Source organism: Actinosynnema sp. NPDC020468 (assembly GCF_040642015.1).
GTDB lineage: Bacteria > Actinomycetota > Actinomycetes > Mycobacteriales > Pseudonocardiaceae > Actinosynnema.
In genome coordinates this window covers 1-56,237 of the sequence record NZ_JBFAEO010000023.1, presented here as the reverse complement: position 1 = coordinate 56,237, position 56,237 = coordinate 1, and the positions used below count along the sequence as shown (strand labels likewise).

56 protein-coding genes (1 of these 56 running past the window's edge) are annotated in these 56,237 nt (G+C 71.9%); 21 read left to right on the top strand and 35 right to left on the bottom strand.

Annotated elements, in window-relative coordinates; translation table 11 throughout:
- Nucleotides 1-2,999 carry the 5' portion of an ATP-dependent DNA helicase gene (locus tag AB0G50_RS18200; RefSeq protein WP_360109427.1) on the bottom strand. Its footprint begins 169 nt before the window's first position, so only the first 2,999 of its 3,168 coding nucleotides appear in the window; it begins with the start codon at nucleotides 2,997-2,999; its stop codon lies beyond the left edge, outside the window.
- A gap of 79 nt (nucleotides 3,000-3,078) precedes the next feature.
- Between AB0G50_RS18200 and AB0G50_RS18195 the strand changes: the two genes are divergently transcribed.
- Nucleotides 3,079-3,402 carry an MGMT family protein gene (locus tag AB0G50_RS18195; protein ID WP_360109424.1) on the top strand — a complete coding sequence of 108 codons (324 nt, stop codon included), beginning with the start codon at nucleotides 3,079-3,081 and terminating at the stop codon, nucleotides 3,400-3,402.
- On the opposite strand, the gene AB0G50_RS18190 is transcribed toward AB0G50_RS18195, so the two are convergent.
- Both AB0G50_RS18190 and AB0G50_RS18185 read right to left on the bottom strand, forming a co-directional pair.
- Nucleotides 3,368-3,754, bottom strand: a complete 387-nt coding sequence (locus AB0G50_RS18190) for a tetratricopeptide repeat protein (RefSeq protein WP_360109421.1) — start codon at nucleotides 3,752-3,754, stop codon at nucleotides 3,368-3,370. The genes AB0G50_RS18195 and AB0G50_RS18190 overlap by 35 nt on opposite strands.
- Complete coding sequence (locus AB0G50_RS18185; protein WP_360109418.1) at nucleotides 3,751-4,710, bottom strand: pirin family protein; 960 nt, start codon at nucleotides 4,708-4,710, stop codon at nucleotides 3,751-3,753. Before AB0G50_RS18185 ends, AB0G50_RS18190 begins: the two co-directional genes overlap by 4 nt.
- Before the next feature lie 194 nt (nucleotides 4,711-4,904).
- Between AB0G50_RS18185 and AB0G50_RS18180 the strand changes: the two genes are divergently transcribed.
- On the top strand, nucleotides 4,905-6,575 hold the full coding sequence (locus tag AB0G50_RS18180; protein WP_360109415.1) for a hypothetical protein: 1,671 nt from the start codon (nucleotides 4,905-4,907) through the stop codon (nucleotides 6,573-6,575).
- Between the two features lie 7 nt (nucleotides 6,576-6,582).
- Here AB0G50_RS18180 and AB0G50_RS18175 read toward each other — a convergent pair whose 3' ends face one another.
- The 4 genes from AB0G50_RS18175 to AB0G50_RS18160 form a co-directional block, all read right to left on the bottom strand.
- Nucleotides 6,583-7,380 (bottom strand): TIGR02569 family protein, encoded by a 798-nt coding sequence (locus AB0G50_RS18175; RefSeq protein ID WP_360109412.1) that lies wholly within the window; start codon nucleotides 7,378-7,380, stop codon nucleotides 6,583-6,585.
- 171 nt (nucleotides 7,381-7,551) lie between these two features.
- On the bottom strand, nucleotides 7,552-8,724 hold the full coding sequence (gene moeZ / locus AB0G50_RS18170) for an adenylyltransferase/sulfurtransferase MoeZ (protein WP_360109409.1): 1,173 nt from the start codon (nucleotides 8,722-8,724) through the stop codon (nucleotides 7,552-7,554).
- An 85-nt stretch (nucleotides 8,725-8,809) separates the two neighbouring features.
- Nucleotides 8,810-9,838: a DUF3152 domain-containing protein gene (locus AB0G50_RS18165; RefSeq protein WP_360109406.1), complete on the bottom strand. Its 1,029-nt coding sequence runs from the start codon at nucleotides 9,836-9,838 to the stop codon at nucleotides 8,810-8,812.
- A 102-nt stretch (nucleotides 9,839-9,940) separates the two neighbouring features.
- The gene (locus AB0G50_RS18160; protein ID WP_360109403.1) at nucleotides 9,941-10,924 is read right to left on the bottom strand and encodes an alpha/beta hydrolase; all 984 of its coding nucleotides are present in this window, start codon (nucleotides 10,922-10,924) and stop codon (nucleotides 9,941-9,943) included.
- A 138-nt stretch (nucleotides 10,925-11,062) separates the two neighbouring features.
- Between AB0G50_RS18160 and AB0G50_RS18155 the strand changes: the two genes are divergently transcribed.
- The gene (locus tag AB0G50_RS18155) at nucleotides 11,063-11,719 is read left to right on the top strand and encodes a TetR/AcrR family transcriptional regulator (RefSeq protein ID WP_360109400.1); all 657 of its coding nucleotides are present in this window, start codon (nucleotides 11,063-11,065) and stop codon (nucleotides 11,717-11,719) included.
- Between the two features lie 137 nt (nucleotides 11,720-11,856).
- Here AB0G50_RS18155 and AB0G50_RS18150 read toward each other — a convergent pair whose 3' ends face one another.
- Both AB0G50_RS18150 and AB0G50_RS18145 read right to left on the bottom strand, forming a co-directional pair.
- Nucleotides 11,857-12,720, bottom strand: coding sequence for an alpha/beta hydrolase (locus AB0G50_RS18150; RefSeq protein ID WP_360109397.1), 864 nt, complete (start codon nucleotides 12,718-12,720; stop codon nucleotides 11,857-11,859).
- Nucleotides 12,717-13,616, bottom strand: a complete 900-nt coding sequence (locus tag AB0G50_RS18145; protein WP_360109394.1) for a diiron oxygenase — start codon at nucleotides 13,614-13,616, stop codon at nucleotides 12,717-12,719. Before AB0G50_RS18145 ends, AB0G50_RS18150 begins: the two co-directional genes overlap by 4 nt.
- A 60-nt stretch (nucleotides 13,617-13,676) precedes the next feature.
- Here AB0G50_RS18145 and AB0G50_RS18140 point away from each other — a divergent pair, with 60 nt between their 5' ends.
- Both AB0G50_RS18140 and AB0G50_RS18135 read left to right on the top strand, forming a co-directional pair.
- Nucleotides 13,677-14,399, top strand: coding sequence for a TetR/AcrR family transcriptional regulator (locus AB0G50_RS18140; RefSeq protein ID WP_360109391.1), 723 nt, complete (start codon nucleotides 13,677-13,679; stop codon nucleotides 14,397-14,399).
- Nucleotides 14,399-14,710, top strand: a complete 312-nt coding sequence (locus AB0G50_RS18135; RefSeq protein ID WP_360109388.1) for a DUF4873 domain-containing protein — start codon at nucleotides 14,399-14,401, stop codon at nucleotides 14,708-14,710. Before AB0G50_RS18140 ends, AB0G50_RS18135 begins: the two co-directional genes overlap by 1 nt.
- Nucleotides 14,711-14,783: 73 nt before the next feature.
- On the opposite strand, the gene AB0G50_RS18130 is transcribed toward AB0G50_RS18135, so the two are convergent.
- Both AB0G50_RS18130 and AB0G50_RS18125 read right to left on the bottom strand, forming a co-directional pair.
- The gene (locus AB0G50_RS18130) at nucleotides 14,784-15,014 is read right to left on the bottom strand and encodes a DUF3107 domain-containing protein (protein ID WP_360109385.1); all 231 of its coding nucleotides are present in this window, start codon (nucleotides 15,012-15,014) and stop codon (nucleotides 14,784-14,786) included.
- A gap of 66 nt (nucleotides 15,015-15,080) precedes the next feature.
- Entirely contained in the window at nucleotides 15,081-15,752 is a 672-nt protein-coding gene (locus AB0G50_RS18125; protein WP_360109382.1) for a ferritin-like fold-containing protein, read from the bottom strand.
- A 356-nt stretch (nucleotides 15,753-16,108) separates the two neighbouring features.
- Here AB0G50_RS18125 and AB0G50_RS18120 point away from each other — a divergent pair, with 356 nt between their 5' ends.
- The 3 genes from AB0G50_RS18120 (at nucleotide 16,109) to AB0G50_RS18110 (ending at nucleotide 20,185) form a co-directional block, all read left to right on the top strand.
- Nucleotides 16,109-17,725, top strand: a complete 1,617-nt coding sequence (locus AB0G50_RS18120; RefSeq protein ID WP_360109603.1) for a DEAD/DEAH box helicase — start codon at nucleotides 16,109-16,111, stop codon at nucleotides 17,723-17,725.
- Nucleotides 17,726-17,807: 82 nt separating this feature from the next.
- Nucleotides 17,808-19,199: a hypothetical protein gene (locus AB0G50_RS18115; RefSeq protein WP_360109379.1), complete on the top strand. Its 1,392-nt coding sequence runs from the start codon at nucleotides 17,808-17,810 to the stop codon at nucleotides 19,197-19,199.
- 110 nt (nucleotides 19,200-19,309) lie between these two features.
- Nucleotides 19,310-20,185, top strand: coding sequence for an alpha/beta hydrolase (locus AB0G50_RS18110; protein ID WP_360109376.1), 876 nt, complete (start codon nucleotides 19,310-19,312; stop codon nucleotides 20,183-20,185).
- 768 nt (nucleotides 20,186-20,953) lie between these two features.
- Here the strand turns inward: AB0G50_RS18110 and AB0G50_RS18105 are convergent.
- From AB0G50_RS18105 to AB0G50_RS18085, 5 genes are all read right to left on the bottom strand, one after another.
- Nucleotides 20,954-21,259 (bottom strand): hypothetical protein, encoded by a 306-nt coding sequence (locus AB0G50_RS18105; protein WP_360109373.1) that lies wholly within the window; start codon nucleotides 21,257-21,259, stop codon nucleotides 20,954-20,956.
- A 75-nt stretch (nucleotides 21,260-21,334) separates the two neighbouring features.
- Nucleotides 21,335-22,174 (bottom strand): PD-(D/E)XK nuclease family protein, encoded by an 840-nt coding sequence (locus AB0G50_RS18100; RefSeq protein ID WP_360109370.1) that lies wholly within the window; start codon nucleotides 22,172-22,174, stop codon nucleotides 21,335-21,337.
- A gap of 44 nt (nucleotides 22,175-22,218) precedes the next feature.
- Nucleotides 22,219-23,076, bottom strand: a complete 858-nt coding sequence (locus AB0G50_RS18095; RefSeq protein ID WP_360109367.1) for a PHP domain-containing protein — start codon at nucleotides 23,074-23,076, stop codon at nucleotides 22,219-22,221.
- A gap of 84 nt (nucleotides 23,077-23,160) precedes the next feature.
- A complete protein-coding gene (locus tag AB0G50_RS18090) occupies nucleotides 23,161-23,721 on the bottom strand; it encodes a PH domain-containing protein (protein WP_360109364.1) in 561 nt (186 codons plus the stop codon).
- A 44-nt stretch (nucleotides 23,722-23,765) separates the two neighbouring features.
- Complete coding sequence (locus AB0G50_RS18085; RefSeq protein ID WP_360109612.1) at nucleotides 23,766-23,933, bottom strand: hypothetical protein; 168 nt, start codon at nucleotides 23,931-23,933, stop codon at nucleotides 23,766-23,768.
- Nucleotides 23,934-24,089: 156 nt separating this feature from the next.
- Between AB0G50_RS18085 and AB0G50_RS18080 the strand changes: the two genes are divergently transcribed.
- A complete protein-coding gene (locus AB0G50_RS18080) occupies nucleotides 24,090-24,482 on the top strand; it encodes an NUDIX domain-containing protein (RefSeq protein ID WP_360109600.1) in 393 nt (130 codons plus the stop codon).
- Nucleotides 24,483-24,505: 23 nt separating this feature from the next.
- Here AB0G50_RS18080 and AB0G50_RS18075 read toward each other — a convergent pair whose 3' ends face one another.
- Together AB0G50_RS18075 and AB0G50_RS18070 are read right to left on the bottom strand one after the other, a co-directional pair.
- Entirely contained in the window at nucleotides 24,506-25,591 is a 1,086-nt protein-coding gene (locus AB0G50_RS18075) for a DUF2332 domain-containing protein (protein WP_360109361.1), read from the bottom strand.
- Nucleotides 25,592-25,625: 34 nt separating this feature from the next.
- Complete coding sequence (locus tag AB0G50_RS18070) at nucleotides 25,626-26,132, bottom strand: MaoC family dehydratase (protein ID WP_360109358.1); 507 nt, start codon at nucleotides 26,130-26,132, stop codon at nucleotides 25,626-25,628.
- 293 nt (nucleotides 26,133-26,425) lie between these two features.
- On the opposite strand from AB0G50_RS18070, the gene corA reads away from it, so the two are divergent.
- Nucleotides 26,426-27,505: a magnesium/cobalt transporter CorA gene (gene corA / locus AB0G50_RS18065; RefSeq protein WP_360109355.1), complete on the top strand. Its 1,080-nt coding sequence runs from the start codon at nucleotides 26,426-26,428 to the stop codon at nucleotides 27,503-27,505.
- A gap of 342 nt (nucleotides 27,506-27,847) precedes the next feature.
- Here corA and AB0G50_RS18060 read toward each other — a convergent pair whose 3' ends face one another.
- Nucleotides 27,848-30,502, bottom strand: a complete 2,655-nt coding sequence (locus AB0G50_RS18060) for a sigma-70 family RNA polymerase sigma factor (protein ID WP_360109352.1) — start codon at nucleotides 30,500-30,502, stop codon at nucleotides 27,848-27,850.
- A 151-nt stretch (nucleotides 30,503-30,653) separates the two neighbouring features.
- Entirely contained in the window at nucleotides 30,654-31,733 is a 1,080-nt protein-coding gene (locus AB0G50_RS18055; RefSeq protein ID WP_360109349.1) for a DUF2332 domain-containing protein, read from the bottom strand.
- Between the two features lie 107 nt (nucleotides 31,734-31,840).
- On the opposite strand from AB0G50_RS18055, the gene AB0G50_RS18050 reads away from it, so the two are divergent.
- Entirely contained in the window at nucleotides 31,841-32,575 is a 735-nt protein-coding gene (locus AB0G50_RS18050) for a metallophosphoesterase (RefSeq protein WP_360109346.1), read from the top strand.
- 3 nt (nucleotides 32,576-32,578) lie between these two features.
- On the top strand, nucleotides 32,579-33,430 hold the full coding sequence (locus AB0G50_RS18045; protein ID WP_360109343.1) for a chromosome partitioning protein ParB: 852 nt from the start codon (nucleotides 32,579-32,581) through the stop codon (nucleotides 33,428-33,430).
- Nucleotides 33,431-33,726: 296 nt separating this feature from the next.
- Here the strand turns inward: AB0G50_RS18045 and AB0G50_RS18040 are convergent, their stop codons facing one another.
- From AB0G50_RS18040 to AB0G50_RS18005, 8 genes are all read right to left on the bottom strand, one after another.
- Entirely contained in the window at nucleotides 33,727-34,698 is a 972-nt protein-coding gene (locus AB0G50_RS18040) for a hypothetical protein (RefSeq protein WP_360109340.1), read from the bottom strand.
- Nucleotides 34,699-34,811: 113 nt separating this feature from the next.
- On the bottom strand, nucleotides 34,812-35,699 hold the full coding sequence (locus AB0G50_RS18035; protein WP_360109337.1) for an SDR family oxidoreductase: 888 nt from the start codon (nucleotides 35,697-35,699) through the stop codon (nucleotides 34,812-34,814).
- A 379-nt stretch (nucleotides 35,700-36,078) separates the two neighbouring features.
- Nucleotides 36,079-37,260, bottom strand: coding sequence for a sn-glycerol-3-phosphate ABC transporter ATP-binding protein UgpC (gene ugpC / locus AB0G50_RS18030; RefSeq protein ID WP_360109334.1), 1,182 nt, complete (start codon nucleotides 37,258-37,260; stop codon nucleotides 36,079-36,081).
- A gap of 7 nt (nucleotides 37,261-37,267) precedes the next feature.
- Complete coding sequence (locus AB0G50_RS18025; protein ID WP_360109331.1) at nucleotides 37,268-38,113, bottom strand: carbohydrate ABC transporter permease; 846 nt, start codon at nucleotides 38,111-38,113, stop codon at nucleotides 37,268-37,270.
- Complete coding sequence (locus AB0G50_RS18020; RefSeq protein WP_360109597.1) at nucleotides 38,113-39,024, bottom strand: sugar ABC transporter permease; 912 nt, start codon at nucleotides 39,022-39,024, stop codon at nucleotides 38,113-38,115. Before AB0G50_RS18020 ends, AB0G50_RS18025 begins: the two co-directional genes overlap by 1 nt.
- Before the next feature lie 44 nt (nucleotides 39,025-39,068).
- Nucleotides 39,069-40,322 (bottom strand): ABC transporter substrate-binding protein, encoded by a 1,254-nt coding sequence (locus AB0G50_RS18015; protein WP_360109328.1) that lies wholly within the window; start codon nucleotides 40,320-40,322, stop codon nucleotides 39,069-39,071.
- 173 nt (nucleotides 40,323-40,495) lie between these two features.
- Nucleotides 40,496-41,026 carry a general stress protein gene (locus AB0G50_RS18010; RefSeq protein ID WP_360109325.1) on the bottom strand — a complete coding sequence of 177 codons (531 nt, stop codon included), beginning with the start codon at nucleotides 41,024-41,026 and terminating at the stop codon, nucleotides 40,496-40,498.
- A 158-nt stretch (nucleotides 41,027-41,184) separates the two neighbouring features.
- Nucleotides 41,185-42,381 (bottom strand): acyl-CoA dehydrogenase family protein, encoded by a 1,197-nt coding sequence (locus AB0G50_RS18005; RefSeq protein ID WP_360109322.1) that lies wholly within the window; start codon nucleotides 42,379-42,381, stop codon nucleotides 41,185-41,187.
- A 145-nt stretch (nucleotides 42,382-42,526) separates the two neighbouring features.
- Here AB0G50_RS18005 and AB0G50_RS18000 point away from each other — a divergent pair, with 145 nt between their 5' ends.
- The gene (locus tag AB0G50_RS18000) at nucleotides 42,527-42,895 is read left to right on the top strand and encodes a DUF4190 domain-containing protein (RefSeq protein WP_360109319.1); all 369 of its coding nucleotides are present in this window, start codon (nucleotides 42,527-42,529) and stop codon (nucleotides 42,893-42,895) included.
- A gap of 268 nt (nucleotides 42,896-43,163) precedes the next feature.
- Here the strand turns inward: AB0G50_RS18000 and AB0G50_RS17995 are convergent, their stop codons facing one another.
- The gene (locus AB0G50_RS17995) at nucleotides 43,164-44,120 is read right to left on the bottom strand and encodes a CoA ester lyase (protein ID WP_360109317.1); all 957 of its coding nucleotides are present in this window, start codon (nucleotides 44,118-44,120) and stop codon (nucleotides 43,164-43,166) included.
- Nucleotides 44,121-44,235: 115 nt separating this feature from the next.
- On the opposite strand from AB0G50_RS17995, the gene AB0G50_RS17990 reads away from it, so the two are divergent.
- From AB0G50_RS17990 to AB0G50_RS17975, 4 genes are read left to right on the top strand one after another with little or no spacing between them, the layout of a single operon-like run.
- The gene (locus AB0G50_RS17990) at nucleotides 44,236-44,571 is read left to right on the top strand and encodes a hypothetical protein (protein WP_360109314.1); all 336 of its coding nucleotides are present in this window, start codon (nucleotides 44,236-44,238) and stop codon (nucleotides 44,569-44,571) included.
- The gene (locus tag AB0G50_RS17985) at nucleotides 44,568-45,410 is read left to right on the top strand and encodes an aminoglycoside phosphotransferase family protein (RefSeq protein WP_360109311.1); all 843 of its coding nucleotides are present in this window, start codon (nucleotides 44,568-44,570) and stop codon (nucleotides 45,408-45,410) included. The genes AB0G50_RS17990 and AB0G50_RS17985 overlap by 4 nt, the downstream gene beginning before the upstream one ends.
- A gap of 9 nt (nucleotides 45,411-45,419) precedes the next feature.
- Entirely contained in the window at nucleotides 45,420-46,673 is a 1,254-nt protein-coding gene (locus tag AB0G50_RS17980; protein ID WP_360109308.1) for a CBS domain-containing protein, read from the top strand.
- Nucleotides 46,666-47,175 (top strand): DUF1003 domain-containing protein, encoded by a 510-nt coding sequence (locus AB0G50_RS17975; protein ID WP_360109305.1) that lies wholly within the window; start codon nucleotides 46,666-46,668, stop codon nucleotides 47,173-47,175. Before AB0G50_RS17980 ends, AB0G50_RS17975 begins: the two co-directional genes overlap by 8 nt.
- Nucleotides 47,176-47,274: 99 nt before the next feature.
- Here AB0G50_RS17975 and AB0G50_RS17970 read toward each other — a convergent pair whose 3' ends face one another.
- A complete protein-coding gene (locus AB0G50_RS17970; protein WP_360109302.1) occupies nucleotides 47,275-47,724 on the bottom strand; it encodes a MarR family transcriptional regulator in 450 nt (149 codons plus the stop codon).
- Nucleotides 47,725-47,886: 162 nt separating this feature from the next.
- On the opposite strand from AB0G50_RS17970, the gene AB0G50_RS17965 reads away from it, so the two are divergent.
- The gene (locus AB0G50_RS17965; RefSeq protein WP_360109299.1) at nucleotides 47,887-49,029 is read left to right on the top strand and encodes a P-loop NTPase; all 1,143 of its coding nucleotides are present in this window, start codon (nucleotides 47,887-47,889) and stop codon (nucleotides 49,027-49,029) included.
- Nucleotides 49,030-49,255: 226 nt separating this feature from the next.
- On the opposite strand, the gene tatB is transcribed toward AB0G50_RS17965, so the two are convergent.
- From tatB to sigE, 4 genes are all read right to left on the bottom strand, one after another.
- A complete protein-coding gene (gene tatB, locus AB0G50_RS17960) occupies nucleotides 49,256-49,675 on the bottom strand; it encodes a Sec-independent protein translocase protein TatB (protein WP_360109296.1) in 420 nt (139 codons plus the stop codon).
- A gap of 59 nt (nucleotides 49,676-49,734) precedes the next feature.
- Nucleotides 49,735-51,249 carry a trypsin-like peptidase domain-containing protein gene (locus tag AB0G50_RS17955; protein ID WP_360109293.1) on the bottom strand — a complete coding sequence of 505 codons (1,515 nt, stop codon included), beginning with the start codon at nucleotides 51,247-51,249 and terminating at the stop codon, nucleotides 49,735-49,737.
- A 69-nt stretch (nucleotides 51,250-51,318) separates the two neighbouring features.
- Nucleotides 51,319-51,921 carry a zf-HC2 domain-containing protein gene (locus AB0G50_RS17950; protein WP_360109290.1) on the bottom strand — a complete coding sequence of 201 codons (603 nt, stop codon included), beginning with the start codon at nucleotides 51,919-51,921 and terminating at the stop codon, nucleotides 51,319-51,321.
- Nucleotides 51,918-52,496, bottom strand: a complete 579-nt coding sequence (gene sigE, locus AB0G50_RS17945) for an RNA polymerase sigma factor SigE (RefSeq protein ID WP_360109287.1) — start codon at nucleotides 52,494-52,496, stop codon at nucleotides 51,918-51,920. The genes AB0G50_RS17950 and sigE overlap by 4 nt, the downstream gene beginning before the upstream one ends.
- Before the next feature lie 221 nt (nucleotides 52,497-52,717).
- Between sigE and AB0G50_RS17940 the strand changes: the two genes are divergently transcribed.
- A complete protein-coding gene (locus AB0G50_RS17940; RefSeq protein WP_360109284.1) occupies nucleotides 52,718-53,344 on the top strand; it encodes an O-methyltransferase in 627 nt (208 codons plus the stop codon).
- 15 nt (nucleotides 53,345-53,359) lie between these two features.
- Here the strand turns inward: AB0G50_RS17940 and glgC are convergent, their stop codons facing one another.
- Nucleotides 53,360-54,574 (bottom strand): glucose-1-phosphate adenylyltransferase, encoded by a 1,215-nt coding sequence (gene glgC, locus AB0G50_RS17935; RefSeq protein ID WP_360109282.1) that lies wholly within the window; start codon nucleotides 54,572-54,574, stop codon nucleotides 53,360-53,362.
- Between the two features lie 104 nt (nucleotides 54,575-54,678).
- Between glgC and glgA the strand changes: the two genes are divergently transcribed.
- Nucleotides 54,679-55,839 carry a glycogen synthase gene (glgA, locus tag AB0G50_RS17930; protein WP_360109279.1) on the top strand — a complete coding sequence of 387 codons (1,161 nt, stop codon included), beginning with the start codon at nucleotides 54,679-54,681 and terminating at the stop codon, nucleotides 55,837-55,839.
- A 127-nt stretch (nucleotides 55,840-55,966) separates the two neighbouring features.
- Nucleotides 55,967-56,237: hypothetical protein (locus AB0G50_RS17925; RefSeq protein ID WP_360109276.1), on the top strand; the 271-nt coding region annotated here is incomplete at its 3' end.

Here is a 56,237-nt window from a genome sequence, read left to right as displayed (position 1 = left end):
TGTTCCAGTTCGGTCGCGCCCGTCTTCTTGTTCTCCTTCGCCACGTACAGCAGCCGCGCGCCGCCCGGGTCGGTGCGCAGGCCCAGGTGGGTGAAGCCGCCCAGGGCGGAGGCCAGTTGGTAGACGGCCAGTTGCGGGTGTTGGCGGGCCTCTTCCTTCGTCACCGGGTTCTTGCCCGTTTTCACGTCCACCACCACCGGGCGGCCGTCGCGGTCGGTTTCCAGGCGGTCCACGAGGCCGCGCACCTTCAGCCGCGGGCCGCCCTCCTTCTTCGGGACCTCGACCGAGATCTCCTCCTCGACCGCCACCTGGGTCAGCTGCGACCGGCTGCTCGCCAACCACGACAGGAACGTGTCCAGCATCCGCTCGACCCGCACCCGCTCCCGCCGCGAGAACCACGGCGCGCCCGCGTCCACCGCCGCCCACGCCTCGGCCAACTGCGTGCGCAACTCCTTCTCCTCCGCGCCGGACGCCGCCGCCTGCGCCAACGCGTGCACCAGCGTCCCGGTGATCGACGCCAGCTCGGCCGGGTCCTGCCCGCCGTGCCGTTCCACGACCCACCGCAGCGGGCACTTGGCCAGCACCTCCACCGTGGACGGCGACACGCTCACCGTGTGCTCCTCCGTCCACAGTGGATCGCCCGTCGACACGGGAGCCAAGCCGTACCAGGAATCCGGGTGCGCGCCGGGCACACCCTCCGCGGCCAGCCGGGCCAGCTGGGCCGCCGCGCGCTCCCGCCGCGGCACGGGCTCGTCCTCACCGCACACCACCCGGCGCAGCTCGCCGACCAGCTCGGCCAGCACCAGCCCGCGCTCGGCCGGCACGATCCGCCGCTCACCCTCCTCGGACGCCGACTCCTCCAGCTCGTCCAGGAACCGCGACGGCTGCTCGTCCTCGCCGCGCACCGCGCTCACCATCAGCGTCCGCCGCGCCCGCGACGCCGCGACCAGCAGCAACCGCCGCTCCTCGGCCAGCAGCGGCGCGACCGCCGACACCGTCGCCGCGTCCACCCCGGCCACCACGTCGACCATCCGCTCGACCCCGAGCAGCGAGCCGCGCAACCGCAGGTCCGGCCACGACCCCTCCTGCACGCCCGGCACCGCCACGACCGTCCACTCCCGACCGGCCGACGCGTGCGCCGTCAACACCGTCACCGCCTCGCCGGTCGGCGCGGACGCGGCGAGCGTGTCGCCCACGAACTGCTGCGCCGTCAGGTAGTCCGCGAACCCCTCGGCGCCGGAACCGGGCAGCCGGTCCACGTACTTCGCCGCCGCCTCGAACAGCGCCACGACCGCGTCCAGGTCCCGGTCGGCCTGCATCCCGGACGTGCCGTGCCGCGCGGACTGCGCCACCCACCGCTGCTCCAACCCGGTGGTCTGCCACAGCTCCCACAGCACCTGCTCGACGCTGAGCCCGGTCGCGATCGCCTTGCGCGCGCGTTTCAGCAACCCGGACACCCGCCGCGCGGGCATCGCCTCGACGTCCTCCAGCGCGGCCAGCCGGTCGGCCTCCTCCAGCACCTGCACCAGCAGTTCGCCGCTCGGCCGGTCACCGCCCGCGGCCATCTCGAGCCGGCGCAACCCGCGCCGCAACCGCCGCAGCGCCAACGGATCCGCGCCGCCCAGCGGTGACGCCAGCAGCATCGCCGCCGTGTCCTCGTCCAACGTCCCCGGCACGGCCGCGCAGCGCAGCAGCGCCAGGAACGGCAGCACGGCGGGCTGCTGGGCCAGCGGCAGCTCGTCCGACAGCACGGCCACCGGCACGCCGGCCGCCAGCAACGCCCGTTGCAGCACCGGGAGCGACCGGACCGCCGACCGCGCCACCACCGCCATCTCCGACCACGGCACCTCGTCGATCAGGTGCGACCGGCGCAGCTGGTCGGCCACCCACGCCGCCTCCTGCGCGGCCGAGGCGAACAGCCGCACCCGCAACGCGCCCGCCTCGCCGTCGGCCGGCTCGACCGCGCGGGTCGCCGACGTGCCGGGCAGCCGGGACGCCAGCCGCGCCACCGCGTCCCGGATCCCCGGCGCCATCCGCCACCCCCGCCGCAGCACGACGGTCGGCGCGTCGGACTCGGCCAGCAGCGCCGGATCCGCGCCGCGGAAGGTGAACACCGCCTGGTCCGGGTCGCCGAACAGCACGAACTCCCGCGCCGCGACGCCCAGCGCGCGGACCAGCGCGTGCTGCATCGGGTCGAGGTGCTGCGCGTCGTCCACGAACAGGTGCCGCACCCGCGCCCGCTCCTCGTCCAGCACGCCGGGCTCGGTGTCGAACGCCAGCAGCGCGCTGCCGACCAGCTCGGCCGCGTCGTAGGTCGGCGCCATCCCCTGCCCGAACCCGGACAGCAGGTTGACCTCCTCGTACTCGCGGCCGAACAGCCCGGCCGACACCCACTCCGGCCGGCCGTGCTCCCGGCCGAGGTCGACCAGGTCCTCCGGCGCGAGGCCCCGCTCGGTCGCCCGGGACAGCAGGTCGCGCACCTCGTGCGCGAACCCCGGCAGCCCCAGCGCGGGCCGCAGCCGCTCGGGCCACTTCGCCGCGCCCATCGCCACGTCGCCCGCCAGCAGGTCGCGCACCATCGCGTCCTGCTCCGGACCGGCCAGCAGCCGGGGCGTCGGCTCGCCCGCGCGCACCGCCCGCGCCCGCAGCACCGCGAACGCGTACGAGTGCACCGTGCGCACCAACGGCTCCTGCGACGTCGGCAGCACGCCACCGCGCGCCGGCCGGGCCAGCAGCCGGGTGACCGCCGACCGCATCTCGACCGCGGCCCGCCGGTTCGGCGTCAGCACCAGCACGTTCTCCGGACGCGCGCCCAGCCGCAGCACCCGGTCCGCCACCACCTCGGCGAGCAGCGTCGTCTTGCCCGTCCCGGGGCCGCCCAGCACCCGCAACGGCCCCGCGACGTGCTCGAACACCGCGCGCGCGGGCACGTCCCAGTGCCGCCGGGGCCTCTCGCGAGGTTCCCGGCGCACCAGCACGGGCGCCCGATTCACGGCCATGGCGAAGATGGAACCACGAGGCACCGACAATTCCCGGACGCGGTCCGGCGGCGGTGATCGTCGTGGCATCCTGTCGCGCGTGGATGAGCAGTTGCACGAGAAGATCCGCGACACCGTCCGGTCGATCCCGGCGGGCAGCGTCGCGACCTACGGCGACGTCGCCGACCTCGCGCGGGCACCGTCGCCCCGGCTGGTCGGCCACGTCCTGAACGAGGACGGGCACGACCTGCCGTGGCACCGGGTGCTGCGCGCCAACGGCACCTGCGCGCCGCACATCGCCGAGGAGCAGTTGCAACGCCTCCGGTCGGAGGGCGTGCTCGACGACGGCGGCAAGGTGAACCTGCGCAAGTACCGCTGGGCGGAGGCCGTCAAGGACGAGGAGGAGCCTCCGTCGTTGTTCTGACCCACCGCCGGGCCCGGTCGACCTCCGCGCCCAGCTCCGGGTCGCCGGTGAGCGCCGCGGCCAGCTTCAGCTGCGGCACCGCCTCGGCGTGCCGGCTCTGCCTGCTCAGCGTGCGACCGAGCAGCAGCCTCGTGTAGCCGTCGGCCGGGTCGAGGTCGACCAGCCGGCGCAGCACGCGCTCGGCGTTGCCCAGCGACGCGGACTGGAAGTGCGCCAGCGCCAGCTCGGTCAGCACGGTGCGGTCCTCGGGCGCGTGCTCGACGGCCTCCGCGAGGATCCGGGCGGCGCCGCTCGGGTCGCCCGCGACGCGGAACTCCCGGCCGCGCCGCAGCAGTTCGCGCACATCGGTCATGACAGCTCCTCGTCCGCCGGCGACAGGTGCGGCACCCGCGTGCCGCCCAGCCGCCCGGCCTGGAAGTCCTCGATCGCCTCGAGGATCTCGTGTCGGGTGTTCATCACGAACGGCCCGTACCGGGCCACCGGCTCGCGCAGCGGCAACCCGCCGAGCACGAGCACGTCCCACGTCGTGCCGGCCCGCGCGGTCAACGCCCGGCCCGGGCCGAGCACGGCCAGCTGCCCCTCCTCCAGCGGGCGCTCCTCCGGCCCGACCACACCGCGGCCGGACAGCACGTAGACCAGCGCGGTGAACTCCTCGGGCCACGGCAGCCGGAGCCGCGCGCCCGCGGCGACCGTCGCGTGCAGGTAGGTGATCGGCGTGTGCGTGACGCCCGGTCCGCGGTGCCCGGCGACCTCGCCCGCGATCACCCGGACGAGCGCGCCGCCGTCGTCGCTCGACAGCAGCGCGACGTCGTGCGCCCCGATGTCCTGGTAGCGCGGCGGGGTCCACTTGGCCGACCTCGGCAGGTTGACCCACAGCTGCACGCCGTGGAACAGCCCGCCGGTGGTGACCAGCTCCTGCGGCGGCAGTTCGCTGTGCAGGACGCCGGAACCGGCACTCATCCACTGCGTGCCGCCGTCGGTGATCAACCCGCCGCCGCCGGTGGAGTCCCGGTGCTCGAACGCGCCGTCGATCATGTAGGTGACGGTCTCGAACCCGCGGTGCGGGTGCCACGGCGCGCCCTTCGCCTCACCGGGCCCGTACTCGACCGCGCCCATGTGGTCGAGGAGCAGGAAGGGGTCGGCGAGCGCCAGGTCGACGCCCGGGAACGGCCGCCGCACCTGGAAGCCCTCGCCCTCCAGGAACGTGCGGGCAGGCACCACCTTGTGCACCCCGCGCCAGTCCGTGCCGGCCTCGGGCAGTGCGGGGAGCCTGGTCAGGGTCAGCGTGTCGGCGGTGACGGCGGGCATCTCTGCCTCCTTCGGCGGGACCACCGGATCCGGCGGTCGCTCACCCCGTGTCAACCTGGTTGAACCATCAACTATTCCGGCGGGGTCGGACCGACGCCCGACCGCGACCAGGTGCCGTAACGAAGGCGACCGATGGTCCGACAGAGGCATCGAGGCGGCGGGTCCAAGCGGAATGGCGAACCTGGGGACGCGCGATGTCGAGAAAACTCCCGAAACCGATCGGGTCCGCAGTCGCGGCGGCCGTCGTACTGCTCGACGTCCTCTTCATGTCCGCGGTGTACCGGGACGGCAGCCGTTGGCCGACGCTCGCCGCACTGCTGATCGGGACAGTCGTACTGGTGGCGAGGCACACCTATCTCGCACACTATCGACCTTTCCACACCCCCGCAGCGAAGCCGGACGACCCCGATGCAGGCGTAGCCCTCGCCGGACGACTCCAACAGGAGTCGGGCGATTCGCCGGGACCCTCGGCGGGAGAAGCCATGGCCTTCGCCGGCTGCCTGGTCCGACCGGACCGGTTTCGCCGGCGGATCGTGGAGGAGTGCGTGCCACAAGGCCGCACGCTGCGCAAAACGGTGACCGTCGACCTCGAAATACCCGAGCGCTTCGCGGCCGACGCCGCGCCGGAACACGTGCACCTCCCGATCCTGATCGGCCCCAAGGGTGACCTGCTCGACGATTTCACCGTCCGCAATACGAACAACGAGGAAACGCCGTGGCTTACCCGCGGTGAATACCTCACCCTGGTCACCAAGGTGCTGCGCGTTCTTCTTTCGACATCGGAGCAACGCGCTCCGGGCGAGGGCCTGTCGCCGGATGCGACAAAGGCGGAACGGCGTGCCATCGAGTGCATCGTCCGACGAAGCGACCCGCGACACGACATGCAGGTCGACCATTCCGGCGCCGAGGCCATCGCCCGGCTGGAGGTCGACAACCCGGTTGCGCAGAAGATGGCCGTGCTGTTCGTCCAGGCGCTCTCCGGAAACGACGCCGTCGTGGTCCGCGTGCGCGACGTGGACGGGAGTCGACGGCACCGCGTCACCTACGGGGTCACGCTGATACCCACGTTGGTCCTCGAGCGTTCCAGGCGATCACCGCGGTGGTCGGGTCGCGGGTTCCTCCAGGTCGCGCTCGGCGCGGGTTCCTCGAAGCTCTTCCTCGACATCTCCAACGCCGCGACCTGTCAGAGCTACCACCTCTACGTGCGCGCGCCCGACGGTTGCTACCTGGCGCATCAGGCGCTTCGCGATGTCCACGGGACCACACGACAGCAGGTCGACCCCGTCCGAGGGGCCCCGCATTGGCGGTTCCGCGAGCGACTGGGCCAGCCGTACGCCCATTTCCACGCTCGGCACTTCCCGACGGCCGACCACGGCCGCAGGCCGGGCGTCGAACTGGCCTTCGACGAGATCCCGCCCGGTTCGACGATGCGCGCGACGATCACCGCGCTCGCCGCTCTCGCGATCCTCTGGATGATCGGTTTCGCCATCTCGAAGGGCACCGACTCCCAGGCGCCCGGCACCGACGCCCCGGCGTTCCTCCTGGTGTTCCCCGCACTCGCGGCCACCTGGCTGGGTCTCGACGCCCCGTCGCGCGTGGTGGAGGTCCCGATGTCGGCACGGCTCTCGGTGCTGATCACCCTGGTGCTGTCGGTGATGGGCACCGGGCTGTACGTGCTGCACAAGAGCCTTGGGCACGGCTTCGACGCGAAGGTGCCGGGCGGGCAGTCGATCCTGGGCGTTTCCGACCTCACCTGGGCCGTCGTCGTGGCGGGCGCGCTGCTCAACGTCCTGTGGATCGGCTACCGCTGCGTCGTCCAGATCTGGGCGTACCTCACGTGCTTGACGGCCGACCCCACGAAGTGACACGAGATCACAGCAGCGCGACGACCTGGGTGGCGGTGCGCTCGATGCCCGTCAGCGACAGGCCGCTGGAGCGCGGGTGCAGGGCGTGGACCGCCAGGCGGAAGATCGCGGCGCGCAGGAGGGTCTGGGGCCACTCCTCCAGGTGTTGCCAGCGCTGGGCGAGGCCCGCGTCCGCGCCGCCCCACGCGAGCGAGTCGACCGCCACGATCGCCGCGCCGTAGGCCGCCGGGCGCCAGTACGCGCTGAAGTCGATGATCGCGGGCGCGGCGTCGCCCGCGAACAGGACGTTGCCGAACAGGTCGCCGTGCACGACCTGGTTGCGGGCCGTCACGGGCTTGCGGTAGCCCGCCAGGAGTTCCACCAGCCGACCGCCCAGGTCCGGATCCAGGTCGGCGGTCTCCTCGTCCCACGCGATCCGGTCCGCGGTCGCGAACAGGTCGGTGCGGGCGTCCAGGAACCGCGGCTTGGGCAGGTCCGCGGTCGCGGTGTGCAGCCGGGTCGCCACGGCCACCACCTCGTCGTGGCGCGGCTCGGCGCGCCCGGACAGGTACTTCGTGGCCGCCCAGCCGCCGACGACGTAACGGCCGTCCGTGGAGCGAAGGGGACGCGCCACGCGCAGGTTCTCCACGGTGAGGGCGTCGAGCGTCTTCGCGACCCACGTCGCCTCGGCGGGCTTGCCGGCGGGGCGGATGGCGGCGTCGCCGCACCGCCACGCGGGACCGCCGTCGATCAGCTCCGGTTCGGCGTCACGCTGGCCGAACGCGGCACGCACGTGCGACGGCGGAGGCTCCGGAGGTGTGGTCACGCGGGCACGCTACCTGCACCACCCGGCCAGGTGGTGGACCTGGGGCGTTGCGTCGCGCGCCGTGCACACGTTCGGCGGAGTCCGCATTAGTGCGGTTCCAGTAGGTAGCCGAGGTCACCACGAAAAAGAAGGGGGTCGCCACGCGGGCGACCCCCTCCTCCGACACCGATCTCAGTACGTGGGCAGGCTCTGGTCGATCTGCCGGGCCCACGCCAGCACGCCGCCGCCGACGTGCACGGCGTCCTTGAAGCCCGCGCCGTGCAGCACGGCGAGCGCCTCGGCCGACCGCGCGCCGGACTTGCAGTGCAGCACGATCTGGCGGTCCTGGGGCAGCTCGGCGAACGCCTCGCCGGAGATGATCCGGTCCTTCGGGATCAGCACCGAGCCGGGGATGCGCACGATCTCGAACTCGTGCGGCTCGCGGACGTCGACCAGCACGAAGTTGTCGCCCCGGTCCTGCTTGTCCTTGAGCTCCTGCGGCGTGATCGTGCTGTTCGCCGCCGCGGCCTGCGCCTCGTCGGACACGACGCCGCAGAACGCCTCGTAGTCGATCAGCTCGGTGATCTTCGGGCTCTCCGGGTCCTTGCGGATCCTGATGGTCCGGTACGACATCTCCAGCGCGTCGTACACCATCAGCCGGCCCAGCAGCGTCTCGCCGATGCCGGTCAGCAGCTTGATCGCCTCGGTCACCATGATCGAGCCGATCGACGCGCACAGCACGCCCAGGACGCCGCCCTCGGCGCACGAGGGGACCATGCCGGGCGGCGGGGGCTCGGGGTAGAGGTCGCGGTAGTTCAGGCCCTGGCCGTCGGGCGCGTCCTCCCAGAAGACGCTCACCTGGCCCTCGAACCGGAAGATCGACCCCCACACGTACGGCTTGCCCAGCAGCACGGCGGCGTCGTTGACCAGGTACCGGGTGGCGAAGTTGTCCGTGCCGTCCAGGATCAGGTCGTAGGGCCGGAAGATCTCCAGCGCGTTCTCCGACGTCAACTGCTCCTGGTGCAGGTTCACCGTGACCAGCGGGTTGATCTCGGCGATCGACTCCTTGGCGCTGAGCGCCTTCGGCTTGCCGACGTCGGACTGGCCGTGGATCACCTGGCGCTGGAGGTTCGACTCGTCCACGACGTCGAAGTCGATGACGCCGAGCGTGCCGACACCGGCCGCGGCCAGGTACAGCAGCGCCGGGCTGCCGAGGCCGCCCGCGCCGACCACCAGGACCTTCGCGTTCTTCAGCCGCTTCTGGCCCGGAACCCCGACATCCGGGATGATCAGGTGGCGGCTGTACCGCGCCACTTCTTCCTTGGTCAGCTCCGCTGCGGGCTCGACGAGCGGCGGAAGCGCCATCTGGGTCCTCCTCGGGGAAACATGTCCTTCACAGATGGACAACACCAGCGTGCCCGTCCGTCTTCCCTCACGGGAAGTCGTCCCACTACTTGGGCGCGACGGGGAACGCGTTGGGCGTGCACACCTTGCCGTCGGCGGGCACCGCGTCGCGGTTGGACGGGTCGACCTCGTTGAGCTTCGCCACGTAGTCGTTGGCCACGCCGAACGTCTGCTGCATCATCACCGGCGCCGGCTGCCCGTTCTCCTTGCAGCCCTCGTGGCCGTTGCCCAGCGCGTGGCCGACCTCGTGGTTGATGGCGTACTGCCGGTAGTTCGAGAGGTCGTTGCTGAACGCCTTGGCACCGCGCACCCAGCGCGCCACGTTGATGATCACGCGCCCGGTCTGCGGGTGCCAGCACGACGACTCGTACTGGATCTGGTTGCCGCACATGCTGTGCGTGGTGTTCGTGGTGGTGAGGCTCACGGTGAAGGACGGGTTCGCGGTGGCGTCCACCCGCTGGAGCGCGACCGCCTCGGTGCCGACCCAGCTGCGCGGGTCGTCCAGGAAGTGGTCGACGGTGCGGGCGAACGCCTCCTTGTCACCGCCGTAGTCGGCCGGGTCGACGCCGTCCTCGATCGCGATCGCGTAGGTGGACAGCGTGCCCTTGCCGACCTGGGGCGTGGTGCCCGGCACGACCTGCCAGGTGCCGGCGCCCTGCTCGCTGTACTTGGGCCCGTCGGGCAGTTCGGCGGTCGGGATGTCGACCAGCTTGACCGGCGCGGGCGGCGTCTCGCTGACCCCGGTCGGCCCGGGCTTGGCCTCGGCCGACCCCGGCGGCGTGCCGGTGGCCGACGCGGCCTCCTCGACCCGGCTGGGCACGGCGGTGTCCACGACGACCAGCACGGAGAGCACGACGAGCACCGGGATGGCGTAGATGCGCCACCCGTAGTTCGCGACCAGGCCCTTGACCCCGCTCCGACGCGGCGTCCGGTGCGCTTCCCCCGGTTCCCAGGAGGCGGCCAGCGGCTCGGCGGACGTGCGTCGGGCACCGCGGCGGTAGCGGTCCTCGTCGTCCGACGGCCGGACGCCCGGGGTGGGCGCCGCTTCCCGCCCGCCCTGCGATGTCCGGTTCACGGACCAAGGGTGCCACAACCGCGGGCGTCCGGTGGACCGCGGCCGACCGCGGGCCATCACCCTTGTGGGTGCACCTCACGGCCGCCGCCGACCACGCCGCGCTCACCAGGTGCCGGCGTCCACCGACTCCCACATGCCGAGCGCGGCCCGGGCCACCGTCACCGGGCGCTCCATCTGCGCCACGTGACCGGTGCGCGGCAGCACCAGCAGCCGGCCCTTGGGCAGCACCTTCGCCAGCCGCGGCGCCTTGCGGACGCTGACCAGCCGGTCCTCGGTGCCCCACACGACCAGCGTCGGCGCGGTGATCCGCGGCGGCAGCTGCCACATCGACCGCGACCGCGGCACGAGCCAGGTCCGGATCAGCTCGGTCGTGCTGCGGCCCAGCGCCAGACCGGCCCACGGCTGCGCCGAGCGCTCCGTGTACTCCTCGTGGCTCTGCGCGATCCGGCCCGGCGGCACCGCGGACGGGTCGGCGAAGCACAGCCGCAGCATCTGCTGGGTCCGCTCCTCGGGGGTGACCAGCGCCAACTGCGCACGCACCCGGGCGCCCAGCACCGGCAGGAACGCCAGCGGCAGGCGCGGGTCGGACACCCGGCGCAGCGACGGGCGCAGGTCCGGCACGGCCGGCGAGACCAGCGTGAGCGTCCGCACCAGCTCCGGCCGGGTCGCGGCGGTGATCAGGGCGATCGCGCCGCCCATGGAGTTGCCGAACAGGTGCACCGGCCCCGTGCCCAGGCTCTCGATGAACGTCGCGACGACCTCGGCGTGGGTCGTCATGGAGAAGTCGTAGCCGTCGACCGGCTCGGACCGCCCGAACCCGGGCAGGTCGAGCGCGTGGCCCGCGGCGAACGGCGACAGCTGGGCCGAGAGGTCGGTCCAGTTGGTCGCCGAGCCGCCGAGGCCGTGCACGTAAACGGCCGTTGACCCGGTCGGTCCCGGCGTGCGGCGGACGTGGACGCGGTGACCCGCGACGTCCACGCAGTCACCGGGCCAGGGATCGATCGTTGTGTCCAGTGGTGGCAACGAAGTGGCGGAGAGGGGCACGTGTGTGACGGCGGCTCTGCTCGCCTCCAGGGTGTCGGTCATTGTTCCAGGATGCCTGCACGGACGTCCTACGAAACGAGAAGCTTTCCCGGAACGCTGCTACCAGCGAGTAAGGTTCTTGCCGAGCCGGGAGGGCAACCCCCTCCGGCGGCGCGAAAGACTGGTTGGGTGGAGGGCACCATGACGGAGACGGCCCAGACTGCGGTCGGGCACCACGGCGGCCCGGCGGGACGCGGCGTGAGGCTGCCGCGCACCGCCCGCCGTGCCCAGTTGTTGGCCGCGGCGCAGGACGTGTTCGTGAACAACGGCTACCACGCCGCCGCGATGGACGAGATCGCCGAGCGCGCCGGAGTCAGCAAGCCCGTGCTGTACCAGCACTTCCCGGGCAAGCTGGAGCTGTACATGGCGCTGCTGGACTCCCACGTGGACGAGCTGGTGGACCGGGTGCGCGGCGCGTTGGCGTCCACGACGGACAACAAGCAGCGGGTGCAGGCGACGGTCGGCGCGTTCTACGACTTCGTGGACGGTGAGGGCCAGGCGTTCCGGATGGTCTTCGAGTCCGACCTGCGCGGCGAACCCCAGGTGGCGCAGGCCGTGGAGCGGGCGACGACGGACAGCGTGGACGCGATCACCGCGACCATCACCACGGACACCGGCCTCGACGAGCACCGGGCACGGCTGCTCGCGGTCGGCCTGGTGGGGTTGAGCCAGGTCACGGCGCGCGCGTGGCTGGCCGACGACCGCAAGGTCCCGAAGCAGGACGCGGTCCAGCTGATCTCGAACCTCGCGTGGCGCGGCATCGGCGGCGGCTTCCCGCTCCAGCACCACGAGCTGTGAGGCCGCGTCGGTAGGTCGCGACTCGTTTCACCGCGATCACGCTCTTCGATCGCGGTGAAACCAGTCGTGAACTGCCGACCTCCAGGCGGCCGAACCGCCGTGCCGCAGGCGCGGCGATTCAACACAGCCGGCAGTGCTCACAACAGCGCGGCCACGTGTGTTGTGACCTCTGTGGATCTTTCCAGCGGGAGCATGTGGCCCGCTCCCGGGTAGATCACCAGCTCGGTGTGCGGAAGTTCGTCCGCGATCACTCGCGCGTGGCGCACCGGGGTCAGCCGGTCCGCGCCGCCCGCCAAGACCACCGACGGCACGTGGGCCAGGTCGGTCAACGCCTTGCGGCGCTCGTGCTCGTTCAACGAGTCCCGGAACGCGACCATGCCCACCGGGTGGCAGCGGCCGATCATGGTCGTGGTGGCCGCGACGTCCCGCCACGACGGCCGCTTGCCGAACAGCAGCCAGCGCACGCCCGGTCGGGCAGGCGTCGGACGCCGGAGCAGTTCGGGACGGCGGAACCGGGCGATGCGGCGGTTCATCGCCTTCTCCCCCGCCACGAACGCGCGGCCCAGCACGCCGGGCAGCCCCAGCGTCGAGCCGGCCAACCCGCCCGACGACGTCGCCACGAACACCACGCCCGCGACCCGGTCGAACAGCTCGGGCCGGCGCTCGGCCAGCGCCATGATCGTCATGCCGCCCATCGAGTGCCCGACGAGCACCAGCCGGCCGGTCGGCGCCCGGTCCGCGAGCAACTCCACCAGGTCGTCGGCCAACTGCGCGATGGTCGCGGTGCCGACGGGCGCGGGCGCGGAACGGCCGTGGCCGCGGTGGTCGTAGCGCAGCACCCGGCCGGGCAGGTCCGGCGCGACGCGGTCCCACGACGTGTGGTCCAGCGTCCAGCCGTGCACCAGCACGGTGGTCACGGCCGCGGACCGCGGGCCGGTGTCGACCACGTGCAGCGCGGTGCCGTCCGCGGTCGCGAACCGGGTGTCCGAGGGCGCGCTCATCCGAGCAGGAACGAACGCCGCCACGCCCGCATCCCCGGCTTCCCGACCAGGCCGTTCTCGTCCAGGAACTTCATGATCCGCTCGCCGGACCAGCGGATCGTCTCCTGCCAGACCGGGTTGCCCAGGGCGGCCTTGTGCGCCTCGTCCCGGTCCAACCCGACGGCCGCGTAGACCTCCGGGTTGATCAACGACCGGGTGACGAACATGGACGTGGTCGCGATCAGCCAGCGCTGGTAGGGCAGCTCGGACTTCTTGAGCGTCGCCATGCCGCGCACCACCTCCTCGCGGGCGAACCGCACGTGGCGGGCCTCCTCGAGCACGTGGATCCGGTTGACCATGCGGACCAGCGGCTGCACGGTCTCGTCGGCCATCGTCTCGCGCTGGAGCCGGTCGAGGACCTCCTCGGCGACCAGGATCGCGCCGTAGAGCGCGGGGCCGTAGCCGATCACCGGGAGCAGCTTGCCGAGCTGGTACACGTGCCGGCGCGGGCCGTAGGGCGGGCAGCCGATGCGCTCGACCATCCGGGCGAACATGGTGGAGTGCCGGCACTCGTCGGCGACCTCGGTCAGCGCGTACTGCGCGTGCTTGGTCGTCGGGTCCGAGCGGTAGACCTCCTTGAGCAGCATCTGCATCAGCAGGATCTCGAACCACAGGCCCACGCTGGCGATGCTCGCGACCTCGTGCCGGGACAGGTCGATCCGCTGCTCGGGCGACATCCGCTCCCACAGCGCGGTGCCGTAGAGCGAGCAGCGGTGCTCGGGCGTGTAGCGCAGACCGTCGACCAGGGGCGCGGACCAGTCGATGTCGACCTCGGGGTCGTAGAACTTGTCGGCCGAGGAGTTGAGCAGACGCTCGGCGGTCTTCTCGCGGTCCGCGACCTTCAAAGTCCTCGTCATCGAGTCCTCCCCGGGTATGTGCTACTTGAGGTAACAGTTACTTCTGGTAGCGTGCGTCACATGGCACGAACTGTCAAGGGCGGAACGGACGCGCGGCGCGAGCGGTGGAAGGGCCACCGGGAGGCACGCCGCGCCGAGTTCGTGGAGGCCACGATCCGCGCGGTCGCCAAGCACGGACCCGACGTGGGCATGGACGAGATCGCGGCCGAGGCGGGCGTCAGCAAGCCCGTGCTGTACCGGCACTTCGCGGACAAGTCCGACCTCTACCTGGCCGTCGGACAGCGCGGCACCGAGCTGCTGATGGACCGGCTGGTGCCCGCGATCGGCCACGACGGCCCGATCCGCGCCCGGATCCGGCGCATCGTGGACGCCTACCTGTCGGTCATCGAGGAGAACCCGAACCTCTACCGGTTCGTGGTGCGCGGCTCGTTCACCGACCGACCCGTCGAGCAGGACGTGGTGGGCGAGGACAAGGCGCTCATCGCGGCCGCCCTGGCCCGGATCCTCGGCGACTACCTGCGCGCGTTCGGGATGGACTCCGGCGGCGCGGAGCCGTGGGCGCACGCGCTGGTCGGCATGGTGCAGAACGCGGGCGACTGGTGGCTCGACCGGCAGTCGATGACCAGGTCGAACCTGAGCGACTACCTGACCACGATCATCTGGCACGCCATCGACGGCCTGCTGCGCTCGGCGGGCGTCGAGCTCGACCCCGACGCGCCGCTGCCCACCGATTCCACCGGAGAAGAGCCCCGGCTGCGGCTCGTGGACGCCGAGGAGGCGTGATGTCGGAGGACCACCAGGAAGAAGAGGCCCACGAGGACGGCTACACCGGGCAGGCGGTGCTCGTGTTCGAGCAGCGCGAGGTGCCGGTGGACGTCGAGCTGCGCGGCTACTTCCAGCCGATCGACGGCCGCTACCACTGGTACGGCCGGGTCGCGGCGAACGAGCAGGTCACCGAGCTGGTCGAGGCGGGCGCGCGGTCCGCGCTGCTGCGCACGCCGGCCGGCCAGGCCACCGGCGCGCTGACCGACCCCGACCCGTGGCGGCGCTACCGGGTCGCGGGCATCTCGACGCCGCCGTTCACCGTCGGCTGACCCCCGACGCGCCGAAGCCGGAAAAACAACGAGGGCGCCACCCGAACGGGTGACGCCCTCGCGGTGTCACGGCTCAGTCGCCGGTGGCGAAGCCCACCCGGCGGGAGTCGCTCGGACCGATCTCCACGTACGCGATGCGCGCCGACGGGACCACGAACCGGGCGCCCTTCTGGTCGACCAGCACCAGCCGACCCTCACCGCTCTTCAGCGCGTCCGCGACCTGCGACTCCACCTCGTCGGGGGTGAGACCGCTGGACACCACGAGCTCCCGCGGGCTGTCCGCGATGCCGACCCTGACCTCCACGCTGACCTCCGTGCACGCGTTGACGAGCCGCCCGAAGCGGCAATCAGACGACTTTCGAAGTCAACCCTAGCCGAGCCCGAGCGCCGTCATGCGCCGCGTGTGGCTCTGCTGCAACCGGCGGAAGAGCGCGGCGATGCCCGCGAGGTCGCCGGAGCCGCGCACGATCAACTCCGCGAGCCCGTCCCGCTCCGCCACCACGTACTGGGCCTGCGTCAACGCCTCGCCGAGCAGCCGGCGGCCCCACAGCGTGAGCCGGTCCTTGAGCTTCGGGTCGGCCTCGCAGGCGCCGCGGACTTCGCGCTCGGCGAACGCGGAGTGGCCCGTGTCGGCCATCACCGCGAGCACCAGCTCCCTCGTCGGCGCGTCCAGCCACTCGGCGACCTCGCGGTAGAAGTCGGCCGCGAGCCCGTCGCCGACGTAGGCCTTGACCAACGACTCCAGCCACGACCGGGGCGCGGTGGAGGTGTGGAAGCCGTCGAAACCCGACACGAACGGGCGCATTGCGTCCTCGACCGAGTGACCCCGGTCGGCCAGGTACCGCTCCAGCAGGCCGTAGTGCCCGATCTCGGCCGCCGCCATCTGGGACAGCGCGGCGCGCCCGGACAGCGTGGGCGCGGTGCGCGCGTCCTCGGCCATCCGCTCGAACGCCGACAGCTCGCCGTACGCCACCGCGCCGAGCAGGTCGACGACACCTTCCGCGACCTCGCCGGACGGCTGGTCCACCACGGGCTCACTCATGGCCGGGAGCCTAGCCGGGCCTCCGGGCGTGTTCCGCGCGACAGCGCAGGCACGCGGCCCGTCCGCCGATGCGGTCGTTGCGCCCCGATCGGCCTAGTCGCCGGGTAGAGTGGCTCTTCGACGCCCGGCGCGGCGCGGCCCAGCAGGGGCTCGCAGCGGTGCCGAAGGCTGAACTGCGGCGGCACCGTGCCGCCAGGAGAGGGTGCGCACACACCTCGCCGGCCCTCCCGCGCCACGCACGACCCGCCTGACGGGGTCGCGGTGCGGTCGAGAGGCCCGTACAGGCCGTGCGCGCTGGTACGAGAGAGGCGATCACCCTGACCGCGACCAACGAAGACACGGAACACCTCGACCCGGTGGCACTGGAGCACAGCGAGGCGGGTGTCCCGGACGAGGACACGTCCCACCCGCTGGTGGCCGACGCGCCGGTGACCGACGACGCGCCGACGTTCGCCGAACTGGGCGTCCGCGAGGAGATCGTCCGCTCGCTCGCCGAGGCGGGCATCGAGCGGACGTTCGCCATCCAGGAGCTCACGCTGCCCCTCGCGCTGGCCGGTGACGACGTCATCGGGCAGGCCCGCACGGGCACCGGCAAAACCCTGGGCTTCGGCATCCCGCTGCTCCAGCGGATCACCGTCCCGGGTGACGGCACGCCGCAGGCGCTCGTCGTCGTGCCGACCCGCGAGCTGTGCCTCCAGGTGACCCACGACCTGACCGACGCCGCCCGGCACCTGGACATCCGGGTGCTGGCGATCTACGGCGGTCGGCCCTACGAGCCGCAGATCGCCGCCCTCCGCAAGGGCGTCGACGTGGTCGTCGGCACGCCCGGCCGGCTGCTCGACCTCGCCGAGCAGCGCCACCTGGTGCTGGGCAAGGTCAGCGGCCTGGTGCTGGACGAGGCCGACGAGATGCTCGACCTCGGCTTCCTGCCGGACATCGAGCGCATCCTGCGGATGGTCCCGGACAAGCGGCAGACCATGCTGTTCTCCGCGACCATGCCCGGCCCGATCATCACGCTGGCCCGGACGTTCCTCAACCAGCCCACGCACGTGCGGGCCGAGGAGAACGACGCGGGCGCGGTGCACGAGCGCACCGAGCAGTTCGTCTACCGGGCGCACGCGCTCGACAAGACCGAGCTGCTGGCGCGCGTGCTCCAGGCGCGCGACCGCGGCCTGTCGATGATCTTCACCCGGACCAAGCGGACCGCGCAGAAGGTCGCCGACGAGCTGGCCGAGCGCGGGTTCGCCGCGGCGGCCGTGCACGGCGACCTCGGCCAGGGCGCGCGCGAGCAGGCGCTGCGGGCGTTCCGCTCGGGCAAGGTCGACGTGCTGGTGGCCACCGACGTGGCGGCGCGCGGCATCGACGTCTCGGGCGTCACGCACGTGGTCAACTACCAGTGCCCGGAGGACGAGAAGACCTACGTGCACCGCATCGGCCGCACCGGTCGCGCGGGCCGCACGGGCGTCGCGGTGACGCTGGTGGACTGGGACGAGACGCCGCGCTGGAAGTCGATCAGCGACGCGCTGGGGCTGGGCAAGCCGGACCCGGTGGAGACGTACTCGACCTCGGACCACCTGTTCGCCGAGCTGCACATCCCGGCCGGCTCGACCGGCAGGCTGCCGCTGGGCCTGCGCACCCGCGCGGGGCTGGACGCGGAGCCCGAGGAGAACCTCAAGGGCGAGAAGAAGACCCGTCGTCGGCGTCGGGCCCGCGGTCCGGCCACGAACGGTGAGGCCGCGACGACCGACGAGTCGTCGTCGGACGAGAGCGCGCCGACCAGGCCCCGGCGTCGCAGGCGCAGTCGCGGCGGTGTGGTGGCGGGCGAGTCCGGTGGCTCCCCGGACGCGGCACAGCCCGCCGAACCGGGTGACGCGCCGGCCGCGGAGGGTGGCGACCGACCGCGTCGGCGCCGACGTCGTCGGACCGGCGCGGAGGCCGGTGGTTCCGCCGACGCCGTGCCCTCGGCAGACTGACGCCTCACACGGATCACCTTCCCCGTGGGGCAGCATGTCGCCTCACGGGGGTAGATCCACCGACACCATCGGGAGCCGGGCAGTGGTTCAGGAGTCGTTCGAGCCGGAGCGCGACGAGTCGGAGCGCCCCGAGCCGGAGAGCACCGGAGCGGAGCGGGCCGACGAGGGTCGCTCCGGGTCGGAGCGGGCCGAGTCGAACGGGCAGGCCGAGCCGGAGGACGTCCTCCGGCCGACCGACGCCGACCAGGACGACGTGCCACCGCCCGAGCCCCGCACCTGGCGCACCAGGGGCGACTACATCGCGGTCGCCGTGATCACGGCGGCCGTGCTCGTCACCTCGCTGGTGCTGTGGCGCACGAGCGACGCGGTCGGCACCACGTCGCAGACCGGCCCGAGCAGCATCGCGCCGCTGGAACCCGCGATCGTGCTGCCGCCGAGCCTGGCCGAGGCCTGGCGCGCGCCCAGCGGCGCGACGCCGGTGCCGGTGAACCTGGACTCCGTCGTGGTGACCGGCGACGGCGGCGAGGTGGTCGGCCACGACGCGCTGACCGGCGAGGTCCGCTGGCGCTACAACCGCGACATCCCGCTGTGCACGGTGTCGACCACGTGGGGCAAGGTCATCGCCGCGCACACCAAGGGCACCAACTGCTCGGAGATCGAGACGCTCGACCTGGCGTCGGGCAAGCGCGGTCCGCAGCGCAACGGCGACGCGGAGACCGGCACCCGGCTGCTGGCCGAGGGGTCGCACGTGGTGACCACCGGCGACACCTACTTCGAGGTGTACCGGCGCGACGACCTGGTCAAGGCCCTGGAGTACGGGCAGCTGCGGGCGATCGTGAACCCGAACAAGCAGCCGCGCACCGGGTGCACCTACCACTCGTTCGCGGTGACCCAGGGCAAGATCGCGATCATCGAGCGCTGCTACGCGCAGGAGAACGCCGACCGCCTCACGATCCTCAAGCCCAACCCGGAGAAGAACGACGAGCCGCAGGTGCTCGCCAGCGTGGTGGTCGGCGGCAAGGGCGCCCAGGTGGTGGCGATCAGCCCGACCAAGGTCGCCGTCGCGCTGCCCGGCAGGCTCGAGGTCTACGAGAGCGAAACCGCGGGCAAGGTCGCGGACTACCCGGTCGAGGCGACCGCGGCGGACCTGGAGGACCAGCCCGGCAAGGTGGCGCAGACCGCGACGAGCACCGCGAACGTCTACTGGCACGTGGGCACGAGGACGATCGCGCTCCAGGTCAACGACCTGAACCCGGTGTGGACCAAGGAGGACACGCGGGGTCCGGGCACCACCATCGCGGGCCGCGCGCTGATCCCGGTGCGCGACGGCCTCAAGGTCGTGGACCAGCTGACCGGCGCCGAGATCGGCACCATCCCGGTCGACCGCGGCGGTTACACGGGTCCGATCGCGATGGCCACCGAAGGGCCGGTCGTGCTGGAGCAGCGCGGCGACACGCTCGTCGCCCTGCGCTGACCCGGGGAATCGGGCGAAACGGCGGAACCGGCGACGCGGCCGAAGAACAGGCCGCAGGTCTTCGTCCGCCGGCAACGCGCCGGACCGCTTCGTGGGGCAGACTTTCCGACGTGCACTCGCAGCTCAGCCCACACCACGCGCACCGCGTCGACCTGCCGGGCAGGCACGGTCCGATCGCGGCGCTGCGCGCGGGCGCACGGGGGCGCGACCTCGGCGCGACGGCGTTGCTGCTGCCCGGGTACACGGGGTCCAAGGAGGACTTCGCGCCGCTGCTCGACCCGGTGGCCGACGCGGGGTTCGAGGTGGTCGCGATCGACCTGCCCGGCCAGTACGAGTCGGCGGGCCCGGTGTCGGAGCTCGACCACCGGCCCGGTCCGCTCGGCGCGGCGCTGGCCGAACTCGTCGGCAAGCTCGCCGCCGAGGGCAGGCGGGTGCTGCTGCTCGGCCACTCCTACGGCGGTCTGGTGGCGCGCGGCGCGGTGCTGGCGGGCGCGCCGGTGTCCGGGTTGACGCTGATGTCGGCGGGACCGTCCGAACTGCCGCCCGGCGCCCGGCGGACCGCGCTCGACCAGGGCGAGGTGGTCCTGCGCCGGCACGGCGTCGAAGCGGCCCAGCAGGTCAACGAAACCCGCCAGTCGCTCAACCCCCGCTGGGCGCAGGTCCCGGACGCGCTGCGCGAGCTGTACCGCGAGCGGTTCGTCCGCTCCTCGCCCGCCGGGTTGCTGGGCATGGGCGACGGCCTGCGCGGCGAGCCGGACCTGGTGGCGCGGCTGGGTCGCACGCTGCGCACCGAGGGCGTGCCGTGCCTGGTGGTGTGCGGCGAGTTGGACGACGCCTGGTCGGCCGCGACGCAGCGGGACATGGCCGAACGCCTGGACGCCGACTTCGCCGTGCTGGCGGGTGTCGCGCACTCGCCCAACACCGAGGCGCCCGAGGCCCTGCTGGGCACCCTGCTGCCGACCTGGCGGGCCTGGCTGCGCCCGTGACGCGACACGGCTCCCCCACGCGCCAGGAGAGCCACCCGGGTCACCGGGACCGCCCGGCACCCCGCCACCGGCCTCGGCGTGCAGCGCGCGTGACGCGACACGGCTGCCACACGCGCGCCGACTGGAGCCGAGCAAGTCATCGAGACCGCAGGGCACCCCCGCAGCCGGTCTCGGCGACCCGGGCCGACCAGGTCGGACCAGGTCAGGTCGGTGTCGGACCGGGTCGGGTCGGTGTCGGACCGGGTCGGGTCGGGCGGACGGGGTCGGGTCGGTGTCGGACCGGGTCGGGTCGGGCGGACGGGGTCGGTCGGGTCGGGTCGGTCGGACCGGGTCGGTCGGACCGGGTCGGGCGGGTCGGGTCGGTCGGACCGGGTCGGTCGGACCGGATTGGGTCGGGTCGGGCGGGTCGGGCGGGTCGGGCAGTGCGCGTGACGCGACACGACCGCCCTACGGGCCGACAGGGCACCGCACCTGATCCGCTGCGGCACATCCCGCCACCGAACCCGGGCCGGGCAGGTGCCCGTGATGCGACACGACCGCCACACGCGCCAACAGAGCAGCGCATTGGGTCGGCCGCAGCATCCCGCTGCCAAGCCGGAACAGCTGCCCGTGACGCGACACGCGCCAAGAGGGCCGCTCACCGAGTCCGCCGGACATCCCGGGCCGAACCCGGCGGACCTGATCCCCGTCCACCGAGCCACCGAGCGCCACCGGCCGGTCCGACCGCGGCGGGCCAGGCCGGGACCCCGGGGCGCTACGAGCCGGTCGTCACGCCCACCAGAAGATCCACAGCGTCACGCCCGCCAGCACGAGCACGGCGAGGCCCAGGCCCGCCGCGGCCCAGCCTCGGGTGCGGTCGGCGAACACCTGGGCCACCACGGCCGCCGCGGCGGCCACCACGTGCGCGATCACCACGCCGATGCCCGGCCCCGGCAGGTCGTGGGTGCCCGCGTACACCTGCACGCCGATGAGCGCGAGCGCGAGCAGCACGAGGCCCGCCGTCACCGCGCCGCTGAGCCCGCGCCACAGTCGCGACACCACGGCCTCGGGTCGTCGGGTCTGAACCTCGGTCACGCGTCTCCTCTACCCAGTACCGGTCGCGCCCTACCTTCCCGGTAGGAGGGACGCTTGGCAAAGCCCTCGGTTCGCCTAGGGCGCGAGCAGTTCCCAGGGTTCGATGGACGGCGCGGCCTGCTGACCCTCCGGGCAGGACCGCCGGAAGTCGCACCACGTGCACTGGTTCCCGGTGCGCGGCGGGAAGAGCACCTCGCGGTCGCCGCCCGCGGCCAGGGTGTCGGACGCCAGGCCGATCTCGTCGGCCGCCTCCTCGGCCCGCCGCACGTGCCGCTCCAGCGACTCGTCGGTGTGCTCCCACACGGCGACCGAGCGGGACGGCAGGTGGTGCAGCTCGACCCGGGTGCACGGCTTGCGCAGGGTGCGCCTGGCGGCCAGCGCGTACAGCGCGAGCGCCTGCGAGCCGCGCGCGTCGTCGGTGGTCAGCGCGTGCCGGCCGGTCTTGTAGTCGACGATCACCAGTTCGCCGTCGCGCAGGTCGATCCGGTCGACCCGACCCTCGGCGACGATCTTCGCCGTCGGCGTGGACACCCAGCGCTCGATGCCGACCGGTTCGATCGACGTGTCCAGCGCCTGCACGTAGTCCTGCACCCACCCGGCGGCGCGCTCGCGGTACACGCCCGCCTGCTCGGCGTCCCGGAAGCCGTCGTTCTTCCACTGCCGGTGCAGCAGGCTCACCGCCCGGTCCGGGTCGCGCTGCGCGGCGGGCAGGTCGAACAGCGCCTTGAGGGCGTTGTGCACCACCGCGCCCAGCGTGTTGTGCGCCCACGCGCCACCGCGCGGCGGCGCCGGCCGGTCGAGGTAGGCCATCCGGAACCGCCGGGGGCAGTCCACCCACGTCGACAGCTTCGACGGCGTGACCCGCACCAGCTTCTTGGGCATGGCCCCGAAGTCGAACCCCAGCTGCTCCTGCACACCGTCACGCTACCGAGCGACACCGACAGTTCCCGCACAGCCACCTAGCCGACGAGCACCTTGCACCCGGTCGCCCGGTCCGCGAGGGCGTCCAGGACGTCGGGAGCGGTCGTCTCGGCGCCGATCCGGACGGTCTTGTTGGTGCCGTGGTAGTCGCTGGAACCGGTGGTCAGCAGCCCGAGGTCGGTCGCGAGGCCGCGCAGCCGGTCCCGGGTCGCCGGGTCGTGGTCGGGGTGGTCCACCTCGACGCCCGCGAGGCCGAGGTCCGCGAGGCCCGCCACCACGCCCTCGTCCACGACCGGACCGCGGGACACCGCGAACGGGTGAGCGAGCACGGTCACGCCACCGGCCGCGGTGATCATCGCGATGGCGCGGGCCACCGGCGTGTCGGTGCGCGGCACGTAGTAGCGGCCGGAGGTGAGGTAGCGGGCGAACGCCTCGTCCACGGTGGCGACGACGCCGGCCCTGATCAACGCCATCGCCAGGTGCGGCCGGCCCGCGGGCGCGTCCGGCGGCAACCCGGCCATCAGCTCGTCCGGGTCGATCGGGAACCCGTCCTCGACCATCCGCACGGCCATCCGGCGCAGCCGTGCCCGGCGCTCGGAGCGCAGCCGGAGCTGCTCCTCCACGAGGGCGGGCGAGGTGTGGTCGTACAGGTAGGCCAGCAGGTGCACGGTGATCAGCCGGCCCGCGCCGTCGTCGGACGCGCAGGACAGCTCCGCGCCGCGCACGAGCCGCAGGCCCGGTGGCAGGTTCGCCGCGGCCTCCGGCCAGCCCGCGGCGGTGTCGTGGTCGGTGATCGCCACGGCGGACAGGCCGGCCGCCGCGGCGGCCGTCACCAGTTCCGCGGGCGTGTCCGTGCCGTCGGACTCGGTCGAGTGGGTGTGCAGGTCTATTCGCACGAGCCCAGTCTTACCTACCGGCGGCCCGGCCGTGACCTCGCCATGGGTGCGGGCCGGTTTCGCCTCCGGTCCCGCCCCCGCCGGCTACGGCACCATCTTCTTGCCGCGCGCCGCCCGCTGCGCCTTGATCATCGAGAACCGCTCGGCCTGCGCCTTCTTGTCGCCGAAGGTCAGCTCCGAGATGGCGTCGTAGACCTCCTCGGGGTTCGGCAGGTACTCGATCCGGTTCAGCGCCTGGATCTGCCCCGCCGACTCCACGACCAGCGTCCCGAACCCGAACATCCGGCCCACCACGGTGCGCTCGTAGGTCAGGTCGGTGACCTTGCTGATCGGCATCATCGCGACCTTGGTCTCGAAGACGCCCGAGGAGATCATGAACCGCTTGTCGGTCACCACGATCCGCTCCACCCACCACTCGATGACGTAGTAGGCCAGCCTGAGCAGCACGAACAGCGAGCCGTACCAGAGGATGTTCTGGACGAAGCCCAGGCTGTCGGGCAGCAGGTAGCTGATCATCATCGAGCCGATGAGCAGCGCCGCCGCCTCGAGGATGTCGAAGAGCACGAAGCTCCAGTGCCTCCGGACCCGGATCACCCGGCGCTCCGTCGGCAGGAGGTACTCGTCGGGGTCCCGCGGTGCGAACATGGCCTACGACCTCTCGCCGGGTGGTGGGGAGGAGTCGGTCCGACTCAGAACAATTGTTTCACGAAGGTGATGAGCGCCTCAGCGGCCGACTTGAGGGTGCCCAGGATGTTCTGCACCAGCTGAGCCGCCTGCTGGGGCTCCGCGATGAGGAAGAACAGGACCAAGCCGACCCCGGCGAAAGTGAGAATCTTTTTCAGATTCACGGTGATCAACCCCGTTCGCTACCCGCACCCGTGTGGCGCCAGATGGAAACCGTTGTACCGCACTCCGCAGCACGTTGGGAGTTTTGTACCGCACTTGGGTCAGCGCCCTGCACCACCATTCGGGACCAACTACGCTCCGCGACCGTGACGGCCGATCGAGAGCCCCTGATTCGCTGTGTCGGTGGCATCGCACATGACCCGGACGGGCGACTACTACTCGTGCGACGGGCCAATCCCCCAGGTGAGGGACTGTGGTCGATCCCCGGCGGACGAGTGGAGCAGGGCGAGTCGGACGTCGACGCCGTAGAGCGAGAATTCCTCGAGGAAACCGGACTCTCCGTGACGGTCGGCCGGTGGGTCGGCACCGTCACCCGTCCGGCGGCACGAGGCCGCTACGAGATCCACGACTACGCCTGCCAGGTGCGATCCGGTGTCCTCCGGGCGGGCGACGACGCCGCGGACGCCCGCTGGGTCACCGGTGCGATCTTGACCACACTTTGCCTCACAGAGGGTTTACACGAGGCGCTCGCGGGGTGGGGGCAGCTGCCCCGCGGGTGACCCCGCCACCCGGTCGCCGCTGGTCAGGGCAGCCAGACGAGCCGCTGGCCGTGCAACGCGGTCCGCGCGAGCGCGGAAACCGAGCTGACCTCGCCTTTTTCCACCCGGACGAGGCCCACGACGCCGAACGCGGGTTCACCCGAAGCGGGCTTGAGGTCGGCGCGACCCGGCAGCACGTGTTCGAGTGCGCCCGCGTACCCATCGTGGCTCACCCACCACACCGGTCGGTCCAGCGCCTTGAGCGCCGCCACGAAGTCCGCGCCCGGCACGTAGGCGAACAGGTTGCTCGTCAGCACCACCAGCGGCAGCTCGGCGGGCACGAGCGCGGCCGCCTTCGCGAGGTCCGCCACCGCGTCGCCGGTCACGAACTCCGGCCGGGCCTTGCGCTGGGCGGTCGCCGCCACGCCGAACAGCCGCAGCCGCTCGGGCTGGTCGGCCCACACGCACGCCTCCAGCCAGGCGTAGGTGTCCTCGTCGGTCAGGTCGGCGGGCGCCCGGTCGAGGCCGACCCGGGCCGCGACCTTGACCGACTTGGGCAGCTTCGGCAGCTCCGCGCCGTCGGCCAGCTCCAGCGCGCAGTGCAGGCCGAGCGCGGACTTGGTCGGTCCGGCGACGAGCTGGCCCGCCTGCTGGGTCTGGTAGCGGTAGCCGTACTGGTCGAGCCCGAGCAGCAGGCCGGCCGAGCAGCCGACCTCCAGCAGCCCGATCGGGCCCTTGACCCGGGCCACCGCCGGGTACACCAGCGCCGCGCGGCGCACCTCGTTGGTCTGCACGCTGCGGGTCGACACGATCGCCCGCACCTTCTCCGCGCGCTCCAGCAGGAAGGAGCGGAACAGCGGCCAGGTGTTGTGGTCCGCGCCGTAGGTGCCGCCGAGCGACGGGTAGTAGTCCGACAGCGGGTGGAACGGCTCGGCCTGCACCAGCCGGTGCGCCGCGGCCAGCAGCAGCGTCGGGTGCGCGAACCGCTCGGGCGCCGCGGTCAGCAGGCCTGCCACGTCCGCGTCCTGCGCCGCGCGCTCGGCCAGGTGCTCGTAGAGCGGCGAGACGCCGTGCGCCTCCGTCCGCGCGAACGCCGCGAGTCGCCGCCGAACCAGGTCCAGATCGGTCACGTCACTCCTCAAGCACGTCGCTTCGGCGGACAGGTCACTCCGAGACGGGCACCGGCCGGCCGGGCTGCTCGCCGCCGCGGGCCTCGCCGTAGGAGCGCTTGGGCACCATCACCTTGCGGCGGAACACGCAGACGACCGTTCCATCCTGTTTGTACCCGCGGGTCTCGACGTGCACCACGCCCCGGTCGTCCTTGGACTTCGACGGGGTTTTGCCGAGCACCTCGGTCTCACCGTAGATGGTGTCCCCGTGGAAGGTCGGCTTCACGTGCCTCAGCGACTCGACCTCCAGGTTGGCGATCGCCTTGCCCGAGACGTCCGGCACCGACATGCCCAGCAGCAGCGAGTAGACGTAGTTGCCCACCACCACGTTCCTGCCGAAGTCGGTCGTCTCCGCCGCGTAGTGCGCGTCCAGGTGCAGCGGGTGGTGGTTCATGGTCAGCAGGCAGAACAGGTGGTCGTCGTACTCGGTGACGGTCTTGCCGGGCCAGTGCTTGTACACGGCGCCGACCTCGAACTCCTCGTAGTAACGACCGAACTGCACGGCAGCCTCCGTTGGCTCGTGTGTGACCGGAAACCCTCGCGGACCGGGACGACAGTGTGAACCCGGGAGGAGTACCCTCGGCAACCGGTCTGTGAGCGACTACACCGCCACGGACGACCGACCCGAGGAGGTGAGGGCTACCGATGAGTAACGACCCCCATCCTGCCAGTACCTCGCGCGTCCTCATCGGAGGGTCGGCTTCGCCCAGCTAGGCCCGCACGGCATCCGGTCGGGGACACGCGCCGTCTGTTCACCCCAGCACTCCAGCGCGAACCACCCTGCTTGGAGGAACCGTGCCCAGCATGCCTTCCCTCGGCGGCCTGAGAGGCCGACACCCGGACCGCCCGACCCCGGTGCCCATCCCGGTGCCGCTGTCGGCGTACGTGGTCGACTGCGGCGTCTACGTCGACGGCAGGCGGCTGCCCGGTCGCTGGTCGCACACCGACGCGGTCAACGAGGTGCGCAAGCGCGGCGACGGGTTCGTGTGGATCGGCCTGCACGAGCCCGACGAGGAGCAGATCCAGGGCATCGCGGAAACCTTCGGCCTGCACGAACTGGCCGTCGAGGACGCCGTGCACGCCCACCAGCGGCCCAAGCTGGAGCGGTACGACCACACGCTGTTCATGGTGCTCAAGACCGTGCGGTACGTGCAGAACGCGTCACCGGACACGGCGAACGAGATCGTCGAGTCCGGCGAGATCATGGTGTTCCTGGGCCCGGACTTCGTCGTCACGGTGCGGCACGGCAACCACTCGGGCCTCGCCGCGGTCCGCCGCGAGCTGGAGGACGACCCGGACCGGCTGACCGTGGGGCCCGCCGCCGTGCTCTACCAGATCGCGGACCACGTCGTGGACAACTACCTCGAGGTCACCGACCACATCGAGGACGACATCGACCAGATGGAAACGCTGGTCTTCGCGCCGCGCAGCCGGATCAGCGCGGACCAGATCTACCTGATGAAGCGCGAGGTCCTGGAGCTGCGCCGCGCGGTGATGCCGCTGGCCGTCCCGCTGCGCCGGCTCGCCGAGGGCTACACGCCGCTGATCCCCGAGCAGGTCCGCTCGTACTTCCGGGACGTGGACGACCACCTCACCGAGGTCTCCGAGCGGGTCACCAACTTCGACGAGCTGCTCACCACGCTGGTGGACGCGGTGCTCGCCAAGATCACGCTCCAGCAGAACTCGGACATGCGCAAGATCTCGGCCTGGGTCGCGATCATCTCGGTGCCGACGATGGTGGTCGGCGTCTACGGCATGAACTTCGAGCACATGCCGGAGCTGCACTGGAAGTACGGCTACCCCATGGTGATCACGATCATCCTGGTCGCCTGCCTCACGCTCTACCGAATATTCCGTCGGAACCGCTGGTTGTAAGCCACCCACCCCGACCCGACGGGACCCGACCACCATGACCCGCATCCTGACCAACCTGCGCTTCTGGATCCTCACCTTCCTCATCGGCTGGCTCTGCACGGTCACGCTGCTGATCGCCACCGGCAACTGACGGGGAGATCTCCCCCGCCGCGCCCACGTACCCGGTGGAGGTGGTGGAGATGACCCGTTCCCGTTCCCGATACCGGTTCCGCCCGGACGACCGGCTCGTCCGGATCGAGCCGCCGCGGCTGGGTCCGCTGCTGTGCGCGTTGGCGCGCAAGGCTTTCCGCGCCGCCGCGGGCGCCGGACCGGTGTCGGCCCGGCGCCCGCGGTGGACCGTGCTCACCCGCGCGCGGTCAGCGTTCCCGTTCCCCTGCCGGACAGCACGGCGTCCAGGGCGGGGTCGTAGTCGACCCGACCCGCCCGGTCCGCGGTGAAGGCGTACCGGTTCGGGCCGAGCACGAGCGCGTAGGCGCCCGGCAGCAGCCGGTAGGTCTGCGGCACGCGGGCGTCCCGGCCGCCCGCGCCCGCCACGGACAGCGCGGGCCTGCCGGTCGCGGTGGCGTCGACGGTGATCGGCAGGCCGTGCACGGCGAGGGTCGTGGTGCCGGCACCGGTGAGCAGGGCCTCGACGGACGGGTCGTAGTCGACCAGCCCGGCCGGGGTGACGGTGAAGTCGAGCTTCGCGCCGGACGAGGTGAGCACCTGGTGCGCGCCCGGCCACACCCTCAGGTGCCGCACCGGACTCGGTGCGGGCCAACCCGTGCCGGTGACCGCCATGTTCTCGTAGTCGACGTCGGACACGTCGTAGGTGATCGGCAGGCCGTGCGCCCGCAACGTCGACCCGACGGGCTCCAGCAGCGGGCTGTCGGTGCGGACGGTGCCGTCGTCCAGCAGGCGGAAGGGCGCGGCCAGGCCGTTCGGGGAGAGCGCGGTGTGCGCGCCGGGCAGCAGGCGCAGCGTGCGGACCGGTTGCGGCGTCGGCCACCCCGTGCCGCTGACGGTCATCGTGGAGTAGCTCGTGTCGGTGAAGTCGACGGTGAGCGCGAGGCCGTGGACGGTGAGCGTGGCGGTGCCCTCGCCGTCGAGGAGGTGCTCGGCGGCGTAGTGCACGAGGCCCTGCCCGTCCACCCGGAACGGGACCCGGTCGCCGGACGGGGTCTGCACGGCGTGGTCGCCGGGGAACAGGTTCAGCGTCCGGGCGGGGTTCGACGCGACCGGCGCGACGCCGGAGACGGTGGCGTTGTAGTAGGACAGCGCCGAGGTGTCGACCGTGATCGGCAGGCCGCGCACGCGGAGCGTCGCGGTGCCCCGGCCGCCCAGCACCGCGTCGTAGGCGGTCGGGTAGTCCACCGCGCCGGAATCGGTGACGCTGAAGGGGATCGCGATGTTCGCGGGCGAGGTGACCGCGTACGCGCCGGGCGACAGGCGCAGGGTGGCGGGCTGGTCGACGGGCCGCCAGCCGGGTTGCGCGGACACCGAGAACGCCGTGTAGCCCAAGCCCTCGGCGTCGACCGTGATGTCGCCGGACCACGGCGGCGGCGGGTTCGTGGTGGTGGTCGGCGCGGGTGCGGTCGTGCTGGTCGGCGGCGCCGTCGGGGTGGTGCGGGCCGGGGTGGTCGTGGTGACCGGGGTGGTCGGCGCGGTCGTGGTGGTGGTCGGGGCGGTCGTCGGCGTGCTCGCCGTGGTGACCGCCTCGACCGCCTCGACCGGCGCGCCGGCGGCCGGTGCGGGCGGTGCGGGTGTGCCGGTCCTCCCCGTCGGTGGCACGGCGGTGGCCGGCCGGACGCCGGTCGCGCCGGGGGGCGCGGTCGTCGGAGAGGTGGTGTCGCCGACGACCACGACCGGCTCGCCGAACGGGGTGGCGGACGTGGTCACCGGCGCGGGTCCCGCCACGACCGGTCCGGGCTCGCGGGGTTCCGCGCCGAACAACCCCCACAGCACCGCGCCCGCGAGCGTCACGCCGCTGGTGATCCCGACCAGCAGCCGCCGCGCGGTCTCGGGGTTCTCCTGCACCACCCGCACCACGGCGTCGACCCGCCCGAGCTGGTGGGCCACCGCGGCGCGCACCCGCTCCACGACGCCGGCGGACGGGCGCACGGCCGGGAGGTCCGGGCCCGCTTCGACACCGACCACCCCGCCGCCCGCGGTCGCCGTCGGACCGTGCCCGAGGAACGCGGCCAGGAACCGGTGGCGGTCGTCGTCCTCGGCGAGGCCCAGCAGGCCCGGTCCGAGCGCCCAGCGGCTGTAGGCGCGCACCTCCTCGGCGCTCCGGCCGCACGTCGGGCAGGCCGCCGCGTGTTTCGTCACGCGGCGCGCGGCCGGCGGGTCCAGCGCCACCGCGCCCGCCGGCACCAGCTCGGCCAGACCCGTGCAGGCGTCCCGACCACTGCGGGCGAGGACCACGGCGGCGATGACGTCCTTCGCGCGGTCCCGGGCCCGGCCCAGCTGCCGGTCGACGTTGACCGGCGGCAGGCCCAGCACGGTCGCGAGCTCGCGACCGACGACCAGCCGTCCTCGGCGGACGGTTTCCTCGATGTGGGCGCGCAGCACCTCGCGCAGGCCCTCCGGGATGCCGCCGACGGCCGTCTGCAACACCGACCACAGCTCGCGCTTGCCGAGCAGGTGCTCCAGGTCCGCGGGCAGGTCCGGGGTGCCGATCAGCTCCACCGGCACGTCGGCCTCGGGCCTGCGCACCTCGGCGGGCAGTTCGCGCCACGCCCGCCGGTTCGCCTCGTAGCGCTCCTTGCGCACGTTGCGCGCGATGCCGTGCAGCCACGCGCCGAGCACCTCGGGCGCGCGGCCCTTCGCGATGCCCTCCAGCGCCCGCGTCACGACCTCGCTCACGCAGTCGTCGACGTCCGAGGCGTTGGGCAGGTGCCGCGCGAAGTACGGGCGCAGCCGCTCGTGGCAGTGGGTGAACAGCGCGCGGCGCGCGGCGGGGTCGCCGTCGCGCAGGCGGTCGAGGAGGTCGTGGGGTAAGGCGGTCTCGTCCATGATCGTCTCCTGGGGAGGGCTCCGAGCCTGTCAGGAGTCGTGTGGCGGTCGCGGCCCGGATCTCCCCGCGACCGGGCGAAAATTCTTCGACCGGACCCGTCCCGCGGGCAGTTTCCCGCGAACGGCGCAGTCCGTCACCGGCTTTCGGCGGTCAGTTCCAGGTTTGGGTGTCCCAGGTGAACGGCACGCCGTGGCCCGCGCCCGTGCCGAGGCACAGCGAGACGCCCGCCGGCCACAGCTTGAGCAGCAGCCGGAACTCGTAGGCGGTGTGCGCGCGACGCGGTTCGTAGACCAGGAGCGCCAACGGGGCCATCGGGGTCGCCCGGCTCGCCGCCTCGGCCAGCACGGCGCGGCCCATCGCCCGGTCCGCCGGCGACACGTACTGCCACACCACGGAGTGCCACACGACGGTCAGCACGTCGCGCTCGGGTCGGGCCAGCTGCTCGGCCAGCCACTCGGGCCCGGTCGCCCGGCGCACCGGCACCGGGTCGAGCCGCGCCAGGTCGATCGCGGACTGCAACCGGTCCCAGCGCTCCGGCTGGTCGCCCCACACGAACGACGACAGGTGCAGCCGGCCGTCCTCGGTGGACACGTCCACCGGGTTCAGGTCGCACGCCGCGCGCCGCACCAGCCGCAGGCTGTCCCGCAGGTCGACCTCCGGCCTCCCGGTCCACGACGGGTCCAGCGCGAACGGGCTGTACCGGTCGCCCAGCACCTCGTCGTCCACCCGGTAGGCGACCCGGTGCGGGCGCAGGTTGAGCCCGCCGGACGCGCCCACCTCCAGCAGCCGCACCGGGAACGCCGTGCGGCGGCCCACCGCGTCCGCGGCCAGCCTGGTCGCCGTGTGCAGGCCGCCGAACAGCGGGCCGCTGCGGCCGGGTTCGTTGGTCTGCACGACGGTGCCGCTGGTCAACGCGTTCAGCTCGTCGGTGTGCTCGTGCAGCACCGGCAGCGCGTCCTCCCACAGCCGGTCCAGCCGCGGCCTGCCCCCGACGGTCGGGTAGTGCGCGGCGAGTTCGGGTGCGCGGCCCTCCAGCACCAGCCGGTGCAGGGCGCCCGCGAACCTCAGGCCCGGCACCGTGCCGCGGGGGTCGCGCTCGGCGCCCGCCATCACCCGCGTGGTGATCCCGCCGCGCGCCAGGTCGTCCGCCGCCGACACGAGCAGCGTGTGGGTGAGCGGGCTCCACGTCCGGCAGCCGCGGGACGCCTCCAGGAACAGCTCGGCGAGCACGGCTGTGACGTTAGCTCGATTTCCCTTGCAGGGCACCGGGACGGGGCGTCAATTCACCCTTTCACCTGCGAGATGTCGACCGCGCCGGTAGCGCTTAGGCTCGATGGATGCCCAGGGTGCTCGCGGTGGCGGACGAGGTGGTCGAGCGGCTGTGGACCGAACAGGTGCTCGCGCACTCCGCCGTGGACCTGATCGTCGCGGCCGGGGACCTGCCGTTCGACTACCTGGAGTTCCTGTCCGACCGGCTGGACCGACCGTGCGTGTTCGTGCCCGGCAACCACGACGTGGACCTCGGCGGGTACGTGAAGGTGCGCGGCCTGTGGACCCGCGCCGGGTTGCCCGCGCGGTGGCCCGGCCCGGCGGGCGCGGTGAACGCGGACGGGCGCGTGGTGGACGTGGCCGGGGTGCGGATCGCCGGGCTCGGCGGGTCGATCCGGTACAACGCGGGGCCGAACCAGTGGACCGAGCGGCAGCAGGCGCGCCGGCTGCGCGCACTGCTGCGCCGCGCGTGGTGGCGGACGAAGGACGGTCGCGGCGTCGACCTGCTGCTGACCCACTCCCCGCCGCTGGACTGCGGCGACGAGCCCGACCCGCCGCACCGCGGCTTCGCCTGCCTGCACCGCGCGGTCCGGCGGTTGCGGCCGGGGTTGCTGCTGCACGGGCACGTCCACCCGCACGGGCAGCGGCGGGCCGACCGCGTGCTGGGCGGCACCACCGTGGTGAACGTGGTGGGCTACAAGGTGCTGGACGTACCCGCCCGTGCCGGCGCGACCGCGCGGGAGCCGGACGCGGTCGGTGGACGCGGTGTGGCGCGGCGGTCGGGCGTGAGGTGGCGGAGGTGAGTGATGGCCCGTGACACGGGGTTCCCGCGCGCGGACGTGGAGAACGACTTCCTGCGGGCGCGGCGGGGGCAGGTGCTGGCGCGGTTGGCGGCGTGGCTGCGCCGGGAGCCGGACGACGTGAACATCATGCTGCCGTTCCACGAGGTCGTGGAGGCGCTCGGGATGCAGGGCGAGCGGCGGTTGGGGCTGCGGACCGTGCGGTTGGACTCGATCGTGGGCAGTGTGGACCGCACCCGCGACTTCGACCGGCGGTTCCGGCCGACGTCGGCGCGGGTGCGCGAACGCTGGGAGCGGTTGGCGCTCGCGCAGCGGCGCGGCGAGGCGGTGCCGCCGATCGAGCTGTACCGGGTCGGGGACCTGCACTTCGTGCAGGACGGGCACCACCGGGTGTCGGTCGCGCACGCGCTGGGGTTGGAGGTGATCGACGCGTACGTGACGGAAGTCGTCACGCGGGTGCCGGCGCACGGCATCCGGCACCGCGGCGACCTGATCGTGAAGGACTACCGCCGGCTGTTCCTGGAACGCGTGCCACTGCCCGGCGAGGCCCGCGCGGCGGTGCTGCTGGCCCGGCCGTGGGACTACGCCGAACTGGGCGAGCACGTCGAGGCGTGGGGCTTCCGCCTGATGCAGGACGAAAGCACCTTCCTGGACCGCGCCACGATCGCCGCCCGCTGGTTCCACGAGGAGTACGAACCGGTCGTCGGTCTGCTCCGCCAGGCCGACCTGGTGGGCGACCGCACCGAAACCGAGGCCTACCTGTGGGTGGCCGCCGAACGCTACCGGCTCATCCGAACCCACCGCTGGGACCAGGACGTCATCGACGCCCTCCGCGCCCGCCGACCGACCGCCGGCTGACGGCCGACCGCGAAGCCCGCCGACCGCGCCCGACCGGGCCGTCCCGACCGAGCCGGACTCGACCGGACCCGAGGCGGGGCACCACGCGCCGCCCGCGACGCCGAGACCGGGAGACCCTCGCGTGACGTCCGCGCCGCGCGGCGTTCACGACGGCCCCGTAGGCACACCTCACCCGCGACAGCCACGCCTCGACCGCGCGACAGCCCACCCCGTGCGGCGTCCCACGCGGTCACGTCGCCCCGCGGCGTCCGCCACGCCCGACCCGCGGGCCGCGCTTCTCGCCCGAGCAGCGCCGGCTAGCGCTGGAACTCCCCCTTCGGCAGTGGGCGGGCCTGGTCCATGACGCGGTCCGCGTAGCTGTCCAGCAGGCGGGTCGCGACCTGCTGGGAGTAGCCGAGGATGACCGCCCACAGCAGCAGCGCCGCCTGGGACGCCACGCCGATCAGCCCCGTCGTCACACCCGCGCCCAGAGCCAGGATCCCGACCACCGACAGCGCGGCGCCGAGGAGGATCTTGATCGTCGCCTGGTACCCGATCATCACGTACGGCGACAGGCTCGGGCGCCTGCGTAACAGCAGCACCACCGCCGACAGCACCGCGCCGAACGCGCCCAGCACCTGGATCAGCCACACGTCCGCGCCGGCCGCGGCACGACCCGACGGGCACACCGTCGGCAGCTTCTCCGACCCCACGCACATCGGGATCAGGCCGGGCTTCAGCAGACCCACCGCGCCCAGCAGCGTGTTCACCGCGAACAGCACCACGGACGCGGCGATCAGCTTGTTGCGCAACGCGCGCGAGCCCACGTGCGCGAAGTCGGACCGGTCGAACGCGGCCCGCAGCGCGTCCACCACCAACTCCCGCTCGATCGACAGCGGGAACTCGCCCGGCCGCATCTCCTCCAGCGCCACGCGCCGGGGGTCGTCGTCCTCCAGGTTCTCCGCGACCCGCGCCCGCAACCCGGGCAGCCGGCCCAGGAAACCCCGACCGGCGGCCACCACCGCGATCTCGGCCTCGTGCAACGACCGCCACGCCCGCTCGATGTGCCACCCGGACCACCACGACGCGACGGTCCGCCACCGGGACTCCTCCCGGGTGATCATGTCCTCCACGACGGCGGCCTCCTGCTCGGCCACCGCCCGCCACTGCCCGCTCTCGAGGTCGAGCGGGTCCGGCGGTCCGAGTGCGGCGAGGTCGGCCCGCACCCGGTCCAACCTCGACTGCACCACCAACCGCCAGTCCGTGACCCGTGGTCTGCGCGTGCCCATGTCCTGATGGTGGCAGGGGGGTACGACATTTCTGCGATCACCCGACCGAGTGACCCACCCGGTTGCCGCACCCCGATCACCCGAACGCCACCGTCCACAGTGGACGGTCGAACTCAGGCCGACTGCGACGGCTCCACCAGCTCGCGCAGCCGCGGCGGCATCCGCTTCTCCAGGCCGTAGGGCTCCAGGTGCGCCTGGAGCACCCCGTCGAACGCCCGCTTCACCGACGTGGCGTCCCAGCTGTCGCTCTCCAGGATCGGCTGCTTGAAGTACGGCTGGCCGATCAGGTGCAGCTGCCTGCCGTTGCACCGGACGATCTGCCCGGTGATGCCCGCCGCGCCGTCGCCGAGCAGGAACAGCACCAGAGGCGCGACCTTGCCCGGCGTCCGGTCGGCCGGGATGGCCCGCAGCGAGCGCTCGGACTTCCACACCATGCGGGTGTGCGCGACCGGGCAGACCGCGTTCACCCGGATCCCCTCGGTCTCCAGGTCCAGCGCCCAGGACAGGGTGAGGGAGGCGACCGCGCCCTTGGTGGCCGAGTACGCGCCGAGCTTGCGCTGCCCGAAGAACGCGCCGGAGGAGATGTTCACGATCGAGCCGCCGCCGGTGTCGCGCATCGCGCGCATGGCCGCCATGCCGGTGTAGATCACGCCGAGCACGTTGACCTCGACGATCGTGCGGATCGACGCCGGGTCGTCCTCCCAGGGCAGCGACTCGTAGTTCAGGCCGGCGTTGTTCACGAGCCCGTCCAGCCGGCCGAACTCGGACACGCACGTGCCCACGATCTTGTCGGCCTCGGACGGGTCCGCGACGGTGTGCGTGCTCGCCACCGCCCGACCGCCGTACTCCCGGATCCGCGCGGCGACCTGCTCGGCCAGGTGGCCGTCGTTGTCGTTGACCACGACCGCGGCGCCGGCCCGTGCCGCGTGCATCGCGTAGGCCTCACCCAAGCCTCGTCCGGCACCCGTGACCACGACTGCCTTCCCGTCCAGGATCCCCATGTCGCGCTTCTTTCTGTCCTCGGCGGACTCCCCTACCCCGACCCGGCCCGGCCGGGTTCACCCCCGCTGTCGACCAGGGTGGCGACGCGGCTGGAGCCACTGCGGCACCGGAGCGGCGAACTGCACCGCTGCTGCGCTGAATGGCCTATGAAGTTCGTCCGGGCCGATGTCCCGGACTGGTCAGTCACCTACCGTGAGAACCACTCGGTAGGTGGTCGCGGGATTCCTCCGCTCGACGTCCCCCACCAGCCGTCCGGGACCGCTCCGTCACCCGACCGGCGATCCGGCCCCACCTGCGCCGAGCGGGTGAGCGGCATCACCCCACGACGAAGGGCCACCCCGCCCGGACGAGCGGAGTGGCCCCTGGGACGTGGCGCGGTCAGCCCGCGTACGTCAGGTTGCGCCCGTTGGCGGGATCGAACAACTGGATCTTGTCCGCGTCGAACCAGATCTCGGCCTGCTCGCCCTCGGTCGCCGACGACGCCGCCGACAGCCGGGTCACGAGCGACACCCCGTCGCCCGGCACGTCCGCGGCGCCCGCGTCCGCCGCGAGCTCGGCCAGCTCGGCCGCCGTCGCCTGCTCGCCGGACAGGCTGAAGTAGGCGTACTTGTCCGAGCCCATCGACTCCAGCACGTCGACGTGGCTGGTGAACACGACCCCGCCGGACCGCACGTGGTCGTCCACCAAGCGCGCGTCCTCGAAGTGCTCCGGCCGCAGGCCCATGATCACGTCGCGCGGCGCGTCGGCGCCCTCGAGCAGACCCCGGACCCGGTCGGTCAGCGGCACGTCGCCCAGCGGCGACCGCAGCACGCCGCCCTCGATCCCCGCCGGCACGAAGTTCATCGACGGCGAGCCGATGAACCCCGCCACGAACAGGTTGGCCGGGTTGTCGTAGAGGAACTGCGGCGCGCCGATCTGCTGCACCGCGCCGCCCCGCATCACCACCACCCGGTCGCCGAGGGTCATCGCCTCGGTCTGGTCGTGGGTCACGTAGACCATCGTGGTGCCGAGCTGCTTCTGCAAGCGGGACACCGAGGTCCGCATCTGCACCCGCAGCTTCGCGTCCAGGTTGGACAGCGGCTCGTCCATCAGGAACGCCTTGGGGCTGCGCACGATCGCCCGGCCCATCGCGACCCGCTGGCGCTGACCGCCGGACAGGTTCGACGGCTTGCGGTCCAGGTGCTGGGTCAGGTCCAGGATCTCCGCCGCGTCCCGCACCTTCTTCTCGACCGTGGCGTCGTCCACCTTGGCCAACCGCAGCGGGAAGGCCATGTTCTCCTTCACCGTCATGTGCGGGTACAGCGCGTAGGACTGGAACACCATGGCGATGTCGCGGTCCTTGGGCGCGCGCTCGTTGACCCGCTCGCCGCCGATCCGCAACTCGCCCGCGGTGATGTCCTCCAACCCGGCGATCATGTTCAGGGTGGTGGACTTCCCGCACCCGGACGGCCCGACGAGGATGACGAACTCGCCGTCCGCGATCTCGATGTCCACGTCCTTCACGGCCACCGCGCCGTCGGGGTACTGCTTGGAAACCTTGTCCAGGACGATCTCGGCCATTGCTGACTCACCCCTTCACGGCGCCGGAGGTCAAACCGGCAACGATCCGACGCTGGAAGAACAACACGAACAGGATGATCGGGATGGTGATCACCACGGCCGCCGCGGCGACCGACCCGGTCGGGTCCTCGAACTGCGAGGAGCCGGTGAAGAACGACAGCGCCACCGGCACCGTCCGCGACGACTCCGTCGAGGTCAGCGAGATGGCGAACAGGAAGTCGTTCCAGCAGAAGATGAACACCAGGATCGCGGTGGTGAACACGCCCGGCGCGGCCAGCGGCGCGATGACCCGGCGGAACGCCTGGCCCGGCGTCGCGCCGTCCATCTTGGCCGCCTTCTCGAGCTCCCACGGGATCTCCCGGAAGAACGCCGAGAGCGTGTAGATCGCGAGCGGGAGCGCGAACGTGATGTAGGGCAGGATCAGGCCGGGCCAGGTGTCGAACAGGCTCAGCGCGCGCTCGATCTCGAACAGCGGCGACACCAGCGAGATCTGCGGGAACATCGACACCAGCAGCGACACCCCGACCAGGACCCGCTTGCCGGGGAAGTCGAGCCGGGCGATCGCGTACGCGGCCATCGTGCCGAACACGACCGCGACGGCCGTGGCGATGATCGCGATGCCGATGGAGTTGACCAGCGCGCGGACGAACTCCGTGGTGGTGAAGATCGCCGCGTAGTTCTCCAGCGACCACTCCCGGGGGATGAAGTTGCCGTCCGCCAGCGTCGCCTTGGACTTGAACGACAGCGACACGATCCACAGCACCGGGAACAGCGCGTAGAGCACGACCAGGACGTTCAGGACCGTCCAGCGGGCTTTGCGGGCCGGCGTGACGGCCCCGCCGATGCCTGCCATCAGCGCCTCCCCCCGTTGTCGCTGCCGGGCGCAGCGGTGCCGAACAGCTTGATGAAGACGAACGCGATGATCGCCACGGCGATGAAGATCAGCACCGACATGGTCGAGCCGATGCCCAGGTTCAACCCCTTGATGAGGTTGTTGTAGGTGATCATCGAGACGGACGCGGTGCCCTGCGACCCTCCCGTGAGGACGAACAGGTTGTCGAAGATCCGGAACGCGTCGAGGGTGCGGAACAGCAGCGCCACCAGGATCGCGGGCTTCATCACCGGCACGATCACCTTGGTGAACCGCTGCCACCCGTTCGCGCCGTCCATCGCGGCGGCCTTGAGCAGGTCCTCGGGCACCAGAGCGAGGCCCGCCATCAGCAGCAGCGCCATGAACGGGGTGGTCTTCCAGATCTCCGCGAGCACCACGACCATCAGCGCGGGGATCTTCTCGGTCAGCACGGGATCGCCGCCCGCCAGGGTTTCGGCGAGGTAGCCGGTGCCGGGCGTCCAGGCGTAGCGCCAGGAGAACGCGGCCACGACGGTGACGATGCCGTACGGGATCAGCGTGGAGGTGCGGACGATGCCGCGGCCGACCAGCGTGCGGTGCATGACCAGGGCCAGCGCCATGCCCAGCACCAGCTCGACCGCGACCGACACGACCGTGATCACGACCGTGATCCACACCGCGTTCCACCAGTACGGGCTGGACAGCACGGTGATGTAGTTGTCCAGGCCGACGAACTCCCGGCGGTCCGGGAACTTCAGGTCGTAGCGCTGGAGCGACAGCCACAGGGAGTACACGATCGGGTACCCCGCGACCAGCGTCATGATGATGATCGCCGGCGCGCACAGCAGCAGTCCGAGCCGGCGTTCGGCCTTCTTGCCGTCGGACAGCGCCGACTTGGCCTTGGCGTCGAGCACGGGCTCGCCGCCGCCTCCGGCCTCGGTCTCGGTGAGGGCGTGGCTCACGGCAGGACCCCCTTCGAGTCGAGCGCGTCCTGCAACTCGGAGCGCAACCGGTCGGCCGTGGGCTTCGGGTCGATGCTCGCGGGCGGCGACAGGATCGTGGAGATGACCGTCGAGACGTTCTGGTACGCCGGGGTGCGCGGGCGGCTGCTCGCGGTCTTCAGCGTGTCGAGGATGGCTTCCTTCATCGGGTACGGCTTGGCCATCTCGGGGTCGTCGTAGACCGACTCGATGGTCGGCGGCACGCCGTCGTTGATGGCCGCGAACTTCTGGCTCTCCGCGCCGCGCAGGCACGAGACGGCGTCGAACGACTGCGCCGAGTGCTCGGTGTAGGCGCTGACCGCGTAGTTGATGCCACCCACGGTGACCTTGGCGTCGCCGCCGTCGATCGACGGGTAGGGCGCCCACTTGAAGTTCGCCGCGAACTCGGGCTTCTTCTGGGCGGCGGCGTAGACGTACGGCCAGTTCAGCATGAACGCGGCCTTGCCCGCCTCCATGTTCAGCCGGGCGTCGTCCTCGGCGGCGTTGGAGAACGACGGGTCCACCACGTCCGAGGTGGCGAACTTCTTGAGGACCTCCAGGGCCTTCACGGCCTTGTCGTCCACGACGGCCTTGGTGCCGTTCTCGTCCAGGATCTGCCCGCCGGCGGAGTTGACGAGCGTGTTGAACAGCACGACCAGGCCCTCGTACTGCTTGCCCTGCGCCTCGATCAGCCCCGGCTTGCCCTCGGACTTGAGCTTCGAGGCCATCTCGATCATCTCGTCCCACGTCTTCGGCGGCGTGGGCACGAGGTCGCTGCGGTACCAGAGCAACTGGACGTTGGTGTTGTCCGGAGCGCCGTAGAGGCGGCCCTCGTAGCGGGCCGTGTCCAGCGGGGTCTCCAGCGTGCCGCTCTCCACCGCGGCCTTGTCGGCCCCGGTGAACTCCTTGATCCACCCCGCCTTGGCCAGTTCGGCCGTCCAGGTCACGTCGAGCGCGAGGACGTCCATCCCGGTGTCCCCGGCGGCGAGGCGGCGGACCATCTGCTCCCGCTGCCCGTCCGCTTCACGGGGCAGCTTGTGGTAGACGATCGTGTAGTCCTTGCCCCGCTCGTTGCACTTGTCGACGATCTTCTGGAAGTTCTCCTGCGGGTATTTGTAGACGTTGACGACGGTTTGTCCACCGTCCGAGCCGCAACCGGCCACACCGGACACCGCGAGCACCGCGGCACATCCGGTGGCGACCAACCGACGACGTGCGGTCGCACCCCTCATCGGCTCTGCCTCCTTCCCGACAACGGAGGAGCCAAGCCGCAATGCCCGGCACCTCGTCGTGCCCACCGGGTGACCTGGGTCACCCGGTGGAACGAACGTAGGCCCGGTGATCAGGTGCCGCAACCACTCGGGCCTGCCGTCGCGCTTTACCCGGTGATCACGGAACCCAAACGTCAGTCCTTCTTCACGTCCGAGGGACGCATGGCGAGTTTGGCCAGCAGATCGCGCCCCCGTTCGGCGGATCGGGGCTGGCACAGCACGTCGTAGCGGCCGGCGACCAACTGCGAGGCCGACTGGAAGTCGCGCTTGCCCCGGGTGGACCCGTAGCCGACGGCCGCGAAGATGAGCCCGAACGCGACACCGGTGACCAGGCCGACCAGGATCGGCCCGAACGAGGCGCCCGGCGTGGAGTTGAACAGGGACAGCAGGACCCCGACGAACAGGCCGAACCAGGCGCCCGACGCGGCGCCCGTGCCGAGGACCCGACCCCAGGTCAGGCGTCCGGTGACCCGTTCGACGAGCATCAGGTCGACGCCGACGATGGTCACCTCCTGGACGGGGAAGTCCCCGTCGGCGAGGAAGTCGACGGCACGCTGGGCCTCCTCGTAGGTCCCGTAGGACCCGATGGGCCACCCGGTGGGCGGCGTCGGCAACCGGGGCGGCACGCCGGCCCGGTTCTGGCCGGAGGAGAAGGAACTAGTCAAGGCAGACCACCCACCTCTTGGCGCGCAGTAGATCACCCCATCCTGCCAACACCGGTCGAACGACGCGAAACGGCCGCGCGGAAGTGGACCCGACCGTGACCCGGGGTGCCCCGGGTGAGGTCGTGGCCGGTGGGGTGGGAACGGTGACGGACGGTGGACTACGAGCGGGAGCGGTAGTCGCGCAGCAGGCCGCGGGAGATGATCGTCTTCTGGATCTCGCTGGTGCCCTCGCCGATGAGCAGGAACGGCGCCTCGCGCATCAGCCGCTCGATCTCGTACTCCTTGGAGTAGCCGTAGCCGCCGTGGATGCGGAACGCCTCCTGGGTGACCTCGGCGCAGTACTCCGAGGCGATCAGCTTGGCCATGCCGGCCTCGACGTCGTTGCGCTCGCCGGAGTCCTTCAGCCGGGCCGCGTTGACCATCATCAGGTGCGCCGCCTCGACCTTGGTGGCCATCTCGGCGAGCTTGAACGCGATGGCCTGGTGCTCGGCGATCGCCTTGCCGAACGTCCGGCGCTGCTGCGCGTACTCGATGGCGAGTTCGAACGACCGCAGCGCGATGCCGCACGCGCGCGCCGCCACGTTGACCCGGCCGACCTCGACGCCGTCCATCATGTGCCGGAAGCCCTGGCCGGGCGTGCCGCCGAGGACCTGCGCGGTCGGGATCCGGAAGCCGTCGAACACCATCTCGGTGGTGTCGACGCCCTTGTAGCCCATCTTGTCGATCTTGCCGGGCACGGTCAGGCCGGGCAGCACCTCGCCGTAGCCGGTCGGCTTCTCGACCAGCAGCGTCGTCAGGTTCCGGTGCGGCTTCTCGGCGCCCTCGTCGGTGCGCACCAGCACGGCGGTCAGGTTGGACGTGCCGCCGTTGGTCAGCCACATCTTCTGGCCGTTGACGACGTAATCCGACCCGTCCACGACCGCGCGGGTCCGGATCGCCGCCACGTCGGAGCCCAGTTCCGGTTCGGACATCGAGAACGAGCCGCGCACCTCGCCGGTGGCCATCCGGGGCAGGTAGGACGCCTTCTGCTCGGGCGTGCCGTGCTGCTTGAGCATGTGCGCGACGATGAAGTGGGTGTTGATCACGCCGGACACCGACATCCAGCCGCGCGCGATCTGCTCGACCACGAGCGCGTAGGTCAGCAGCGACTCGCCGAGCCCGCCGAACTCCTCCGGGACGGTGAGCCCGAAAAGGCCCATTTCCTTCATGCCCTCCACGATGTCCGCCGGGTAGGTGTCACCGTGTTCGAGGGTTTGCGCGTGGGGGATGATCTCCTTGTCGACGAAGGTGCGCACGGTCGACAGGATCTCCTCCTGCACGTCGGTGAGTCCTGCGGTCCGGGCCAGGCGCGCCATCGCACTTCCCCTTACGTCGGCATGAGGTTACCGGCGAGTATGAACCGGTTCGCACACGTTCGCGGCACGGAAGTGCTCATCACCACGCGCTGAACCGAACCAGCGGTTATTCTCCGCCTCCCGAGCACCCACGCAGGGGGAGAACATGTCCCAGCAATACCCGCCGCCGCCCGGCTACTACCCGCCGCCCATGCCTCCGAGGGGCACCAACGGCCTCGCGATCGCGTCGCTGATCCTGGCGTTCGTCTTCGCGCCGGTCGGCATCGTGCTCGGCATCATGGCCCGCAACCAGATCCGCCGCACCGGCGAGGACGGCATGGGCCTGGCGACCGCCGGCATGATCCTCAGCATCGTGTTCACGGCCATCGGCATCATCGCGGTGATCCTGTGGATCGCGGCGCTGGCCTACGTCGTCAAGACCGTCGACCAGCTGCCGACGGACTTCCCGACCGACTTCCCGACGAACTTCCCGACCGACCTGACGAACTTCCCGACCGTCATCCCCACGACGTAACGGCCAGTTCGCCACCGCAGTGCCGGCACACGTCGGCGAACACGTGCACATCGGCGCAGCAGCCGGGGCACCTGCGGAAACTGCGCTCCAACAGGTCGTCGGCGGGTCGGCGGCGGACGAAGAACCGTCTCGCGGACCTCCCGGCACGGGTAGGTGACATGCGGACCACCATGCACAGGTGGACCCGCGTGATCGCCAATCCCGGCCCCGACTTGTGGGAATGCTCACCGGTGGGGTCACCTCGTGGTGACCCCACCGGCACACCACGTCACCCCTCGGGCGTCCACACGTCGGTTCGGCTCAACCCCGCCGCGCGGCCCTTGGAGGAGATCACCAGGGCCATCTTGCGGGACGCCTCGTCGATCATCTCGTCGCCCAGCATCACCGCGCCGCGCCTGCCGCCCGCCTCGGACGTGTAGTGGTCGTAGGCGTCCAGGATGTTCTCGGCGTGGTCGTAGTCCTCCTGCTTCGGGCTGAACACCTCGTTCGCCGCGTCGATCTGGCCGGGGTGCAGGACCCACTTGCCGTCGAAGCCGAGCGCCGCGGACCGGCCGGCGACGCGCTTGAAGCCGTCGACGTCGCGGATTTGCAGGTACGGGCCGTCGATCGCCTGCTTGTCGTGTGCGCGGGCGGCCATCAGGATCTGCATGAGGATGTAGTGGTAGGCGTCGCCCACGTCGTAGCCGGGCGGTTGCTCGCCGACGACCAGCGACTTCATGTTGATCGACGCCATGAAGTCGGCCGGGCCGAAGATGATCGTCTCCACCCGGGGCGACGCGGTGGCGATCGCGTTCACGTTGATCAGGCCCAGCGCGTTCTCGATCTGCGCCTCGATGCCGATCCGCCCGACCTCGTAGCCCATGGTCTTCTCGATCTGGGTGAGCAGCAGGTCGAGCGCGTGCACCTGCTCCGCGGTCTGCACCTTGGGCAGCATCACGCAGTCCAGGTTCGCGCCGGCGCCCTCCACGACCTCGGTCACGTCGCGGTAGGTCCACTCCGTCGTCCAGTCGTTGACCCGCACGACCCGCGCCCGCGAACCCCAGCCGCCCTCGTTGAGCGAGGCCACGATGGTCTTGCGCGCGTCCGGCTTGGCCAGCGGCGCGCACGCGTCCTCCAGGTCGAGGAAGACCTGGTCGGCGGGCAGCGTGCGGGCCTTGTCGATCATCTTCTGGCTCGAACCGGGCACAGCCAGGCACGAGCGACGGGGACGCTGCTGGTCGACCACTGGGGGTACCTCCTCGTACCGGCCGGTAACAACTCTCGTCCCGAAGCCTGGCACGCACCGCGGACGCCCGCCATCGGCGTGAGTCACGGCTCACAGGCCGTGGCACGCTGAACCGGTGGAGATCGCACAGGTGCTGGACAACGCGCTGCGCAAGGCCGCGGCGGTGTGGGTGCGACCGGAGGGTCACGAGGCGCGGCTGGTGTGGGCGCTGTGGCGGGACGGCGCGCTGCTGGTGGCCGTCGGCGGCACCGAGCAGCGGGTTCCGGGTCTGGTCGACGGAGTCGCGTGCGCGATCACGGTCCGCTCCCCCACCACCCACTCGCGGCTGGTCGAGGTGACCGCGACGGCCCGTCTGCACTCCCCCGACGAGGACACCGCGCACGCCCTGCGCGCGGCCCGGCTCAACACCACCCCGGTGTGGGAGTCGGTCTACCGCTGGGAGTTCGCGTGATCACCGTTCCGGCCGACTTCGCGGTGTCCCTCGGGCCGGAGGCACTGGCCTGGCGCGCGACGCTGCCCGCGTTGGCCGCCCGGTTCTGCGCCCGCTGGAACCTCACGCCCGACGGCGACGTGCTGCACGGCTTCGTCGCGCTCGTGCTGCCGGTGCGGGCGGCCGACGGGATGCCGGCGGTGCTGAAGCTGACGTTCCTGGACGAGGAGACGCGCGACGAGCCCCGGGCGCTGCGGGCGTGGGACGGCGACGGCGCGGTGCGGCTGTACGACCACGACGACGAGCACGGCGCGCTGCTGCTGGAACGGCTCGACCCGGCGCGGAGCCTGGAGGACGAGCCGATCGACGCGGCGGTGGCGGTGATCGGCGGCCTGATGGGCCGACTGCGGGTGCCCGGCACGGGGTTCCGCCGGTACGCGCCCACGCCGCGACCCGATCCCGTGCTGCCCGCCGACCTGGTCGCCCACGCGCACGAACTCGGCGCCGCGCTGGCCGCCGCAGCCGGCGACACGCTCGTCAACGAGGACCTGCACTACGGCAACGTGCTGCGGGGCGGGCGCGAGCCGTGGCTGGTGATCGACCCGAAACCGCTGTCCGGCGACCCGGAGTACGGCGTGGTCCCGCTGCTGTGGAACCGGTTCGACGAGTACGACGGCCCCCTCGCGCTGCGCGAGCGGCTCGCCGCCGTGGTGGACACCGCCGGGCTCGACCCGGACCGGGCGCGCGGCTGGGCGTTCCACCGCGCGGTCGTCAACCACACGTGGGCGCTCGAGCACGGTGAAGAACCGTTCGCGGCCCGGTGCGCCGCCATCGCGCGGGCGCTGCGACCGCGCGACTAGCCTGATCACGTGTCGTCAGTGAACCGGGTCTTCGCCGCCAAGCTCGCCGGACTGCCCGTGTTCGGGCCGGACGGCGAATCCATCGGGAAGGTCCGCGACCTGGTCATCGGGCTGCGGGTGGACCGGCAGCCGCCGCGGGTGCTCGGCCTGGTGCTCGAACTCGCGACCAGGCGGCGGATCTTCGTGCCGATGCTGCGGGTCGCCACCATCGAGCCCAACGCGGTCGGCCTCGCCACCGGGACCGTCAGCCTGCGGGCGTTCCACCAGCGCACCAACGAGGTGCTGGTGGTGGGCGAACTGCTCGACGCGCGGGTGCGGATGGACTCGGGCGCGACCGCCGTGCTGGTGGACGCCGCGATGGAGCCGACCAGGACCCGCGATTGGCGGATGACCAGGGTCGCCGTGCGCGAGCGGACCGGGCGGCTCGGCAGGCGCGGACCGGTGCAGGTGCTCCAGTGGGAGGAGCTGTCCGGCCTGTCGGTGACGGAGCTCGCCGGGCAGCCGCAGGGCGCGCAGCACCTGGTGGCGATCTTCGAGGCGATGCGCGCGGCGGACGTGGCGCTCGCGCTGCACACCCTGCCGACCAAGCGCCGCTACGAGGTGGCGGAGGCGCTGGACGACGAGCGGCTCGCCGACGTGATCGAGGAGATGTCCGAGGAGGACCAGAAGGACCTCCTCGCGCACCTGGACGACGAGCGCGCGGCGGACGTGCTGGAGGCGATGAACCCCGACGACGCCGCCGACCTGCTCGCCGAACTGCCCGAGGGCGAGAAGGACCGGCTGTTGGAGCTGATGGAGCCGGAGGAGTCCGAGCCGGTCAAGCGGTTGCTGGAGTACAGCTTCGACACCGCGGGCGGCCTGATGACGCCCGAGCCGGTGGTGCTCGCGCCGGACGCGACGGTCGCCGAGGCGCTGGCCCACGTGCGCAACCCGGACCTCGCGGTCGCGCTGGCCAGCATGGTGTTCGTGTGCCGGCCGCCGACGGCCACCCCCACCGGCCGCTACCTGGGCTGCGTGCACATCCAGCGCCTGCTCCGCGAACCGCCGTCCGACCTGGTCGCGGGCGTGCTGGACACGAACATGGCGACCCTGTCGCCCAACGCCTCGCTGTCCGAGGTCACCCGGTACTTCGCGGCGTACAACCTGGTGTGCGGACCCGTGCTGGACGAGACCGAGCACCTGCTCGGCGCGGTGACCGTGGATGACGTCCTGGACCACCTGCTGCCGGACAACTGGCGGGAAACGGGGTTGACCCATGCCTGAGCTGCTGCCACGCCGTCGGCTCGACCAGCCGCGCGAGCCCGGCAGGTTCCGGCTCTCGCTCGACCCGGAGGCGTTCGGCCGGTTCTCCGAGCGGCTCGCCCGGTTCCTCGGCACCGGCAAGTTCCTGTTCTGGCAGACGCTCATCGTGATCGTGTGGATCACGATGAACCTGGTCGCGGTGAGCCTGCAATGGGACCCGTACCCGTTCATCCTGCTCAACCTGGCGTTCTCCACCCAGGCCGCGTACGCCGCGCCGCTGATCCTGCTCGCGCAGAACCGGCAGGACGACCGGGACCGGGTGTCGCTGGAGGAGGACCGCACCCGGGCCGCGCAGACCAAGGCCGACACCGAGTACCTGGCGCGGGAGTTGGCGGCGTTGCGGATCGCGGTGAACGAGGTGGTCACGCGGGACTTCCTGCGCAGCGAGTTGGACCGGGTGCTGCGCAAGACCAAGCGGCGGGCGTTGAAGGACGATCCGCGGTGGGACGACGTGCCGTCGTAGTGCGGGGTGTCGTGGGTGACGGTGTGGTGGATGACGCCGTTGTGGTGGGTGGCGGCGGTGTGGTGGGGCGGCGGTGTGCGGGTGCGGGCTGTTCGGCGGTCAGGCGTCGGGTGGGGGGTGCGGGTCCGCCAGCTTTTCGCAGGACCTGCCGAAGGCCTCCAGTTCCGCGGTGTCGAACACCTCGCCGAAGTGGCGGGCCACGCCGGTCAGGTGGGTGCCGCTGGCGACGCGCAGTCGGTCCACCCCCTGCTGCGTGAGGACGGCGACCACGCCGCGGCCGTCGCCGTCGGCTCGTTCGCGCAGCACGAGGCCGGCCCGTTCCAGTCGGTCGACCAGTCTGGTGACGCCCGACCTGGACAGCAGGACGGCGTCCGCGAGTTCGGTCATCCGCAGGCGGTGGTGCGGCGCCTCGGCGAGTTGCACCAGGACGTCGTAGGCCGCGAGCGACAGGCGTTGCTCGGCGATCAGCTCGGCTTCCAGGATCCGAGTGAGCCGTGCATGCGCCCGGAGGAAGGATCGCCACACCCCCAGCTCGGATCGGGTGGGCAACCGGGCACTTCCGGTTTCCGGCACGGATCGCGATGTTACGGAAAGCACGCGGACGGCTTCGCGCTGCCCCCGAATTCCAGGTGACCAGCCGGTAGCTTGGGGGTGGAGACCACCGCCGTAGCATGGTGTGGAGCCCTACCCCCGTCGATGTAAGGCGATCCCGTGACGCAGCTCGTTCTTCCCTCGGCCGATGACGTGCGCAAGGCGTTGGCCGGCGTGCAGGACCCCGAAATCAAGCGTCCCATCACCGAGTTGGGCATGGTGAAGGACGTCGTGGTGGGCGCGGACGGCGCGGTCGACGTCGGTGTGTACCTGACGGTCGCGGCGTGCCCGTTGCGGGACAAGATCGTGACGGACGTGACGGCCGCGGTGTCCGTGCTGTCCGGGGTGACGTCCGTGCGGGTCGAGTTGGACGTGATGTCGGACGCGCAGCGGACCGAACTGCGCAAGTCGTTGCGCGGCGGGGTCGAGGAGCCGGTCATCCCGTTCGCCCAGCCCGGCTCGTTGACCCGGGTTTACTGCGTGGCTTCCGGGAAGGGTGGAGTCGGGAAGTCCTCGGTCACGGTGAACCTGGCCGTGGCGATGGCGGCCCGGGGGTTGTCGGTCGGTGTCGTCGACGCGGACATCTACGGGCATTCGATTCCGCGGATGCTGGGCACGGCCGATCGGCCGACCCAGGTCGAGAAGATGATCATGCCGCCGCAGGCGCACGGCGTGAAGTTGATTTCCATCGGGATGTTCACCTCCGGGAACACGCCGGTGGTGTGGCGCGGGCCGATGTTGCACCGGGCGCTTCAGCAGTTCCTGGCTGATGTGTTCTGGGGTGATCTCGACGTCTTGTTGATGGACTTGCCGCCGGGGACCGGGGATGTGGCCATTTCGGTGGCCCAGTTGGTGCCCAATGCGGAGATCCTGGTGGTGACGACGCCTCAGCAGGCTGCGGCCGAGGTGGCCGAGCGGGCTGGGTCTATTGCGTTGCAGACTCGGCAGCGGGTTGCCGGGGTGATCGAGAACATGTCCTATTTGGAGTTGCCGGATGGGACCCGGATGGATGTGTTCGGGTCTGGTGGGGGGCGGGCTGTGGCTGAGTCCCTTACTACTGCTGTCGGGGCTGAGGTTCCGTTGTTGGGGCAGGTGCCGTTGGATCCTCGGTTGCGGGAGCAGGGGGATGCCGGGACGCCGATCGTGCTTGCGGCGCCCGAGTCGGTGGCTGCTCGGGTGTTGGTCGAGGTTGCCGGGAAGTTGTCGGTTCGGTCTCGGGGGCTTGCCGGGCGGTTGTTGAACGTCAGTCCCGCTGGGCGATAAAAGCGTAAAAGCGTCCTCGCCGGACGGGCAGCGCCTCCGGGGAGGAAGGGCGTCGTGTTCTCCCCGTATGGCCTGCCAGAGGCAACCACATGCGTCAAGGGGGCAGTTTGTGAGTTTGGGCGGCGGTAGCGCTTAATGCGCCCCCTTGACACATGCGGTTGGGCTGCGCCCAGGCCATACGGGGAGAACACGAGGCCCCAGCTTTAGGCGTGCGCGCCTGCGGCGCTTAAGTTGCGTCGGGGTCGTATGGGGGGCGTTCGCCTTGGTCCAGAGGGCGTTCGCGTTCCCGTTCCCGTGCGCCTTGCGGGCTGGGGGGTGGGGCCTGGGGGTTGTAGGCGGCGGGGTGGCCGTTGGACTTGTCCGGTGGGCGTTTGGCGTCCACGTCGTCCCACAGGTGTTTCGTGATGGCGCGCTTCGGGTCGAAGTTGCGCAGTTCGCGCAGGTCTTCCAGTGGTTTGCGGATGGACTCGAAGTCTGCGCCCATCTCGTTCTTCAGCTGGTCGCGTGCGCCTGTGGCGTACTCGCGGACCTGGCGTATGGTGCGGCCTACCCAGGCCGCTGCGGACGGTAGGCGTTCCGGGCCCAGGATGAACAGGCCCGCAACGATGATGATGAGGATTTCCACCCACCCGACGCTGTCGAACACCCTCGTGTCACCCTCTCGTGCGTCGAAGCGGCCTTCTTCGTCAGCGTAGCCGGGTCCGGCTAGTCGGAGCGGAGGGTCACCTGCACGGTGAGTTCCCTGCCCTGCCTCGCCAGGACGACCGGCACGGTTTCGCCGATCTCGTGGTCTCGGACGGCCACGGTCAGTTCTGCGGCGTTGCGGACCATGCGGTCGCCGACGCGCGTGATCACGTCGCCCTCCAGGATGCCCGCGGCGGCCGCGGCGCCTCCGTCGGGGACGTTCTGGACCTGGGCGCCCTCGGCGGTTTCGGCGGAGGCCGAGCGGACGTTGATGTTCATGTCCGAGTGCTTGACCTCGCCCTTCTGGATCAGGGCCTGCGAGATCTTGCGGGCGGCGTTGCCGGAGATCGCGAAGCCCAGGCCCACCGAGCCGCCCGTTTCGGTCCTGATGGACGAGTTGATGCCCACCAGGGCGCCGGACGAGTCGACCAGCGCGCCGCCCGAGTTGCCCGGGTTGATGGCCGCGTCGGTCTGGATCGCGTCGTAGGTCACCTGCGGGCCGCCGTTCTCGCCGGCCGCCGTCACAGGGCGGTGCAGGGCGGAGACGATGCCCTCGGTGACCGTGTTCGACAACGACAGGGGCGAGCCGATCGCGAGGACCGCGTCGCCGACGGCGAGGTCGTCGGAGTTGCCGAACTGGATCACGGTCGGGTTGTCCACCTGGACCTTGACCACCGCCAGGTCGGTTTTCGAGTCGCGGCCCACGACCTGGGCCACGGCGCGCTTGCCGTCGGTGAACACGACGGTCAGCTTGGCCGACGAGTCCTGCACGGCGGGCGCGACGACGTGGTCGTTGGTCAGCACGTAGCCGGCGCCGTCGATCACCACGCCGGAACCCACGCCCGCGACGTTCGCGCCCTTGAACTCGATGGACACGACGCTCGGCGTCACCCGCTTCGCGATGTCCGCGACCGAGCCGACCGGGCGCTCCTTGCCCGGCTGCACCTCGGCCAGCGTGACGCCGCCGTCGGTGAGGTCGTTGCCCGAACGGCCGAGGAACCAGCCGACCAGGCCTCCCACGCCACCCACGGCCAAGGCGACCACGAGCAGCAGGGTCAGGCCCAGCGGCTTGACGCGGCGGCCGAAGAGGAGTTCCGGGACGCTCAGCTGCGGACCGCGCTCGGCGGGCGGTTCCGACTTCTCCCCGGGCTCCTCGGTCACGGCGGGCGGGCCGATCACCGCGCTCGCGCCCGGGTCGCGCCACGCGTCGCCCGCGGGTTTGCCCTCCCAGAAGACGGGCTCGACCTCGGGTTCGCCGGCGGTGTCCAGCGGCGGGCGCTGGAGGCGGGTTTCCGCGTCGACCCGGCCGAACGCGCTGCTCAGCGCCTCGGGCGGGGGCGGCGAGTACTGGACCGCGCCGTTGAGCGTCGGGCGGTCGGCGGAGAACGCGCCGGGCACGCCGTCCGGGCGGCCGAAGACGTACGCCTGGCCGGGGTCCACGGCGGGCCGGTTCAGCGGGCGGGGTGAGAGCCTGCGGTGCGCCCCGTCGTCAACGCCGGAACGCGGGGTCCCGTTGCCCTGGTCTGGCTCGCTCATCGCTCCCCGAACGTCGTCCTGCCACACGGTTGCGGGGCCAATCGTGCCCGGTGGGCGGTGAAGTCGCCGTCAGCGGCCCAAGCGGTTGTCCGACACCGGCCGGAGCGTGCCCATGCCCGGGTCGTCCACCAGCGACGTCGCGGTCGCCGGCACGGGTTCGCGGGCGGTGCCCTGCGCGGGTGACGGCGCCGGCTCCTCGCTGCCGGGCACCACGAGCGCCAGCGCGCCCAGCATCAACCCGGAGACCACGACTCCGGCGCCCTGGCGGGCGCGCCTGGAGCCGAAGCCGAAGCGGCTGCCGCCGGTGCCGAACGGGCGGCTCTCGCCGAAGGCCGGACCGGCGCCGAACGCGCGGTCGGGCCGCTGCACGGTCACGAACTGGCCGTCCGCGGTCACCGCGAGGCCGTCCGGCGCGCTGGGCAGTTCGACTTCCTGCGGGATCGCGCCCAGCCTGGCCAGCAGGCCGGCGGACGCGGAGGGGGTGTCCGCGGCGCGGACGGCGGACCGCGCCTGCTGCTGCGAGTACGCCTCGGCCGCGCAGAACGGGCACCGTTGCAGGTGCGCCGAGGCACGGCCGTGCGCGGACGCGGTCAGCTCGCCGTCGACGAAGGCGACGACGGCGTCGGGCAGCAGGTGCTGCTCGGACAGTCCCCAACCTCGCAGGTCGGTCATGCAGAGTCCTCCCGAACCAGACCCCGACGGCGTTCCAGTGCGACCCTCAGGGCCTGGCGGCCCCGGTGGATCCTGCTTCTCACGGTACCCAGTTTCACCCCGAGGGTGGCGCCGATCTCCTCGTAGGAGAGGCCCTCCACGTCGCAGAGCACGACGGCCGCGCGGAACTCGGGCGGCAGTTCGTCCAGGGCGGCCTGGAGATCGGGGTCCAGATGGGTTTCCGAGTACACCTGTTCGGGTGATGGGTCGTCGCCGGCGAGCCGGTCCGTGTCCTCGGGCAGGCCCTCCATCCGCAGTCGCGAACGGCGGCGCGCCATGTCCAGGAACAGGTTCGTGGTGATGCGGTGCAGCCAGCCCTCGAACGTGCCCGGCTTGTAGGACGCGAGGCTGCGGAACACCCGGATGAACGTCTCCTGGGTGAGGTCCTCGGCGTCGTGCTGGTTGCCCGTCAGGCGGTAGGCCAGTCGGTAGACGCGGTCGGCGTGCTCGCGCACGACCTCGTCCCAGGTGGGCGGCGTCCAGTCCGCGCTCTCGATGGGCGCGGTGGGTGCGGCGGCGATCGGCTGCGTTGGCATGGGGCGGTGTAGCACCTCCAGTGGGCTGGCTTGCCCTGCTGCACGGTCCAACGTCGCCGGCATGGCTTCGTGTTCCCGTGGGGTCCTGCGCTGGCACCAGCGTGCCCGTCACGCTTATAACCATCGTGAGAGTGGCCTGAGAGCACGCTGAGAAACCACCGGGTTCCCACCTTCATGCCGGCTTCACCCGATTCGCCCCGTCCGGCGTTAACCTTCCGCTTGTGGACGGGGCTCTGCGCGACTACGTGGAGCGCTACCTGCCCGAGGACGGCGTGGTGAAGGCCGCCAGGGCGCGTGGCGTTGAGCTGGGCTGCGTGCCCATCGGGGCGGGCGGCGGCGCCGCGCTGCGGTTCCTCGCGACCGCGCTCCAGGCGAAGGCCGTGGTCGAGGTGGGCACCGGCGCGGGCGTCGGCTCGCTGTACCTGCTCGGCGGCATGCCGGCGGGCGGTGTGCTGACCTCGATCGACATCGAGCCCGCCCACCAGCGGGCCGCGCGGGTGGCGTTCGCCGAGGCCGGCGTGGCGGTGTCCCGGACCCGGTTGATCATGGGCCAGGCGCTGGACGTGCTGCCGCGGCTGACCGACGGCGGGTACGACCTGGTGTTCGTGGACGCCGCCAAGGCGGAGTACCCGCGCTACCTGGCCGAGGGCGTGCGGCTGCTGCGACCCGGCGGCGTGATCGCGTTCGACAACGTGCTGTGGCACGGCCGGGTGGTCGACCAGGCGCGGCGGGACCCGGAGACCACCGCCATGCGCGAGGTGGCGCGGGCGGTGCGGGAGGACGAGCGGTTGGCGCCGGTGATCCTCCCGCTCGGCGACGGGCTGCTGGTGGCGGCCAAGAACCCCTGAGGCCGCCACCGCCCCTCAGTGCGCGGTGACGCCCTTGCCCAGCACCGTGACGCCGCCCGCGGACACCGTGTAGCGGGTGCGGTCGGTGGTGTGGTCGACGCCGATCAGCGCGCCGTCGGGCACCACGACGTTCTTGTCCAGGATGGCGCGGCGCACGACCGCGCCCCGGCCGACGCGGACGCCCGGCAGCAGCACGCTGCCCTGGACCACCGAGCCGGACTCGACCACGACGTCCGAGGACACGACCGAGCCGTGCACGGTGCCGGAGATGATCGAGCCGGGACCGACCATCGAGTCCTCCGCGCTGCCGCCCGCGATGAACTTCGCCGGCGGTAGGGGCGGGGTGGCGGTGCGGATCGGCCACGCCTGGTTGTAGAGGTTGAACACCGGCCGCACGGACACCAGGTCCATGTGCGCCTCGTAGTAGGCGTCGATGGTGCCGACGTCGCGCCAGTAGCCGCGGTCGCGGTCGGTCTCGCCGGGCACCCGGTTGTCGCCGAAGTCGTAGACGTGCGCCCGACCCTGGTCGACCAGCGCGGGGATGATGTCGCCGCCCATGTCGTGGTCGGAGTCCGGGTTGGCCGCGTCCGCGCGCAGCGTGTCCAGCAGCGCCTCTGTGGTGAACACGTAGTTGCCCATGGAGGCGAAGGTGACCTCGGGGTCGCCGGGCACGTGCGGCGGCTCGGAGGGCTTCTCCAGGAACCGGGTGATCAACCCGGACTCGTCGGAGTCGATGCAGCCGAACGCCTTGGCCTCGGCGCGCGGCACGCGGATGCCCGCGACCGTCACGCCCGCGCCGCTCGTCACGTGCTGGTCGACCATCTGCCCGGGGTCCATCCGGTACACGTGGTCCGCGCCGAAGACGACCACGTGCTCCGGGCGTTCGTCGTTGACGAGGTTGAGGCTCTGGAAGATCGCGTCGGCGCTGCCCGTGTACCACCGGGGACCGAGGCGCTGCTGCGCCGGCACCGGCGTCACGTACTGACCCAGCACATTGGACAGCCGCCAGGTCGTGGAGATGTGCCGGTCGAGCGAGTGCGATTTGTACTGGGTGAGGACGCACAGGCGTACGAAGCCTGCGTTCACCAGGTTGGACAAGACGAAGTCGACGAGCCGGTAGTTCCCGCCGAAGGGCACCGCGGGCTTGGCCCGGTCGGCGGTCAACGGCCACAACCGTTTGCCTTCGCCACCGGCGAGGACAATTCCTAGAACATGCGGTTGCCCCTTCACAGCAACGACCCTAACGGGGCACGACCGCGCCCACCAACGCCAACGCAACGCGGACTCACGTTGTTCACCCGGGCGGCCCGGTGCCCGGGGTTACGGTGGTGCGCGTGCGAATCGGACTGCTGACACGGGAGTACCCGCCGGAGGTCTACGGCGGAGCGGGGGTGCACGTGGGTTTCCTCGTGCCGAGGTTGCGCGAACTGGTCGACGTGGACGTGCACGCGTTCGGCGGGCCGCGCGCGGACGCCCGGTCGCACAACCCGGCGCCGGGGCTGGAGACCGCGAACGCCGCGCTGGCCACGCTCTCGGTCGACCTGGAGATGGCGGCGGCCGCGGCGGGGGTCGACCTCGTCCACTCGCACACCTGGTACGCGAACATGGCGGGCCACCTGGCGAAGCTGCTGCACGGCGTGCCGCACGTGGTGACGGCGCACTCGCTGGAGCCGCGCCGGCCGTGGAAGGCCGAGCAGCTGGGCGGCGGCTACCGGGTCTCGTCCTGGGTGGAGCGGACCGCGTACGAGGCCGCGGACGCGGTGATCGCGGTCAGCGAGGGCATGCGCGCGGACGTGCTGGAGTGCTACCCGGCGCTCGACCCGGCGCGCGTGCACGTGGTGCGCAACGGCATCGACACGGCCGCCTACCACCCCGCCGAGGAGACGGACGCGCTGGTCGCACACGGTGTGGACCCCTCGAGGCCGATCGTGGCGTTCGTCGGCCGGATCACCCGGCAGAAGGGCGTCGGGCACCTGGTGGCGGCCGCGCACCGGATCGCGCCGGAGGCCCAGATCGTGCTGTGCGCGGGCGCGCCGGACACCCCCGAGATCGCCGAGGAGACCCGGGCGGCGGTGGCCGGGCTGGCCGCGGCGCGACCCGGCGTGTTCTGGATCAGGCAGATGCTCCGGCCCGACGAGGTGCGGCAGATCCTCAGTCGCGCCACGGTGTTCGTGTGCCCGTCGGTGTACGAGCCGCTGGGCATCGTGAACCTGGAGGCGATGGCCTGCGGCACGGCCGTGGTCGCCTCCGACGTCGGCGGCATCCCGGAGGTCGTGGACCACGGCACCACCGGGTTGCTCGTGCACTACGACGAGCGGGACGTGGAGACCTACCGGGCCGGGTTGGCGGACGCGGTGAACGAGGTGCTGGCGGATCCGGCGAAGGCGCGCGCGTTCGGCGCGGCGGGTCGGGAGCGCGCGGTGCGGGACTTCTCGTGGGCGACCGTCGCGGAGCAGACGGTCGCGGTCTACGAGGCGGCGGCTCGACATTTCTGAACCGTTCCCTGAACACTTCTGAACCACACCCAAAATGATGGTGTGATGTGCGTCTCCCCCGGAAGAGTGCAACCCATTCGAGGGTCCAGCCCCTTTAACCCAGTGGGAAACAACTACTGGGGGTCACATGCGGTGGCTTGTTGTCGCATTGGCGATCGCGTTGACCGGGTGCGGCGCGGCGCCGTCGGTCGGCTCCGCGCCACTGCGGCTGACGATCGGCGGCGCGACCGTGCTCGACCTCGCCGGGTTGCAGACCCGCGCGGAGGCCGAGGTCGGCTACACGCTCGACTTCGGCTACGCCGCGCGGGTCTCGAAGGACCCGGTGACCTGCTGGTTCGCCCGGACCGACCTGGAGACCGAGGTCGACACGCGGCTGTGGTGCGGCCCGGTCCAGGTGC

Excerpts from the sequence above, each read along its gene's own strand:
- AB0G50_RS18140 (WP_360109391.1), top strand. The coding sequence starts at position 13,677 with ATGGCACGAACTGTCAAGGGCGGAACGGACGCGCGGCGCGAGCGGTGG.
- AB0G50_RS18050 (WP_360109346.1), top strand. The coding sequence starts at position 31,841 with ATGCCCAGGGTGCTCGCGGTGGCGGACGAGGTGGTCGAGCGGCTGTGG.
- AB0G50_RS18185 (WP_360109418.1), bottom strand. The coding sequence starts at position 4,710 with ATGCCCGCCGTCACCGCCGACACGCTGACCCTGACCAGGCTCCCCGCA.
- AB0G50_RS18060 (WP_360109352.1), bottom strand. The coding sequence starts at position 30,502 with ATGGACGAGACCGCCTTACCCCACGACCTCCTCGACCGCCTGCGCGAC.
- AB0G50_RS17955 (WP_360109293.1), bottom strand. The coding sequence starts at position 51,249 with ATGAGCGAGCCAGACCAGGGCAACGGGACCCCGCGTTCCGGCGTTGAC.
- sigE (WP_360109287.1), bottom strand. The coding sequence starts at position 52,496 with ATGCCAACGCAGCCGATCGCCGCCGCACCCACCGCGCCCATCGAGAGC.
- ugpC (WP_360109334.1), bottom strand. The coding sequence starts at position 37,260 with ATGGCCGAGATCGTCCTGGACAAGGTTTCCAAGCAGTACCCCGACGGC.
- AB0G50_RS18155 (WP_360109400.1), top strand. The coding sequence starts at position 11,063 with ATGACGGAGACGGCCCAGACTGCGGTCGGGCACCACGGCGGCCCGGCG.
- AB0G50_RS18190 (WP_360109421.1), bottom strand. The coding sequence starts at position 3,754 with ATGACCGATGTGCGCGAACTGCTGCGGCGCGGCCGGGAGTTCCGCGTC.
- AB0G50_RS18125 (WP_360109382.1), bottom strand. The coding sequence starts at position 15,752 with ATGAGTGAGCCCGTGGTGGACCAGCCGTCCGGCGAGGTCGCGGAAGGT.
- AB0G50_RS18145 (WP_360109394.1), bottom strand. The coding sequence starts at position 13,616 with ATGACGAGGACTTTGAAGGTCGCGGACCGCGAGAAGACCGCCGAGCGT.
- AB0G50_RS18015 (WP_360109328.1), bottom strand. The coding sequence starts at position 40,322 with ATGAGGGGTGCGACCGCACGTCGTCGGTTGGTCGCCACCGGATGTGCC.
- AB0G50_RS18150 (WP_360109397.1), bottom strand. The coding sequence starts at position 12,720 with ATGAGCGCGCCCTCGGACACCCGGTTCGCGACCGCGGACGGCACCGCG.
- AB0G50_RS17950 (WP_360109290.1), bottom strand. The coding sequence starts at position 51,921 with ATGACCGACCTGCGAGGTTGGGGACTGTCCGAGCAGCACCTGCTGCCC.
- AB0G50_RS18025 (WP_360109331.1), bottom strand. The coding sequence starts at position 38,113 with ATGGCAGGCATCGGCGGGGCCGTCACGCCGGCCCGCAAAGCCCGCTGG.
- AB0G50_RS18090 (WP_360109364.1), bottom strand. The coding sequence starts at position 23,721 with ATGTTCGCACCGCGGGACCCCGACGAGTACCTCCTGCCGACGGAGCGC.
- AB0G50_RS18160 (WP_360109403.1), bottom strand. The coding sequence starts at position 10,924 with ATGACCGACACCCTGGAGGCGAGCAGAGCCGCCGTCACACACGTGCCC.
- AB0G50_RS18000 (WP_360109319.1), top strand. The coding sequence starts at position 42,527 with ATGTCCCAGCAATACCCGCCGCCGCCCGGCTACTACCCGCCGCCCATG.
- AB0G50_RS18040 (WP_360109340.1), bottom strand. The coding sequence starts at position 34,698 with ATGGGCACGCGCAGACCACGGGTCACGGACTGGCGGTTGGTGGTGCAG.
- AB0G50_RS18180 (WP_360109415.1), top strand. The coding sequence starts at position 4,905 with ATGTCGAGAAAACTCCCGAAACCGATCGGGTCCGCAGTCGCGGCGGCC.
- AB0G50_RS18005 (WP_360109322.1), bottom strand. The coding sequence starts at position 42,381 with ATGGCGCGCCTGGCCCGGACCGCAGGACTCACCGACGTGCAGGAGGAG.
- AB0G50_RS18135 (WP_360109388.1), top strand. The coding sequence starts at position 14,399 with ATGTCGGAGGACCACCAGGAAGAAGAGGCCCACGAGGACGGCTACACC.
- AB0G50_RS18035 (WP_360109337.1), bottom strand. The coding sequence starts at position 35,699 with ATGGGGATCCTGGACGGGAAGGCAGTCGTGGTCACGGGTGCCGGACGA.
- AB0G50_RS17975 (WP_360109305.1), top strand. The coding sequence starts at position 46,666 with ATGCCTGAGCTGCTGCCACGCCGTCGGCTCGACCAGCCGCGCGAGCCC.
- moeZ (WP_360109409.1), bottom strand. The coding sequence starts at position 8,724 with ATGGCGCTTCCGCCGCTCGTCGAGCCCGCAGCGGAGCTGACCAAGGAA.
- AB0G50_RS18045 (WP_360109343.1), top strand. The coding sequence starts at position 32,579 with ATGGCCCGTGACACGGGGTTCCCGCGCGCGGACGTGGAGAACGACTTC.